This window comes from Bradyrhizobium sp. AT1 (assembly GCF_001590795.1).
Classification (GTDB): domain Bacteria; phylum Pseudomonadota; class Alphaproteobacteria; order Rhizobiales; family Xanthobacteraceae; genus Bradyrhizobium.
In genome coordinates this window covers 4,926,534-4,982,422 of sequence record NZ_JXDL01000001.1, presented here as the reverse complement: position 1 = coordinate 4,982,422, position 55,889 = coordinate 4,926,534, and the positions used below count along the sequence as shown (strand labels likewise).

General features: G+C 65.1%; 55 protein-coding genes and 2 tRNA genes (1 of these 57 only partly in view). 31 read left to right on the top strand and 26 right to left on the bottom strand.

Annotated elements, in window-relative coordinates; genetic code table 11:
• From SE92_RS23135 to acs, 3 genes are all read right to left on the bottom strand, one after another.
• On the bottom strand, nt 1-387 hold the 5' portion of the coding sequence (locus SE92_RS23135; RefSeq protein WP_063198643.1) for a hypothetical protein. It extends 258 nt beyond the left edge of the window; the window shows 387 of its 645 coding nt (coding positions 1-387); its start codon is at nt 385-387; its stop codon lies off the left edge, out of view.
• A 198-nt stretch (nt 388-585) separates the two neighbouring features.
• Nucleotides 586-1,224, bottom strand: a complete 639-nt coding sequence (locus SE92_RS23130) for a toll/interleukin-1 receptor domain-containing protein (RefSeq protein WP_198172760.1) — start codon at nt 1,222-1,224, stop codon at nt 586-588.
• Nucleotides 1,225-1,403: 179 nt separating this feature from the next.
• The gene (gene acs, locus SE92_RS23125; RefSeq protein ID WP_063198640.1) at nt 1,404-3,350 is read right to left on the bottom strand and encodes an acetate--CoA ligase; all 1,947 of its coding nucleotides are present in this window, start codon (nt 3,348-3,350) and stop codon (nt 1,404-1,406) included.
• A 400-nt stretch (nt 3,351-3,750) separates the two neighbouring features.
• On the opposite strand from acs, the gene SE92_RS23120 reads away from it, so the two are divergent.
• Nucleotides 3,751-4,917: a DNA topoisomerase IB gene (locus SE92_RS23120; RefSeq protein WP_063198638.1), complete on the top strand. Its 1,167-nt coding sequence runs from the start codon at nt 3,751-3,753 to the stop codon at nt 4,915-4,917.
• Nucleotides 4,918-5,054: 137 nt separating this feature from the next.
• Here SE92_RS23120 and SE92_RS23115 read toward each other — a convergent pair whose 3' ends face one another.
• The gene (locus SE92_RS23115; RefSeq protein ID WP_063198637.1) at nt 5,055-5,510 is read right to left on the bottom strand and encodes an SRPBCC family protein; all 456 of its coding nucleotides are present in this window, start codon (nt 5,508-5,510) and stop codon (nt 5,055-5,057) included.
• Nucleotides 5,511-5,611: 101 nt separating this feature from the next.
• On the opposite strand from SE92_RS23115, the gene SE92_RS23110 reads away from it, so the two are divergent.
• Nucleotides 5,612-6,691: an adenylate/guanylate cyclase domain-containing protein gene (locus SE92_RS23110; protein ID WP_063198635.1), complete on the top strand. Its 1,080-nt coding sequence runs from the start codon at nt 5,612-5,614 to the stop codon at nt 6,689-6,691.
• Between the two features lie 4 nt (nt 6,692-6,695).
• Here the strand turns inward: SE92_RS23110 and SE92_RS23105 are convergent, their stop codons facing one another.
• Genes SE92_RS23105 through tsaD form a run of 3 tightly spaced genes read right to left on the bottom strand, consistent with a single transcriptional unit; the run spans nt 6,696 to nt 9,168 of the window.
• Entirely contained in the window at nt 6,696-7,109 is a 414-nt protein-coding gene (locus tag SE92_RS23105; RefSeq protein WP_063198634.1) for an EVE domain-containing protein, read from the bottom strand.
• Nucleotides 7,110-7,111: 2 nt separating this feature from the next.
• A complete protein-coding gene (locus SE92_RS23100; protein ID WP_063198632.1) occupies nt 7,112-8,092 on the bottom strand; it encodes an NAD(P)H-dependent glycerol-3-phosphate dehydrogenase in 981 nt (326 codons plus the stop codon).
• A gap of 2 nt (nt 8,093-8,094) precedes the next feature.
• Nucleotides 8,095-9,168 carry a tRNA (adenosine(37)-N6)-threonylcarbamoyltransferase complex transferase subunit TsaD gene (gene tsaD / locus SE92_RS23095; RefSeq protein ID WP_063198630.1) on the bottom strand — a complete coding sequence of 358 codons (1,074 nt, stop codon included), beginning with the start codon at nt 9,166-9,168 and terminating at the stop codon, nt 8,095-8,097.
• A 152-nt stretch (nt 9,169-9,320) separates the two neighbouring features.
• On the opposite strand from tsaD, the gene SE92_RS23090 reads away from it, so the two are divergent.
• From SE92_RS23090 to SE92_RS23065, 6 genes are all read left to right on the top strand, one after another.
• A complete protein-coding gene (locus SE92_RS23090) occupies nt 9,321-10,067 on the top strand; it encodes a uroporphyrinogen-III synthase (protein ID WP_063198628.1) in 747 nt (248 codons plus the stop codon).
• A 77-nt stretch (nt 10,068-10,144) separates the two neighbouring features.
• The gene (locus SE92_RS23085; protein WP_063198627.1) at nt 10,145-11,338 is read left to right on the top strand and encodes a COG4223 family protein; all 1,194 of its coding nucleotides are present in this window, start codon (nt 10,145-10,147) and stop codon (nt 11,336-11,338) included.
• Nucleotides 11,339-11,373: 35 nt separating this feature from the next.
• Nucleotides 11,374-13,119, top strand: a complete 1,746-nt coding sequence (locus SE92_RS23080) for a heme biosynthesis protein HemY (protein ID WP_063198625.1) — start codon at nt 11,374-11,376, stop codon at nt 13,117-13,119.
• 98 nt (nt 13,120-13,217) lie between these two features.
• Nucleotides 13,218-13,293, top strand: a tRNA-Thr gene (locus tag SE92_RS23075).
• Between the two features lie 314 nt (nt 13,294-13,607).
• The gene (locus SE92_RS23070; protein WP_245324672.1) at nt 13,608-15,068 is read left to right on the top strand and encodes a glycosyltransferase family protein; all 1,461 of its coding nucleotides are present in this window, start codon (nt 13,608-13,610) and stop codon (nt 15,066-15,068) included.
• 108 nt (nt 15,069-15,176) lie between these two features.
• Entirely contained in the window at nt 15,177-15,575 is a 399-nt protein-coding gene (locus SE92_RS23065; RefSeq protein WP_063198624.1) for a hypothetical protein, read from the top strand.
• 73 nt (nt 15,576-15,648) lie between these two features.
• Here SE92_RS23065 and SE92_RS23060 read toward each other — a convergent pair whose 3' ends face one another.
• Nucleotides 15,649-16,704 carry a polysaccharide deacetylase family protein gene (locus SE92_RS23060; protein WP_063198622.1) on the bottom strand — a complete coding sequence of 352 codons (1,056 nt, stop codon included), beginning with the start codon at nt 16,702-16,704 and terminating at the stop codon, nt 15,649-15,651.
• A gap of 253 nt (nt 16,705-16,957) precedes the next feature.
• On the opposite strand from SE92_RS23060, the gene SE92_RS23055 reads away from it, so the two are divergent.
• Nucleotides 16,958-17,281 carry a hypothetical protein gene (locus SE92_RS23055; protein ID WP_063198621.1) on the top strand — a complete coding sequence of 108 codons (324 nt, stop codon included), beginning with the start codon at nt 16,958-16,960 and terminating at the stop codon, nt 17,279-17,281.
• A gap of 168 nt (nt 17,282-17,449) precedes the next feature.
• Nucleotides 17,450-17,665 (top strand): hypothetical protein, encoded by a 216-nt coding sequence (locus SE92_RS23050; protein WP_063198619.1) that lies wholly within the window; start codon nt 17,450-17,452, stop codon nt 17,663-17,665.
• A 114-nt stretch (nt 17,666-17,779) separates the two neighbouring features.
• Here the strand turns inward: SE92_RS23050 and SE92_RS23045 are convergent, their stop codons facing one another.
• On the bottom strand, nt 17,780-19,468 hold the full coding sequence (locus SE92_RS23045) for an MFS transporter (RefSeq protein ID WP_063203710.1): 1,689 nt from the start codon (nt 19,466-19,468) through the stop codon (nt 17,780-17,782).
• Between the two features lie 135 nt (nt 19,469-19,603).
• Between SE92_RS23045 and SE92_RS23040 the strand changes: the two genes are divergently transcribed.
• From SE92_RS23040 to SE92_RS23010, 7 genes are all read left to right on the top strand, one after another.
• Nucleotides 19,604-20,977: a hydrolase gene (locus SE92_RS23040; protein ID WP_063198617.1), complete on the top strand. Its 1,374-nt coding sequence runs from the start codon at nt 19,604-19,606 to the stop codon at nt 20,975-20,977.
• Nucleotides 20,978-21,012: 35 nt separating this feature from the next.
• Nucleotides 21,013-22,383 carry a cytochrome P450 gene (locus SE92_RS23035; RefSeq protein WP_063198616.1) on the top strand — a complete coding sequence of 457 codons (1,371 nt, stop codon included), beginning with the start codon at nt 21,013-21,015 and terminating at the stop codon, nt 22,381-22,383.
• Between the two features lie 51 nt (nt 22,384-22,434).
• A complete protein-coding gene (locus SE92_RS23030; protein ID WP_063198614.1) occupies nt 22,435-23,844 on the top strand; it encodes an adenylate/guanylate cyclase domain-containing protein in 1,410 nt (469 codons plus the stop codon).
• Nucleotides 23,845-24,139: 295 nt separating this feature from the next.
• A complete protein-coding gene (locus SE92_RS23025; protein WP_063198612.1) occupies nt 24,140-24,628 on the top strand; it encodes a tellurite resistance TerB family protein in 489 nt (162 codons plus the stop codon).
• A gap of 266 nt (nt 24,629-24,894) precedes the next feature.
• Nucleotides 24,895-25,674, top strand: a complete 780-nt coding sequence (locus SE92_RS23020; RefSeq protein WP_063198611.1) for an SDR family NAD(P)-dependent oxidoreductase — start codon at nt 24,895-24,897, stop codon at nt 25,672-25,674.
• Nucleotides 25,675-25,798: 124 nt separating this feature from the next.
• On the top strand, nt 25,799-26,599 hold the full coding sequence (locus SE92_RS23015) for a glutamine amidotransferase (RefSeq protein WP_063198609.1): 801 nt from the start codon (nt 25,799-25,801) through the stop codon (nt 26,597-26,599).
• 118 nt (nt 26,600-26,717) lie between these two features.
• Nucleotides 26,718-27,530, top strand: coding sequence for an enoyl-CoA hydratase (locus SE92_RS23010; RefSeq protein ID WP_063198608.1), 813 nt, complete (start codon nt 26,718-26,720; stop codon nt 27,528-27,530).
• Between the two features lie 104 nt (nt 27,531-27,634).
• Here the strand turns inward: SE92_RS23010 and SE92_RS23005 are convergent.
• Nucleotides 27,635-27,710: transfer RNA gene (locus tag SE92_RS23005), tRNA-Ala, on the bottom strand.
• Nucleotides 27,711-27,928: 218 nt separating this feature from the next.
• Between SE92_RS23005 and SE92_RS23000 the strand changes: the two genes are divergently transcribed.
• The 3 genes from SE92_RS23000 to folD are packed head-to-tail and all read left to right on the top strand — an operon-like array spanning nt 27,929 to nt 29,488.
• Nucleotides 27,929-28,219 carry a YggT family protein gene (locus SE92_RS23000; protein WP_018318966.1) on the top strand — a complete coding sequence of 97 codons (291 nt, stop codon included), beginning with the start codon at nt 27,929-27,931 and terminating at the stop codon, nt 28,217-28,219.
• A 15-nt stretch (nt 28,220-28,234) separates the two neighbouring features.
• Complete coding sequence (locus SE92_RS22995; protein ID WP_063198606.1) at nt 28,235-28,594, top strand: DUF167 domain-containing protein; 360 nt, start codon at nt 28,235-28,237, stop codon at nt 28,592-28,594.
• Nucleotides 28,595-28,603: 9 nt separating this feature from the next.
• Complete coding sequence (folD, locus tag SE92_RS22990) at nt 28,604-29,488, top strand: bifunctional methylenetetrahydrofolate dehydrogenase/methenyltetrahydrofolate cyclohydrolase FolD (RefSeq protein WP_063198604.1); 885 nt, start codon at nt 28,604-28,606, stop codon at nt 29,486-29,488.
• Nucleotides 29,489-29,588: 100 nt separating this feature from the next.
• Here folD and ppa read toward each other — a convergent pair whose 3' ends face one another.
• Together ppa and SE92_RS22980 are read right to left on the bottom strand one after the other, a co-directional pair.
• On the bottom strand, nt 29,589-30,128 hold the full coding sequence (gene ppa / locus SE92_RS22985) for an inorganic diphosphatase (protein ID WP_063198602.1): 540 nt from the start codon (nt 30,126-30,128) through the stop codon (nt 29,589-29,591).
• 212 nt (nt 30,129-30,340) lie between these two features.
• Nucleotides 30,341-30,850, bottom strand: coding sequence for a GNAT family N-acetyltransferase (locus SE92_RS22980; protein ID WP_008136728.1), 510 nt, complete (start codon nt 30,848-30,850; stop codon nt 30,341-30,343).
• 267 nt (nt 30,851-31,117) lie between these two features.
• On the opposite strand from SE92_RS22980, the gene SE92_RS22975 reads away from it, so the two are divergent.
• Both SE92_RS22975 and SE92_RS22970 read left to right on the top strand, forming a co-directional pair.
• The gene (locus SE92_RS22975; protein WP_063198601.1) at nt 31,118-32,023 is read left to right on the top strand and encodes a dienelactone hydrolase family protein; all 906 of its coding nucleotides are present in this window, start codon (nt 31,118-31,120) and stop codon (nt 32,021-32,023) included.
• Complete coding sequence (locus SE92_RS22970) at nt 32,023-32,430, top strand: thiol-disulfide oxidoreductase DCC family protein (protein WP_063198599.1); 408 nt, start codon at nt 32,023-32,025, stop codon at nt 32,428-32,430. Before SE92_RS22975 ends, SE92_RS22970 begins: the two co-directional genes overlap by 1 nt.
• Before the next feature lie 41 nt (nt 32,431-32,471).
• On the opposite strand, the gene SE92_RS22965 is transcribed toward SE92_RS22970, so the two are convergent.
• From SE92_RS22965 to SE92_RS22935, 7 genes are all read right to left on the bottom strand, one after another.
• Entirely contained in the window at nt 32,472-33,716 is a 1,245-nt protein-coding gene (locus SE92_RS22965) for a flavin monoamine oxidase family protein (RefSeq protein ID WP_063198598.1), read from the bottom strand.
• A gap of 189 nt (nt 33,717-33,905) precedes the next feature.
• Complete coding sequence (typA, locus tag SE92_RS22960) at nt 33,906-35,732, bottom strand: translational GTPase TypA (protein WP_063198596.1); 1,827 nt, start codon at nt 35,730-35,732, stop codon at nt 33,906-33,908.
• A gap of 237 nt (nt 35,733-35,969) precedes the next feature.
• Entirely contained in the window at nt 35,970-36,251 is a 282-nt protein-coding gene (locus tag SE92_RS22955; protein ID WP_063198594.1) for a hypothetical protein, read from the bottom strand.
• Entirely contained in the window at nt 36,248-36,469 is a 222-nt protein-coding gene (locus tag SE92_RS36075) for a hypothetical protein (protein ID WP_063198593.1), read from the bottom strand. The genes SE92_RS22955 and SE92_RS36075 overlap by 4 nt, the downstream gene beginning before the upstream one ends.
• The gene (locus SE92_RS22945) at nt 36,466-37,911 is read right to left on the bottom strand and encodes a radical SAM protein (protein WP_063198591.1); all 1,446 of its coding nucleotides are present in this window, start codon (nt 37,909-37,911) and stop codon (nt 36,466-36,468) included. Before SE92_RS22945 ends, SE92_RS36075 begins: the two co-directional genes overlap by 4 nt.
• Nucleotides 37,908-38,624: a prolipoprotein diacylglyceryl transferase family protein gene (locus SE92_RS22940; RefSeq protein WP_063198589.1), complete on the bottom strand. Its 717-nt coding sequence runs from the start codon at nt 38,622-38,624 to the stop codon at nt 37,908-37,910. Before SE92_RS22940 ends, SE92_RS22945 begins: the two co-directional genes overlap by 4 nt.
• Nucleotides 38,625-38,704: 80 nt before the next feature.
• Nucleotides 38,705-39,469, bottom strand: coding sequence for a Crp/Fnr family transcriptional regulator (locus SE92_RS22935; protein WP_063198588.1), 765 nt, complete (start codon nt 39,467-39,469; stop codon nt 38,705-38,707).
• 178 nt (nt 39,470-39,647) lie between these two features.
• On the opposite strand from SE92_RS22935, the gene SE92_RS22930 reads away from it, so the two are divergent.
• Entirely contained in the window at nt 39,648-40,028 is a 381-nt protein-coding gene (locus SE92_RS22930; protein ID WP_063198586.1) for a response regulator, read from the top strand.
• Between the two features lie 3 nt (nt 40,029-40,031).
• Here the strand turns inward: SE92_RS22930 and SE92_RS22925 are convergent, their stop codons facing one another.
• The 3 genes from SE92_RS22925 to SE92_RS22915 all read right to left on the bottom strand — a co-directional run bounded on the left by SE92_RS22925 (nt 40,032) and on the right by SE92_RS22915 (nt 44,029).
• A complete protein-coding gene (locus tag SE92_RS22925) occupies nt 40,032-40,784 on the bottom strand; it encodes a hypothetical protein (RefSeq protein ID WP_063198584.1) in 753 nt (250 codons plus the stop codon).
• Between the two features lie 110 nt (nt 40,785-40,894).
• A complete protein-coding gene (locus tag SE92_RS22920) occupies nt 40,895-42,436 on the bottom strand; it encodes an alkaline phosphatase D family protein (protein WP_063198582.1) in 1,542 nt (513 codons plus the stop codon).
• A gap of 147 nt (nt 42,437-42,583) precedes the next feature.
• Nucleotides 42,584-44,029: a TAXI family TRAP transporter solute-binding subunit gene (locus SE92_RS22915; RefSeq protein WP_063198580.1), complete on the bottom strand. Its 1,446-nt coding sequence runs from the start codon at nt 44,027-44,029 to the stop codon at nt 42,584-42,586.
• Nucleotides 44,030-44,180: 151 nt separating this feature from the next.
• Here SE92_RS22915 and SE92_RS22910 point away from each other — a divergent pair, with 151 nt between their 5' ends.
• Complete coding sequence (locus SE92_RS22910; protein ID WP_063198578.1) at nt 44,181-44,471, top strand: 4a-hydroxytetrahydrobiopterin dehydratase; 291 nt, start codon at nt 44,181-44,183, stop codon at nt 44,469-44,471.
• A gap of 99 nt (nt 44,472-44,570) precedes the next feature.
• Entirely contained in the window at nt 44,571-44,963 is a 393-nt protein-coding gene (locus SE92_RS22905; protein ID WP_063198577.1) for a YkvA family protein, read from the top strand.
• A gap of 270 nt (nt 44,964-45,233) precedes the next feature.
• On the opposite strand, the gene SE92_RS22900 is transcribed toward SE92_RS22905, so the two are convergent.
• The 3 genes from SE92_RS22900 to SE92_RS22890 all read right to left on the bottom strand — a co-directional run bounded on the left by SE92_RS22900 (nt 45,234) and on the right by SE92_RS22890 (nt 48,677).
• Nucleotides 45,234-46,385: a TAXI family TRAP transporter solute-binding subunit gene (locus tag SE92_RS22900; protein ID WP_063198575.1), complete on the bottom strand. Its 1,152-nt coding sequence runs from the start codon at nt 46,383-46,385 to the stop codon at nt 45,234-45,236.
• Between the two features lie 18 nt (nt 46,386-46,403).
• Nucleotides 46,404-47,258: a hypothetical protein gene (locus tag SE92_RS22895; RefSeq protein ID WP_063198573.1), complete on the bottom strand. Its 855-nt coding sequence runs from the start codon at nt 47,256-47,258 to the stop codon at nt 46,404-46,406.
• Nucleotides 47,259-47,702: 444 nt separating this feature from the next.
• A complete protein-coding gene (locus SE92_RS22890; protein WP_063198572.1) occupies nt 47,703-48,677 on the bottom strand; it encodes an NADPH:quinone oxidoreductase family protein in 975 nt (324 codons plus the stop codon).
• 221 nt (nt 48,678-48,898) lie between these two features.
• Between SE92_RS22890 and SE92_RS22885 the strand changes: the two genes are divergently transcribed.
• From SE92_RS22885 to argG, 6 genes are all read left to right on the top strand, one after another.
• Nucleotides 48,899-49,738: an SDR family oxidoreductase gene (locus SE92_RS22885; RefSeq protein ID WP_063198570.1), complete on the top strand. Its 840-nt coding sequence runs from the start codon at nt 48,899-48,901 to the stop codon at nt 49,736-49,738.
• Nucleotides 49,739-49,844: 106 nt separating this feature from the next.
• The gene (locus SE92_RS22880) at nt 49,845-50,504 is read left to right on the top strand and encodes an invasion associated locus B family protein (RefSeq protein ID WP_063198569.1); all 660 of its coding nucleotides are present in this window, start codon (nt 49,845-49,847) and stop codon (nt 50,502-50,504) included.
• A gap of 186 nt (nt 50,505-50,690) precedes the next feature.
• Nucleotides 50,691-51,893, top strand: coding sequence for a dual-specificity RNA methyltransferase RlmN (rlmN, locus tag SE92_RS22875; RefSeq protein WP_063198567.1), 1,203 nt, complete (start codon nt 50,691-50,693; stop codon nt 51,891-51,893).
• 148 nt (nt 51,894-52,041) lie between these two features.
• Nucleotides 52,042-52,539 (top strand): hypothetical protein, encoded by a 498-nt coding sequence (locus tag SE92_RS22870; protein ID WP_063198565.1) that lies wholly within the window; start codon nt 52,042-52,044, stop codon nt 52,537-52,539.
• 87 nt (nt 52,540-52,626) lie between these two features.
• On the top strand, nt 52,627-53,403 hold the full coding sequence (locus SE92_RS22865; RefSeq protein ID WP_063198564.1) for a phosphatase PAP2 family protein: 777 nt from the start codon (nt 52,627-52,629) through the stop codon (nt 53,401-53,403).
• A 92-nt stretch (nt 53,404-53,495) separates the two neighbouring features.
• Nucleotides 53,496-54,833, top strand: coding sequence for an argininosuccinate synthase (gene argG, locus SE92_RS22860; RefSeq protein WP_063198562.1), 1,338 nt, complete (start codon nt 53,496-53,498; stop codon nt 54,831-54,833).
• Nucleotides 54,834-54,991: 158 nt separating this feature from the next.
• On the opposite strand, the gene SE92_RS22855 is transcribed toward argG, so the two are convergent.
• Nucleotides 54,992-55,889 (bottom strand): OmpA family protein (locus SE92_RS22855; protein ID WP_063198560.1); only part of this gene is annotated, 898 nt, incomplete at its 5' end.

The following is a 55,889-nucleotide window of genomic DNA, read 5'->3' as shown; positions in this document are numbered from 1 at the left end:
GTCTCCCCACGCGGTTGGACCGGATGGAGCTGGCGCAGCCCCGGTCGAGCTGATCCAGACCTCTAGATTGCCGCCGGCAATATCCGATCCCTGAGTGGATGCCACGGCCCCGGTCATGATCCCGGACCTCTGAACGTCTGCTGCGAGCAACTCGGCAAAGGCTTGGTCATTGGCTGCAGCGTATCGAACCTCTCTCTGGCCAGCGGCCAAGGATGTTCTGTCATTGCCGCCAGACGGCTGGGAGTCCTGAACGCGCCACCCAGCCGCGCGCAGCTTCTGCGCGAAAGGCACGATGTCGGATGCCCGATCGAAGTCACCAGCAAAGCGAATGGTGACCTTGTAGTCGCCTTTGTAAGGCAGCCAAATTCCGAGATTGCTGGCCGACATGCCTGATTGCGGGCGCGGCTTGATGTCAGTCCTCAGCGCCTCGTTGGCGATCTCGGCGGCCGCGCGAGCGGCGGCCTGATGCTTCGTGTCCGGGTCGGGCAGGGCATAATCGACCCCTGAGCGTGGGGACGCGCGTCCGGAATCGTTGTCAGCAGCCGCATCTGAACCGCCAATCTTGTATCCGGCTTGCTGAAGCTTTTACACGACCGTCGCGATCTCGGTCTGCGGGCGCGCGCTGTGCACGAAGACGGTGTATCCAAGACCGGGGGGCGAAGTCGTGATGCTCCGTCCGCCAAAGAGTAGCCAGATGGCCGTTCCGGCACCGATTGCGACGACAGCGAGGGCGGACAGCAATGTTTTCAATCCAACCCGGTGGCCGTCACTGACCGCCCCTGACGGCTTCGGCCCGCTAGTGGGTGGGACGGTGGCTGGCTCCGTGCTGGCCGCGCCTGTCAATTTCTTTTGAATGGCACCCCGGAGCCTGATGAATTCGATGGACTGGCGATCTCCGTTCCACGTCGTGAAGTCAGCCGTTTGAACCCCGCCAAAGCCCATCGGCAACTCGACGGGATCGAGCATGAGCGGGACGAGCTTGCCTGCCTTGTGCGCACGGCGTGCCTCGTCCTGAACGAACTCGGACTTGATCGACGAATTCGTCCAGGCAACGACAGCACAGGGCGCCGAATCGAGCTCGGTCTTGATTTCCTCGCTCCACGAGCCCCCGACGGTGAGATCGTTGTCCCACCAGACGTTCCATGGCTCCGCTTCGAGCGCTTCGATCAATGGTTTGACGCGATCGCGATCAACCTTGGCGTAACTGAAAAAAATATCGGCCAAGCCTCGAGCTCCGAACAATGCAGTCGTTTGAAACAACCACAGGTTAGCGCGAGCGCTCATCCCGGGCAATGAGCGGCGGGCTTCCAGATATTGGTGCCAACGGAAACAGCCGGCGCTGATGTTTCAACGCCGGCTGTTCTGATAGCGGATTGCGATAGGTGGCCCGGAGGCTGTCAGTCCTACGCCGGCTTCCGGTTCTGCCGATTGTGCACGAGGTCGTCGACCACGGCGGGATCGGCCAGGGTCGAGGTGTCGCCCAGGCTGCCCGGCTCGTCCTCGGCGATCTTGCGCAGGATGCGGCGCATGATCTTGCCGGAGCGGGTCTTGGGCAGGCCCGGCGCGAACTGGATCTGGTCGGGCGAGGCGATCGGGCCGATCTCCTTGCGCACCCAGGTGACGAGCTCCTTGCGCAGATCCTCGGTCGGCTCGATGCCGGCCATCAGGGTGACATAGGCGTAGATACCCTGGCCCTTGATGTCGTGCGGGAAGCCGACCACCGCGGCTTCCGACACCTTCTCATGCGCCACCAGCGCGCTCTCGACTTCCGCGGTGCCCATGCGATGGCCGGAGACGTTGATGACGTCGTCGACGCGGCCGGTGATCCAGTAATAACCGTCGGCGTCGCGCCGGCAGCCGTCGCCCGTGAAATACTTGCCCTTGTAGGTTGAGAAATAGGTCTGCTCGAAGCGGGCATGATCGCCATAGACGGTGCGCATCTGGCCCGGCCAGGAGCGGGTGAGGCAGAGATTGCCCGACGTTTCGCCCTCCAGCACCTTGCCGTCGGCGTCGACGATCTCGGGCACCACGCCGAAGAAGGGCTGCGTCGCCGAGCCGGGCTTCAGCTTGGTCGCGCCCGGCAGCGGCGTGATCAGGATGCCGCCGGTCTCGGTCTGCCACCAGGTGTCGACGATCGGGCAGCGGTCGTCGCCGACGACGCGGTGATACCACTCCCAGGCTTCCGGATTGATCGGCTCGCCGACCGAGCCGAGCAGGCGCAGGCTCGCGCGCGAGGTCTTCTTCACCGGCTCGTCGCCGCCTTGCATGAGCGCGCGGATCGCGGTCGGCGCGGTGTAGAAGATATTGACCTTGTGCTTGTCGATGACGTTCCAGAACCTGGAATTGTCAGGGTAATTCGGAACGCCTTCGAACATCAGCGTGGTCGCGCCGTTGGCCAGCGGCCCATAGAGAATGTAGCTGTGACCGGTGACCCAGCCGACATCCGCGGTGCACCAGTAGATGTCGCCGTCGTGATAGTCGAAGACGTATTGATGCGTCATCGAGGCGAACACGAGATAGCCGGCGGAGGTGTGCAACACGCCCTTGGGCTGGCCAGTCGAGCCCGAGGTGTAGAGGATGAACAGCGGGTCTTCGGCGTGCATGTGCTCGACCGGGCATTCCGTCGTCACCATCGCCGCAGCCTCGTGGTACCAGAGGTCGCGGGTCGGGTTCATGTCGACCTTGCCGCCGGTGCGCTTGACCACGACGACCCAGTCGACGTCGTCGGCCTTGGCGAGCGCCGCGTCGACATTGGCTTTCAGCGGGACCTTCTTGCCGCCGCGCAGGCCTTCGTCCGCGGTGATGATGACCTTGGATTTGCAGTCATTGATGCGCTGGGCGAGGCTGTCGGGCGAGAAGCCCGCGAACACCACGGAGTGAATCGCGCCGATGCGCGCGCAGGCAAGCATCGCGTAAGCCGCTTCCGGAATCATCGGCAGGTAGATGGTGACGCGGTCACCCTTTTTGACGTTGCGGGTGCGCAGGATGTTGGCCATCCGGCAGACCTCGTCGTGCAGCTCCTGATAGGTGATGTGCTTGGACTGCGAGGGATCGTCACCTTCCCAGATGATCGCGGTCTGGTTGCCGCGCTTGGCGAGATGCCGGTCGATGCAATTGTAGGCGACGTTGAGGATGCCGTCCTCGAACCATTTGATCGAGACGTTGCCGGGTGCGAAGGAGACGTTCTCGATCTTCGTCGGCGCGTGCATCCAGTCGATGCGCTTGGCCTGCTCCGCCCAGAAACCGTTCGGGTCCGAGATCGAGCGAGCGTACATCTCCTTGTACTTGGCCTGGTCGACCCAGGCGCGCTTCGCCCACTCCGCGGGGACGTCGTAGATCTTCTCGGACATGCTTTCCCTCCACATACGGCAGGCCGAACGCTAGCGACTGGCGAGCCGACTTGATCATTGACTGATTATGCGTCGGGCTAACCGGGCCCGACAAGGAGCACAAGCTGGACCTTCGGCGGGCTACCGGCCATGCGGAAGATCAAGGCCGTCTGATGCGACTGTCGCAGATCTGAAACAGCCGAGGCGCCACTCTGCGGCCTTTACCCAACTCCCGGAAACAGGCCGGTGCAGAGCGTCCATGCGACGCGGACGGTATTTAGGAACCGGTCGTCACTGATTCGGGACTCGCAATACGGTTCGGAACACCCTAAATGGCCAACCCGGGTCCAGAGAGACCCCTTGGAACAAAAATCAGAACAGCGGCATTGACCGGTAACAGACAGGGCTAAGGCATAAGACTATGATGGATCAGCAGAATCTCGGGACGATACGGCCCGCTTCAGCCGATCCTGCGGCCATTGCGCTGGCCAAAGCCCTCGGACAATGGCCGAAACCGACCGGTTTCAGGCGTCCCAGTCCCAAAAAGACCTACGACACCGCGCCCACGACGGTCGAGGCCCTTGCAAAGGAGCTCGGCCTGCGGCTCGGCGACCAGAACGAGCTGACCATCCGCCGCATCAAGCGCGGCAAGGGCTATTCCTTCGTCCGCCCCAACGGCGCACACGTCCGCGACGCCCGCACCATCCGCCGGCTGCATTCCATGGCGGTGCCGCCGGCCTATCGCGAGGTGCGATATTCCGCCGATCCGAGCTCGCATCTTCAGGCCGTGGGCCGGGATGCCGCCGGGCGGCTGCAATATCGCTATCACGCCGATTGGGAGAAAGTTCGCGAGCATCGCAAGGCGCATCGCCTGGAGAAGCTCGTCGGCGCGCTGCCAAAAATCCGGCGCAAGGTCTCGGCGTTCCTTTCGGGTGACGAGCCGACGCGCGAGTTCGCGCTCTCGGCCGTGATCGAGTTGATTGCGCGCACCGCGATCCGCCCCGGCAATGAATCCTATGCCCGCCTCAACGGCACCCGTGGCGCCACCACGCTGCTGAAGTCCAACATCACCCTGGAAGACGATTGCTTCGTTCTGACCTTCAAGGCGAAGGGCGGCAAGGCGGTGCGCAAGGAGTGCGACGCGGCCAAGCTGGTGCGCGCCATCGGTATTTTGCAGAGCGTGCCGGGCAAGCGCATGTTCCAGTATCGCGATGCCTACGGCATCGTGCGCGCGGTCAGCACCACGCAGGTGAATGCATTCCTGCGCGAGATCGCCGGCATCAAGATCTCGCTGAAGGATTTTCGGACGCTGATGGCGTCAGCCGTCGTCGTGGAGTCCTTGTCGCGGATCACGCCGGCGACCAGCCAGCGCGGCCGCAAGAAGCAGGTGCTGGAGGCGATCCGCGCCGCCGCGGACAAGCTCTCGAACACGCCGGCGATCTGCCGCAAGAGCTACGTCCACGACACCATCGTCACCGCGTTCGAGGAAGGCATCCTCGAACGTTTTGCGGCGACCATGAAGGGCCAGCGCTCGCAGGCAAGGCGAGAGCAGCTGCTGGCGCAGGTGGTCGCGACCGCAGCGGTGTGACGACACTGCTGTAGGGTGGGCAAAGGCGCAAAGCGCCGTGCCCACCATCTCTCTCGATCGCGACAAATGCGTGGGCATCCTTCCGCCTTCGCTCTTCGAGCTACGGCGGACAAGTCGCTTTACCGACCCTACAAGACCTAGGTCTTCGTCGACACGCCCCGATCCGGACCAGGATCGCTGCCAGCCGCTGCGATCGTGAGCCGCTCCAGATAATGCCCCCACCCCGTCGCATGCGCGGCGGCCTGTGCTTCGCTCGGCAGGCCGCTATGGGTCATGCGCAGCAGCGTGCCGCCATCGCGTTCGATCAGGTCGATCTCGATCAGGCTCGAGCCCGGCGGCACTTCCTGGCCGCCCTCCCAGCCGAACGTATAGGCGAGGCGATGCACCGGCACGACCTCGCGGAAAGCACCGCGGGCGACGCCTCCGCGCGGGCCCACGCCCTTGAGCAGATAGAGCCCGCCGGGATGCGGTTCGGTGGTCACATCGGAGCCCATCCAGCTCAGGATCTTCTCAGGGTCGGTCAGGTAAGCGAAAACGGTGGCGCGCGGAGCTGCGATCTGGGTCTCGCGGCGCACTACGAATGGCTCGGTCATCGGCGATCATTCCTTCGCGGATACTGGCACATGGCGGGGCCGAGGCGGCCCGTCAAGGATTGCCCGTGACAAACCCGGCCGGCCTTCGCCATGATCGAGCCATGCAGCTCTCTCCGACCCTCGCCTGGCTCGTCGATGCCGCCTTGGATTGCCCCGGGGCGGACCGCCTGCTCGCGGAACTCGGCGCACATCTGGTCGCCGACGGCATGCCGCTCGCGGCCGGCGCCCTGACGCTGGAGGTGCCGCATCCGCTGATCGCGAAGCGGACCTGGTTGTGGCGCGCCGACAGCGGCCAGGTGATCGAGGCGCTCGGCTTCGCGCCCGGCGGCCTCGCACCGGATCCGCCGACCGACGCCGGTCGCCGCTGGTTGCGCGACATCGCGCGCGGGTACGTGCACGAAGACATTGTCGGACGGCATGACGGGCCGCTGCTCGGCTGGATCGGGCCGCAGCCGTTCAGCACTGACGAGATCGGGCAATTGCGCGAGGCCGCCCGTTTTGCCGCGACGCCCCTTGCCGTGCTCGCTGCGCGCGCCACGTTGCGGGCAACGCTCGACGCCTATCTCGGCAAGCGCAGCGCCGAACGGGTGCTGGCGGCGCCCCTGCGGCGCGATCTCGGCGAGACCATTCAGGCCGCGCTGCTCTATGCGGATTTGCGCAATTTCACGACCCTGTCGGAAACCTCGCCGCCTGCTCAGGTCATCGCCGCGCTCGACGCCTGGTTCGATCGCATCGCCGGTGCCGTCCACGCCTTCGGCGGCGAGGTGCTGAAGTTCATCGGCGACGGCGTGCTGGCGATCTTTCCGGTGGTCGAAGCATCGCCGCGCCGTGCCTGCGAGTCCGCTTTGCGTGCGGCAGGCGCAGCCGAGGCCGGCATGGCTTATCTGAACGCGGAGCGCGGCGCCAAGGGCCTGCCGCCGCTGGCGTTCGGTGCTGCGCTCCATCTCGGTGAGATGCTCTGGGGCAATATCGGCGCCGCCAACCGGCTCGATTTCACCGCGATCGGTCCCGCCGTCAATCTCGCCAGCCGCCTCGAAGGATTGTGCAAGCCGTTGGGGCGGACCGTCTTGGTGTCGGGCGCGCTTGCCGCCGAGACGGAGATGCCGCTGGTCGCGCTCGGGCCGCATTCATTGCGCGGTATTGCGGCGCCATGTGAGGTGTTCACATTGCCGAAGACGTGACGGACTAAACCCCGCCCATCTTGCAGACGAGCTTCCACTCCTCGGCCGTCACCTTCTGCACCGAGAGGCGCGAATATTTCACCAGGTCCATCTCGGCGAGCTTCGTCTCGGCCTTGATGGCCGCCATCGTCACCGGAGTCTTCAAGGGCTTGTCGGCCTTGATGTCGACGCAGACGAACTTGCCGGTCTTGTCGGTCGGATCGGGATAGGCCTCCTTGATGACCTCGGCGATGCCGACGATCTCCTTGCCCTCGTTGGAATGATAGTAGAACGCCTTGTCGCCCTTCTTCATGGCGACGAGGTTTTGGCGCGCGGTGAAATTGCGCACGCCGGTCCAGGCCTCGCCCTTGGCGCCCTTCGCGACCTGCTGGTCCCAGGACCACACCGATGGTTCGGATTTCACCAGCCAGTACGCCATGCTCATTCCTCAGACTTGAAGGGGCGCGTCAGCAGCCCCGAGATCGCCGCGTCGATCGTGCTTCGGCCGCTCAGGATCGAAGCGACCGCTTCTGATACCGGCATCTCGATGCCTTGCGAAGCCGCAAGTTCGATCAGCACCGGCGCGGTGAACTCGCCCTCGGCGAGCTTGCCGGCGGGCGGCTGCTCGCCGCGGCCGAGTGCAAGGCCGAGCGCGAAATTGCGCGATTGCGGACTCGCGCAGGTCAGAATGAGATCGCCGAGGCCGGACAGGCCGGCGAGCGTCTCGCTGCGTGCGCCGAGCGCGCGGCCGAGCCGCGTCAGCTCGGCAAAGCCGCGCGTCGTCAGAGCAGCCTGGGCGGAGGCGCCGAGCTTGCGCCCGACCGCGATGCCGACCGCGATCGCCAGCACGTTCTTGGCGGCGCCACCGATCTCGACGCCGCGGATGTCGGTGGAGTGATAGGGACGGAATGTCGGCGAGCCCAGTGCCTGCACCAGGTGGCTCGCGAGTGCTTCATCTTTCGCCGCCAGCGTCACCGCCGTCGGCAGGCCGCGCGCGACGTCGTCGGCGAAGCTCGGGCCTGACAGAATCGCCGGCTGCGCATGCGGCGCGGCCTCTGCGATCACATCGGTCATGAACTTGTGCGTGCCGTGTTCGATGCCCTTGGCGGCCGCGACGATCGGCAACTCGCCACGCAGATGCGGGGCCAGCAGGTTGACCGCACCGCGCAGATGTTGCGCCGGTGTGGCGATCAGCAGCATCTCCGCGCGCGAGGCCGCGGCGAGATCGCTCGTAACGACAATCTCGGGAGCGATCCGCACGCCCGGCAGCCGCGGGTTGTCGCGCGTCGAGGCGATCCGCGCGGCATGTTCGGCATTGCGTGCCCACAGTGTCACGGTGCGCCCCGCTCGCGCCGCGACAGTCGCCAGCGCCGTGCCCCAGGCGCCCGCGCCGATCACCGCGACGGATTGGAAGGTCGACATGGCTAATATCCCGCGCGTGTCTTGCCGTAGCCGGCCGGTGCCGTCGCGTTGGCGTCGAGCAGCCACCGTGCGCGGGGCTGGGCGTCCATCGTGTCGGTGAGGCCGAGTGCGAGGCGTTCGGCGCCGGCCCAGGCGATCATCGCGCCATTGTCGGTGCACAGCGCGGGAGGCGGCATGATCAATTGCGTCTGCGCTTGCCGTGCGACGTCATCGAGCGCGCCGCGGATCGCCTGATTGGCGGCGACGCCGCCGGCCGCGACCAGGGCGCTTGGCGCGCCGAATTTTTCGCGGAACAGCCGCAAGCCCACGCTCAATCGGTCGGCGATCGAATCCAGCACGGCGGCCTGAAAACTCGCGCAGAGGTCGCTGATGTCCTGCGGCGTGATCTCGGCAAGCCGGCTCGCCTCGGTGCGAACCGCCGTCTTCAGTCCCGACAGCGAGAAATTGGCGTCGGGGCGTCCCTGCATCGGCCGCGGGAACGCAAAGCGCATGGCATCGCCGCTTGCCGCCGCGCGCTCGACCTGCGGGCCGCCGGGATAGGGCAGGCCCAGCATCTTCGCGACCTTGTCGAAAGCCTCGCCGATCGCGTCGTCTACCGTGGTGCCGAGCCGCACATATTGTCCGACGCCGGTGACTGCGACGATCTGGGTATGGCCGCCGGAGGCGAGGAACAGGCAATAGGGAAACTCGATTCCGTCGGTGAGGCGCGGCGTCAGCGCGTGCGCCTCCAGATGGTTCACCGCGACCAGCGGCGTGTCGTGCACCATCGCGATCGCCTTTGCGGTGGTGAGCCCGACGATGACGCCGCCGATCAGGCCCGGCCCCGCGGCGGCCGCGACGCCGCTCAGTTGGGCGAAGCCGATGCCGGCCTCGCGCATGGCGCGATCGACGATGCCGTCGAGCAGGTCGACATGGGCGCGGGCCGCGATCTCCGGCACCACGCCGCCGAAGCGGGCGTGTTCCTCGACCTGCGACCGCACGATGTTGGACAGGATCCTGCCGCTGCCGTCGCCCGCGCGTTCGATCACGGCCGCGGCAGTTTCGTCGCAGGTTGTTTCGATGCCCAGTACCAGCATTGGCGAATTGTTATCCAATTTGCGCCCTTGCGCTCATCCGTAAAGCGGAGTTCTGGTACGTCCGGTAGCATTCCGAGGCCAGATTGCGCAATCGTCACGACGCAAGCCGTTCTCGTCATGCGTCGCCGCCAATTGGTTCGGGAACACCAGCGATGTCCATTCTTGTCACACGGCCGCATCCCGACAACGAGGCGACGGCGGAAAGTCTGCGTGCGCGGGGGCATGCGGTGCTGCTTGCGCCGGCGCTCAAGTTCGAGCCGGTGGCCTTCCACGACGACAATGAAGCGCCCTATGCCGCAATCATCGTCACGTCGGCCAACGCGCTCCGTGCCGCCGCACCGCAATTGCAAGATCTTGGCCTACTGGAGCTGCCTTTGTTTGCGGTCGGCGAGCATACGGCCGCCGCGGCGCGCGACGCCGGCTTTGTCGATGTGATCGTCGCCGGCGGCGATGCCGCCTCCTTGCGGGACAGGGTCATCCAGGCCGCGCGCGACAAGGTGCTGAAGAAAAAGAGCACGCTGCTGTATCTCGCGGGCGCGGATCTGTCGCGCGACCTCGGCGGTGAGCTCGGTGCGGCGGGCTTCTCCGTCATCACGCGAACGACCTATCGCATGGCGCCGGTCAAGCATCTGCCGCGCGAGGTCTGCGAGGGCTTTGCCGCCCACGGGGTCGAGGCGGTGCTGCACTACTCCCAGCGCAGCGCCCGGGCGTTCCTGGACGCGGCCAGGGACGAAGGTGTCGAAATCTCGGCGCTGGCCATACCGCAATGCTGCCTGTCCGAGACGGTTGCGAGTGCGCTGCGCGATGCCGGCGCGTCGCAGGTTCTGGTCGCCGCGACCCCGGACGAAAATGCCTTATTTGCCACCTTGGAGCGTGCGTTGCGCACCCGTTTGGCGTAAGAGGTCGGGCCGAATCCGACGTCATCGGGTCCGCTCTAGGGCCTGTACAAGGTATGGAAGTGTGAGGAACCGTCACGATGGCCGACGACAAGCCTGAAGACGCAGGATTGGCGCCCGACGCTGGTCGTGCCAAGCGCACTCCGCCCACCATCGACCTCGAGGCGACGGAAGTCTCGACCCAGCCGCAGGAGGCGACGGTCGAGCCCGAGGGCCAGCCGGCGGCGGAACACGCCGAGGCCGAACAGGCCAAATCCGAGTCCATTGACGCAGAGCCGGAGCGCATCGAGGCGCAGGCCGCTGCGCAGTCGGTTTCACCCTGGGTCATCGCGCCATTCTCCGGAGCCGCTGCTGCGGCGGTCGTGATCGCGGTCGGCTGGATGCTGGGCTGGCCCGCCGTGCAGGCGCCGCCGGCCGCGCCGCAAGTGACAGGCGCGGCGGTCGATGCGCTGAGCGGTCGCGTTGCGGCGGTGGAAGCCAAGGCCGGCAAGCCCACAGCGGATCCGGCCATGGCGGCGCGGATCGACGCGCTGGAGAAGTCTGCAAGCAGCTTGCGCAGCGACATCGCCAATTTGCGCGCGCAGTTCGACAAGAGCGCGAGCGCGATGAACGATGCGAGATCGACCCCCGCCGCGGCCGCACCCGACCTTGCCGCTCTCAACGATCGCATCGCGCAGATCGAACGCGCCAGCAAGACGGAGCGGGCCGAGCTCGCGCAGCAGGGCGAGAAGATCGCCGATGCAAGAGCCAGGGATGACAAGCCGCTGCGCTTCGTGGTGGCGGCGGCGCTGCTCGACGTCGCCGTTCGTCATGGCGATCCCTATCAGTCGCAGCTGTCCGCGGCGCGCACGCTTGCCGCCAAGCCTGACATGCTCAAGCCGCTCGACACGTTTGCATCGTCGGGCATTCCGACGCCGGTCGCGCTGAGCCGCGAGTTGCTCACCATCGTGCCGAAACTGTCGCCGCCGCCGGAAGCCCCGGCCGCGAGTGCCGGCATCGTCGAGCGCCTTCAGGCAGGCGCGTCAAAACTGGTCCGCATCGAACGCACCGACGGCGTGGGCAACGACCGCGGCGCGATCGTGGCACGCGTCACGGCGGCCGCCCTTCGCAACGATTTCGTGGAAGCGCGGCGCGAGCTCAAGACGCTGCCGGAGGCCGATCGTGCGCCGGCGCAGGCCTGGCTCGACAAGGCCGATGCCCGCGATGCCGCGCTCGCCGCGTCCCGCAAATTCGCCGACGATGCGATGGCGGATCTCGCCAAATCGACTCAATAAGATTCGCGCAACAATCAGCGCGTATAGGGATCGTCATGCTTCGCATCGTCCTCTTCCTCGTCCTGATTGCGCTGGCGGCGGCCGGCGCGGCCTGGGTTGCCGACCAGCCCGGCGAAGTCGTCATGACCTGGGGCGGCTGGCGCGCCTCGCCGACCATTCCGGTGTTCGTGCTGCTTCTCGGCGTTTTTGCCATTGCGATCGTCCTGCTCTGGAGCATCCTGACCGCGACATGGCGATTGCCGGGCCGCATGCGCCGCCGTCGTCACGACAAGCGCCACGCAAAGGGCCGGCACGCCATCACCCACGGCCTGCTCGCGATCGGTCATGGCGATACCGCGCTCGCCCGCCGTCACGCCGAGGCGGCGCGGCGACATGCACCGAATGATCCGCTCGCGCTGCTGCTGCATGCGCAGTCGGCGCAGCTCGAAGGTAATCGCGACGAAGCGCAGCGCGCCTTCCGCGCCATGGCCGAGCGCGAGGACACCCGCCTGCTCGGCCTGCGCGGCCTGTTCATCGAGGCGCAGCGCGCCGACGATGCGGTCGGCGCGGTGATGATCGCGGAGGAAGCGATCAAGCTGTCGCCGTCCTCGACCTGGGCCTCGCATGCGGTGCTCGGCTTCCGCTGCGCGCGCGGCGACTGGAGCGGCGCGCTCGCGATCCTGGATTCGAATCTGTCCGCGGGCCTGATCGACAAGCCGGCCTATCGCCGCCAGCGCGGCGTGCTGCTCACGGCGCGCGCGCTGGAATTGGAAACCATGGACCGCGACGTCGCGCGCGAGAGTGTGATGCAAGCGATCAAGCTGGCGCCCACCCTGGTGCCAGCGGCGGTGCTCGCCGCGAAATTCGAGAGCGAGGCGCATCAGGTGCGCCGCGCCATGAAGCTGGTCGAGGCCGCCTGGCTCGCCAACCCGCATCCCGATCTCGCCGAGGCCTATGCTCATGTGAAGCTCGGCGATTCCGCGCGGCAGCGCCTGCAGCGGGTCGAGACCCTCGCCGCCAAGACGCCTGCGAATGCCCCCGGGTACATCGAGGGCCGGCTCGTGATCGCGCGCGCAGCAATCGATGCCTCCGAATTCGCCCGCGCGCGCGAGGCGCTGGCGCCCTACGTCAACGATCCGACGCAGCGCGTCGCGCTGCTGATGGCCGAGATCGAGCGCGCCGAGCATGGCGATAGCGGCCGCGCCCGCGCCTGGACCTTGCGCGCGGTGCGCGCCCGTCACGATCCCGCCTGGACCGCGGACGGTTACGTCAGCGATCGTTGGCGCCCCGTCTCTCCGGTCACCGGCCGGCTCGATGCCTTCCAGTGGCAGACGCCGGTCGCGAGCCTGCCTTCGGACAAGGGCGCCACGATCGAATCCTCGGCCTTCGAGGAAGCCATGCTGGCGGCGCCGCCGCCGAAGCGGGTCACGGTGGTCCCCAGCGACAGCCCGGCGGAACCGGTCGTGACGGTCCCAGACCCGGCGCCTGCCGCTCAAGACAATTCACCCCCGACCGGCACAGAAGAGCCGGCTGTTGCGACCGCCGAGCCCGCCGAGCCGGTCCAACCGGCGCCCGCGCCCGCCGAATCAACGCCTCCGGCGGCAACACCGGTGTTCCGGACCCGCGCCGACCTCGGTAAACCCGCGCCCGTGCCGATTCCCGCGGTCATCCCGATCGTCCGGGCCCCCGACGATCCCGGCATCGACGACGAGGGGCCGAGCGATGAATTTACGGAACAAATCGGCACACCCAAGGCCCAGGCCGGCGGCTGGCGCGGATTCTGGTCCCGCTGGGGCGCGTGAGCCGCATTTCGAAGCCCGCTTGTCCTTGCCAATTCGGGCCATGCCCGATATCAGGAGCGCGTATCGGGGCCGGCATCGCCCGGGCCCCGGCAGGGTTCGCCGCAATAGCTCAGTCGGTAGAGCACGTCATTCGTAATGACGGGGTCGGGGGTTCGAATCCCTCTTGCGGCACCAGCGCCTCGTTCCATCCGGTCCTCGCAGGCCTGCGCTCTGCTCACTGAGGTTGGCTCGCGCGCGTTGCGCTCCGGCCTTGTGTCACTACGATACGCTGCCGATGAACGCGCGTAACGGGGCAAGTGGTGGGTACGGAGACGAGGGCCAGGACGGATTGGGACGCATGGCTGCGGATTGCCGGCCTCGTCCTCCTCGCCTCAGGCATTACCGCTATCGTCGCCTCGAGATCGCTCGAAGCCTCACGGCTGCACGGGCGGTTGTCCGTTCCTCCGCTTTATGACGATGTCTCCTATTTTCTGGACGCCATCAGGTGGATGAATGCGGTCGGAGACCAGGGCGTCGCCGCTAGCGTCTGGACTCTGCTTCACGACCACGCGCCGTTTTCGACGATGGTGGCGATCACGGGGTTTGCGCTGTTTCCCGGCGGCTTCATCGGGCCTTATCTCGTCCACGCCGTATTGGTCTTTGCGTTTCTGCTCGGGATTGTCTGGCTGGCGTGGCGGCGGCCCGTGCTGGAGATCGCGGCGTGCCTGATCGCGGTCGCTTGCGTCCCGGTGCTGTGGCACACGGTGACCGAGGCGCGACCGGATCTGCCCTCGGGTCTTGCCATTGGCCTTGCTGCCGGGGCGATCGTTCGCCGCGGCGTGCTCGATCGCGGCGCACGCGCGCTGGCCGGTCTCGGCGTTGCCTGCGCACTGGCCGTCAGCATCAAGCCGACCGCGTTCTTTGCCACGCTCGCTCTGCTCGGTAGTTCGTTTGCGATCCGGCTGTTCGTGGATTGCCTGGAGGCGGGCGGATTGCGCATCTCGATCCGCAAGGCACTCGCTGCGCTGCTGTGGTTCGTGCTGCCGCTGCTTGCGACAACGGCCCTCTTGATCGGGCCTGCACTGGTCGAGACCGTCACCTACATCCTCCACGTCTTCGTCGGTCAGCGCGACCTCTGGACGACAGGCGAGAGTTTCTCGGCCGGTTTGCTGCGCTTCTCGATCGGTGGAGAAGGTCAGTTCGGCCTGCATTATTGGTTCGCCATCGGGACGGGCCTGATGCTGTTGCGCCTGGTGCTTGCGGCCATTCACGGGAGCGCCGCGCTACGCGACGCCGTCGTCCTGCTCGCTTCCGTGCTGATCGCCTATGCCATTCCCTCCGTCGCGGCGATCAAGACCTATTATTTCGGCGCGATGTTCTATGGCGTGTTCATCGTCGCGATGGTGCTCAACGGCTGCGCCAGCATGGCGCTCATTGAAGAGCTGCTCATCCGCTTCGGCCCCTGCAACGACATCCGCCGCCACCTTCTCACGGCCGGCCGGGTTCTGGCGCTCGCCTTCGTTCTCCAGCTCTTTCTCAGGCACGTCGTCATCGGCCAGATCAGCACGGCGACACCGTTGAGCGCGCAGCAGCAGGAGAGCATCCGCCTTGCGACCGGGCGGCTCTGGTCATTGCTGCGTGAGCTCAAGCCGGAAACGTCCGGTCCGCTCTATGTCGGCTTCTCGAGCCCTTATCCGGTGACGTCGGCGACCATCCAGCTCTACGCTGCGCAGGCGAACATGAATCTCGTCATTCGCAATGAGCTGTACTATCGCAGCGCGAAGGAAACCGGCGACGCGTTGCTGCGGTCGGAGATTCTCGTGCTCTCGAGCTCTATCCCGCACACGCTGGTAGGCCCGCGCGTCGGCGATGAGCTCATCAAGCGCATGGATGACGAAAAGGGAATCTGCCTGCTCGACAGCATGAGCCTTCCGGATGTGAGCTTGCGGGTCTATCGGCGGGGATGTTGATCGCCGCCGGCGGGTTCGAAATTGCGCCGCGTTTGTGTGAGGCCAATCACTTAACCGCTGACGTCCTGCCCGTAATATCCCGGTCACGCAAACACGGGGAGATTTCACATGCGCAAGATCATTCTGGTGGCCGCCATGGTCCTGGCTTCCGCCTCTGCCCAGGCAGATGGCTCCCGCAGCCTGTCGCTGTCCGCGGCGGGCGCTCAGGCTCCCGCTCCGCTGACCACGCAGACCTCGGCGACCACCTCCACGCCGCAGGCGAGCGAAACGACGCCAGCCGCCGAGGCGCCGAAATATTCCGATCGTCCGCCGGCCGTGACGCTGTCTGCACCGCCCGCTCCGGTGACTGCGGCCGCTCCGGCGGTGACCACGCCCGCGCCCACCCCGGCACCGGTCGCGACAACCAAGCCGGCCAAGAAAACGGCAAAGGCGGACAAGCCGAAGTCCAAGCGCTGGACCGAGCGCCGCATCATCAGCGAGCTGCACCGCCACGGCATCTATTGGTAAGACTCTCGCCAAAAGCAAATGGCCGGGCAAAAGCCCGGCCATGCGCAAGAGTTTTGGATTGGGCCGGGCGCGTTTACTGCGACACCGTCTGCACCACGCTTCCGATCGGACGCGTAGTCGTGCTCGCGGTCGGCACCTTCATGTCCTTCATCAACGCTTCGTCATATTCCGGCAGCGACTGCAGCGTCGTCTTGGCCTTCATCTGCACGACCTTGTAGCCGCCCGCCTTGAGGCGCGCGAGCAGCGCCGGCAAGGCGATGCCGGTATTCTTCTGGAAGTCGTGCATCAGGATGATGCCCTTGCCGAGCTTGTCGAGCCGCGTCATCACCGTCTCGATGATCTTCTCCGGCGTCGCGCCCTTGCGGAAGTCGAAGGAGTCGACATCGGTCGAGAACATCGCGACGTTGCGGGTGCCGAAATAGCTCACGATCGCCGGATTATGCTGAAGCTGCGGGAAGCGGAAGAACGGCGCAGGGTTGGCACCGAGCGCGAATTTCACCGCGCTGATGCCCTTCTCGACCTCGTCCTTGGCCATCTGCTCGGTCATCTTCTTGCCGTTCAGATTGACGTGCGACCAGGTGTGCGTGCCGACCGTATGGCCCTGGGCCAGCACCTGGCGCAGGATCTCCGGATGATAGGTCGCATGCTTGCCGACCGAGAAGAACAGGCCCTTGGTGCATTCGTCCGCGAGCGCCTTCAGCACATTCGGCGTGTTCACGGGCCAGGGACCGTCGTCGAAGGTCAGCACGACCTCCTTCTCGGTGAGGAAGTCGAATTGCTTGAAATGATCAAAGCCGAAGCCGGGGCCACCGGTGGTGTCGATCTCGACCACGCGGGAGACGCCCAGCGCGTTCGGGTTGGCGCAGGCCTGCTTCGGCTGCATCGGCATGACGGGAGCGGGCGCAGGCGCCTGGGCCATCGCCGCCGGCTTGGCCGCGACCGTCGCGGTGGTCTCGACGTCATCCTTGGCGGCAAGCCTCGCCGGTGCCGGCAACGGGTCGGCGGCACGGGCGGCAATTGTCTTGGGAGCGGCCTGATCGGCGCGCGAGGAATAATAAAACCAACCGCCGGCGGCGATCACGACCGCCGCAACTACACTGGCCAGCATCAGGCCCAACGCATTACGCATCGCTACTCTTTCCAATTACGCAACCAAACCTGCGGAATTTCCCGCGCGACGAGCCATTAATGCGAAGTAACAGTTAACGTGACACCAACACGACGGCGGTTGTGGAGGAATTTCAGGCCGATGCGCCAATGTGACTGAGATCACAGTCGGAGCGGGCCGCGTGACTGTCATCACAGTGGAAACTGTTTTGCTGGAGCATCGTAGTTCCCATCAACAACGGGCGCCGTTGCGACGGCGCCAATGGGAGCTTCAAATGACCAAGTCTTCTGACACCAAGTCTTCGAGCACCAAGTCCTTCTCTGCCAGTATCCGCGACACCAGCCTGGCTCTGGGCTTTGCCGCCATCGTCTCTCTGATCTCGACGACCTCGAGCTTCGCCTTCTCGGCCGAGGCGCAGCAGATGTGCACCGGCGATGCCTTCCGCCTGTGCTCGTCGGAAATCCCCAACATCCCGAAGATCACGGCGTGCATGATGAAGCATCGCTCGGACCTGAGCGCCGGCTGCCGCGCGGTGATGGACAAGGATCTGGCCAAGGGCGCGTCGCGCAAGGTCGCTGACGCCCAGGACAGTCAGTAACAGCGCGCAACGACATCGTTCGCGCCGGTTAGCTCCCTTCGCGATATGCCCCGGCCTCGAGCCGGGGCCACGCGGCGGCACTCTCCCGCTCGGCAATAAAGCCGTTGCAGCCCCGGGTTCGTCGCACTAGCTTCCCCGCACGTCTTTCCGGGTAAGAGGCATTACGCGATGACCAGATTTCTTTTCATCATTCCTTTGCTCCTGTGCGCCTCGGCGGCAACTGCGCAGCAGCAGCCTGGTCACGATGCCTGCGCGCGCGACGTCACGCGCTTCTGCCGCGCCGTGATGAACAATGGCGACGGCGCCGTGCTCGCCTGCCTGAAGGAGAATCGCGCCCGACTCAGCAAGGGCTGCGACAAGGTGCTCAAGGAGCACGGGCAGTAACGGCTCTGGTAGTCCCGTAGCCCGGATGGAGCGAAGCGAAATCCGGGGTTCTTTCTTCGCGGATAAACTTACCCGGATTGCGCTTCGCTCCATCCGGGCTACTGCGCACAAACGCTACGTGCTGCTTCCCGCCGCGGTCGCGACCACCGGCAGCACCTCCTCGCTCGCGCGATCCGGAGTCTCCTCCTTCCAGCGCACCGAGCCGAACGGACGCTCCAGCATGCGGCGGATCCGCACCGGCTCGGGGCCGATGTGGAAGGCGATCGCCTCCTGATGCAGCGCGCGTTCGGATTGGGTCGAGCGGTTGCGCTGACGCAAGTAATCGAACCAGGTCGGGCAGTGATAGCGCTCGGTCCACAATTCGGGATCGGCGATGTCGCGCGCGATCGACCAGCCATAGGCGCCGTTGCGCTGCCGCGAGAGCTGCACGTCCTGCATGACGTTGTGGAACGCGCGCGCATTCTCCTGCGCGACGCGATATTCAATCTCGACCACCAGGGGACCGCTGCGCCCCGTCAGGGACAGCTTCACCTCGGGATCGGCCAGCACGTCGGCGTCTTCGTTGCGGGCGCCGACGCGCGGCATCGTCAGCCAGATCCCGAGCAGCGGCGAGATCAGCATCATGCCAGCCGCGGTCAGCAATGCGACCTCGACACCGGCATAGTCGGTGAGATGGCCCCAGCCCCAGGCGCCAATCGCAATGCCGCCGGAAATCGAGGCCTGGAACGCCGCGAGCGAGCGGCCGGCGACCCAGCGCGGCGCCGAGAGCTGCACGCCGATGTTGAACAGCGCAATCGCAGCCATCCAGACCGCGCCGGCCAGCACCAGCGCCGCTGCGGTCAGCACCGGCTCCGTGCTGAGGGCAAGCGCGGCCATCGCGAATGCCATCGAGATCGTGCAGGCGCGGATCGCGGCCTCGCCGCTCATGCGCTTGCGCAATTCGTGGATGTTGAGCGCGCCAACGACGGCGCCCATGCCGAAGGCGCCCAGCATGATGCCGTAGGTCTGCGCGCCGCCATGCAGCAGGTCGCGCGCGACCAGCGGCATCAACGCCATGATGGCGCCGCCGATCAGGCCCATCACCAGCGTGCGCAACAGCACGATCTTGATCGGCGGCGAATTGGTGATGTAGCGGAAGCCCGAGACCATGGCGCGGTTGAGCTTTTCCCGCGGCAGACGCGACGGCTCGACCGAGCGGCGCCAGAGCAGCAGCACCATCAGCAGCGGCAGATAGAGGATCGCGTTGCAGGCAAACGCGGCCACCGCGCCGAGCGCGGCGACGATGACGCCGCCGACCGCCGGACCGAAGCTGCGCGCGATGTTGTAGCTGATGCCGTTCAGCGCGACGGCCGATGGCAGCGCATCGGGCGGCACCTGCTCGCTGACCGAGGACTGCCAGGCCGGGCCGAACAGTGCGTTGCCGCTGCCCACCACGAAGCAGAAGGCGAGCAAGGCTTCGGGGGTGATGAGATTGAACCCGGCCAGCACCGTCAGCGCGGTCGCGCCGGTGAGGGCAATCATCAGCGAGACCAGGGTAACGATGCGGCGGTCATACATATCGGCGATGGCGCCGGCCGGCATCGAGATCAGCATGATCGGCAGCATCAAAGCGGTCTGCACCAGTGCGACCTTGTCCGCCGAGGCCGCCATTTGCGTCATCGCCCAGGCCGCGCCGACGCCCTGGATCAGCAGGCCCAGATTGGAAAGCAGGCTGGCGAGCCAGATGCGCCGGAACACGGTGTAGCGCAGCGGCGCGGTGATGCCGTCGGCGGCCATTTTCTGGCGGTTCGGCTGCTCGGTCATATCCCCTTCCATATGGGCTGGCAGAAGTGGTTTCGGGCGATTCCGGCAAATTCTTTGATGCCCGCGAAAGTCCTTCGCTGTCCAGTGGTTAGGCCGCTATAAGCGGTGCAAAGAGGCGGTTTGCCGGGGGAACAGATGAAGCTGTCACGACGGATGATCTTGCTGGGGGCGGGCAGCTTGCCCTTCGCAACTGCGAGCTTGCGGATGGGCGCATGGGCCCAAACCGCACCCGCCGCGGCGCCCGGCACCGAGGTGCCGCCGATCCTGTTCGTCCACGGCAATGGCGACTACGACGCGCTCTGGATGACGACGCTGTGGCGGATGGAATCCAACGGCATCGCCCGCGATCGCATGATGGCGATCAATTTCACCGACCCCAATGCGCGCAGCGACGACAAGGTCGAGCAGGCGAACCGCTCCTCGACCGAGGACCAGCGCCGCGAGCTCGCCGCTGCCATCGCGGATTTGAAGCGCCGCACCGGCGCGGCGCGCGTGGCGCTGGTCGGCAGCTCGCGCGGCGGCAACGCGATCCGCAACGTGATCAAGAACGGCGGGGCCGGCGATGTCAGCCACGCCGTTTTGTGCGGCACGCCCAATCACGGCGTGTTCGCGACCGACGACCAGCTCAACAACGAGTTCAACGGCCGCGGCCCGTTCCTGCGCGGCCTCAACGAGGGCGAGAGCGAGGTGACGCCGGGTGTTGCCTTCCTCACATTGCGCAGCGATGGCATGGACAAATACGCGCAAGCCGACGGCCGTTTCATCGGCAAGCCCGGCACGCCGACCGGCGTCACCAATGAAGGGCCGGAGCTGAAGGGCGCCACCAATCTCGTGCTCGGCGCGCTCGACCACCGCGAGGTGGCGTTCCATCCGCGCGCGTTCCGGGAGATCTACAAATTCATCGCGGCACGCGAGCCCGCGCGCATCGCGATTGTGCCGGAGGCAAGCATCAAGCTGAGCGGCCTGGTTACCGGTACGCCCGGCGGCGTGTCGACCAATCGCCCCGTGGCGGGTGCAACCGTCGATATCTTCCGTGTCGATTCTGATACCGGTGAGCGCAAGGACGGAGCAGTCTACAGTGCACAGACCGGCGCCGACGGCCGTTGGGGGCCCGTGCAGGTCGACCCCTCCTGGTCGCTCGAGTTCGTCCTGACCTCGCCGGGTGCGCCGATCACACACATCTATCGCTCGCCGTTCCCGCGCTCGTCCGACGTCGTCCATTTGCGCGCCGCACGGCCGCTCGGGCCAGCCGACAAGGACGCCGGCGCCGTCGTGATCATGTCACGTCCTCGCGGCTATTTCGGTTTGCCCAGGGACGTGGTGTTGCTGGACGGCAAGGAGCCGGCCGACGTCAAGCCGGGCGTGCCGACGGATTCGGCGGCAACATTGCGGCTTGCGGCCGGCGAGGTTGGACGTAACATCGTGGCCCAATTCGGCGAAGAACGAATTGTGGCGCGCGCCTGGCCCGCTGCCGAGAACAGGATTGCGATTGCCGAGCTGACTTACTAGCTGTTTGCCTGCGTCCCTTCTTGCGGGAGAGAGCCATGAATATCGCCAGCGTGCGTCGGCCCATCATCCCTCCGGCTCCCCCGCGTGCACCCGACGACATGTCGTTCTTCGGCCGGCTCGCCGTGATCCGCCAGAACATGATCGCAACCTGGGGGCAGCGTGCCTATGAGGAAGACGTCATCCAGGGCCGCTTCTTCTTCCGCAACAGCTTCATCCTGAATCAGCCGGATGCGATCCGGCATGTCTTGCTCACCAACTACGAGAACTATACGCGCACGCCCGCGGGAATCCGCATGCTGCGTCCCGTGCTCGGTGACGGCCTTCTGATCGCGGAAGGCCATTCCTGGACGTTCCAGCGCCGCACGCTGGCGCCGGCGTTCACGCCGCGCGCGACCGCGAATCTCGTTCCGCACATGACGGCGGTGCTCGACGAGACCATCGCCAAGCTCGATGCGCGCACGGGCGAGGACGTCGACCTGCGCGAGATCATGCAGCGCATGACGTTGGAAATTGCCGGGCGCACGATGTTCTCGTTCGGCATGGACCGGCATGGCGCGACCTTGCGCAATTTCATCATGGAATATGCCGCGCAGTTGGGGCGCCCATATCTCCTCGACATGCTACTGCCGGTGTCCTGGCCGAGCCCGATGGATTTTGCCCGGGCCCGTTTCCGCAAGCGCTGGACCGAGTTCGTCGCCATGCTGATCGCCGAACGGCGCGCGGCCGGCAAGAAGGACGGCGCGCCGCCGCGCGACCTGTTCGATCTCATGGACGCCGCGCGCGACCCCGAAACCGGCAAGGGCTTTTCCGACGAGCAGCTTGTCGACGAGGTTGCGACCATGATTCTCGCCGGTCACGAGACCACCGCCACGGCGCTGTTCTGGGCGCTCTACCTGCTCGCGCTCGACCCTGATACGCAGGAGGAGGTCGCCTCCGAGACGCGCGGCGAGCATCTCGACAGCATGGCTGACATCGACCGGCAGAAGTTCACCCGCGCGGTGATCGAGGAGACGATGCGGCTCTATCCGCCGGCGTTCCTGGTCGCGCGTGCCGCGCGCGAGAAGGACAACGCGGCCGGCATCGAGATCGGCAAGGGCGACATCATCATGATCGCGCCCTGGCTGCTGCACCGGCATGAGAAGCTATGGGATCAGCCGAACGCGTTCATTCCAAAGCGCTTCATGTCGGCGGAGGCGCCGGACCGCTTTGCCTATCTGCCGTTCGGCGCAGGTCCGCGTGTCTGCATCGGCGCGCCGTTCGCGCAGGCCGAATCCGTGCTGGCGCTGGCCCGGCTGATCGGCGCGTTCCGCGTCGAGCTCGCCGACCAGGCCACGCCCGTGATCCCGCTCGGCGTCGTCACGACGCAGCCGGACCACTCACCCATGTTCCGCATCACGCGTCGGTGACAGGCCCTTCGTCTGGCCGATGGCGTGATGCACCCTAGATAGAGTCCCGCCATGAGCGACATTCAGGCCCAGTTTTCCGTCCTCAAGCAGACCGCCGATGCGAAGGTGGTCGATGCGATCGCGCGTCTGATCGAGGACGGCGAGGATCACGAGCTCAACCGCGTCAATGTCCTCGACTTCGCCACGCAGCATGCCGTCGACGAAGAGCACGCGATCTCGGCCTTCCTGCACGCGGCGCGGCTCGGCCTGTTCGACCTCGGCTGGAACGTGCTCTGTCCGGGCTGCGGCGGTGTGCTCGGCGCGCATACGACCTTGAAGGCGCTCAAGCCCGACGACTATCACTGCGCGCTGTGCGCTTGCGGCTACAAGGCTTCCGTCGACGATCAGGTCGAGGTCTCCTTCACGGTGAACCCGCGGGTCCGGCGCATCGCGGCGCACGATCCCGATACGCTTCCGGTCTGGGAATATTTCAAGCAGGTGTTCTGGAGCTCCGGCGTCGACTTCAACAAGGAATCCTTCGCGACGCTCGCCAACGAGGTGACGCTCGACACCATGGAGCTGCCGGCCGGCGAAAAGGCGACCATGTCGCTGCAGCTGCCTGATGACTTCGTCATCATCTTCGAGCCGGTGACGCACGCCGCCCATTTCATCGACGTCCAGGGCGAGCCGACCAAGGACCGTCAGCAGCTCGCCATCATGTACAACAGGGTGCAGGCCCCGACGGGCACCACGACCATGCGGCCCGGTCCGCTGCGGCTGTCTCTGGAGAACCAGGCCGGCGTGCGCGTGCTGCCGTCGGTGTTCATCGCGGCCGAGGCGCTTCACCATCTCATCGGCAAGCGCAAGCCGTTCCTCACCGCCAAGCGGATGCTGTCGAACCAGACCTTTCGCGACGTCTTCAAGGCGGACAATCTCAGTCTCGACCAGCGCCTCCAGATCACCTCGCTCACCTTCCTGTTCACCGATCTGAAGGGCTCGACCGCGCTCTATGAGCGGGTCGGCGATCTCGCCGCCTTCGATCTCGTGCGTGCGCATTTCCATGCGCTGCTCGAAATCATCTCCTCCGAGAAGGGCGCGGTGGTAAAGACCATCGGCGATGCTGTGATGGCGACCTTCGTCAGACCCGAGCACGCCATCGTCGCAGGCTTGCGGATGCGCGCGGCTATGGACGAGCTCAACAAGCAGCGCGGCACCGACGATCTCATCGTCAAGATCGGCATCCATGAAGGTCCGTGTCTCGCGGTAATGCTCAACGAGCGGCAGGATTATTTTGGCCAGACCGTCAACATCGCCGCCCGCGTCCAGAGCCTGTCGACCGCGCAGGAGATTCACATCACCGGCCCCGTGCTGGATGCGCCGGCTGTTGCGGAAATACTTCAGCAGCGCGAGATCAAGCCGATCCAGAAACAGGCCGCGCTGCGCGGCATCGCCGACAAGATGGTGGTGTACGAGATTCCGTGATCGATTCTCGCTGTCGCCCCTGCGAACGCAGGGGCCCATACCGCGTGATGTCTAAAATGGGCCAGATGGTCGTTGCCTAAGTCATCGCCAAACGAAACCCTGTGGTTATGGGTCCTCGCGTTCGCGGGGACGACAGCTGGAGGCTCAGCTTGAGCATCGCGTCCGATTGACGACACCCAGATTGCCGAAACGTAATGCGCGCGCGGAACTGACGCACGTTGCGCCGGTTGAGGTTCCTGCTCATATAATGCTGTAACAGCCGCCCCTCGCGGCGCATCGATTTCGGTAGGATCTCATGCTCGACGGCCTCCGCCAATTCATCACCGACATAGTCGCCCCTCACGACCAGAGCCGCACGTTCGGTGAGAGCGATTATCGGTTGGCCGCGACGGCGCTGCTGGTCCACGTTGTCTCGCTGGACGGTCAGCCGACGGCGGCCGAGCAGCGCAAGCTGCACAGCCTGATCGAGAGCCATTTCGGGCTCGACCACGGCACTGCGGATCGCCTGATCGCGGACGCCACCCAGGTCGAGGGTGAGGCGGTGGATCTCTATCGCTTCACCAGTGTCATCATGCGCTCGCTCGACGAAGAGGGCCGCAAGCGCGTCGTCCGGATGATGTGGGAGCTGGTCTATGCCGACGGCCAGGTCTCCGAATTCGAAGACAACGTCGTCTGGCGCGCCTCCGACCTGCTCGGGATTTCCCAGCGCGACCGGATCGAGCTGAAGCACGCCATTGCGGACCGTGCCGGCAGTCAGCTGAAGGATAGCGCGGTCGGTGGCTGACCCCGTGCTACCTGCGCGGGTGGCCGGTTGTGCCGCTCACATGACGAAACTTTAATGTATTTGCCGGCCGCCTCGCGCCCGGATTCATCCGCAAATCCGCGGTTTTCCTGCCGTCCCTGATCTCCGCTCAAGCGGCCATGCTGCCAGTGCCGCTTGCCTGTCGCGCACGGCCTATGCTCTCGTTCCGCCATTGCGGGCCCAAAATCTTCTTCGAGAGACTTGGGTCAAAAGACTTGGATCAAGAGACTTAGGTCAAGAGTTGAATCGTGACTGAGCGGGTAACGTTGATCACCGGGGCCTCGGCGGGCATAGGCACGGAGCTGGCGCGCGTGTTTGCCGCCAATGGACATCGCCTGGCGTTGACGGCGCGGCGCGCGGATCGGCTCGAGGCGCTCGCGAACGAGCTCACCGCCAAGGGCGGCAAGAAGCCGATCGTGATTGCCTGCGATCTCCAGGACATGAGCGCCGGCGAGACGATTGCGGCGGCGCTCGCCGCCGAAGGCGTCGAGCTCGATCACCTCGTCAACAATGCCGGTTTCGGGGTGTTCGGTGATGCCATCGAGCGCGATCGCGACGCGCAGATCGGGATTGTCGATGTCAACGTGCGGGCTCTGACGGATTTGTCGCTGCGCTTCGCCGATCAGCTCATCAAGAACAAGGGCGGTCTTCTCAATGTCGGCTCGGTCGCAGGCTTCCTGCCGGGCCCCGGCATGGCCGTCTACTATGCGTCCAAGGCCTACGTGATTTCCTTCACCGAAGCGCTGCGCGCGGAGCTCGCCCCGCGCGGTGTTCGCGTCACGGTCCTTTGTCCGGGCCCGGTGCCCACCGAATTCCAGGCGCGCGCCGGCGTCGGCTCCGGACACGATACAGCCCTGCTTAACGTTTCCGCCGCCGATGTCGCAGCGCAGGCCTATCGTGGCCTGATGGCGAACAAACGGGCAGTGCTGCCCGGTCTGGGCATCAAGATCGTGCCATTTGCGCTGCGCTTTTTCCCGCGGGGCTTCATCCTGGCTGCCACCAGCCGGTTCCAGAGGCAGAGGCACTAAGGTCAGCTCGGGCGACCGTATTGGCCCGGAGCTTGCTTCTCTTGAGCAGTGTGCGCGAACTCACACGAAATTAACGATCGCTTAGTTATGCTGGCAGTCTGACCTAACAGCTTTCGCAAGGACAATGTCGTTCCGGACGGACAGGTTTGGTGGCGGAGAATTGGTGCCCTTCCCGCGAAGGACGCCCGGCGCGACTGCCTCTGAGGCGATAAGCGGCCTGCCGGTTCTCATTGTCCTGCACCAGGAATCCTCGACCCCCGGCCGCGTCGGCAATGCCTTGCGCGCGCTCGGCCATCGCCTCGACATCCGCCGTCCGCGCTTTGGCGATCCCCTGCCCGACACGCTCGATCAGCATGCTGGCGCCGTCTTCTTCGGCGGCCCGATGAGCGCCAATGATTCCGACGACTATATTCGCCGCGAGATCGACTGGATCGAAATTCCGCTCCGCGAGCAGCGGCCGTTCCTGGGCATCTGCCTTGGCGCCCAGATGCTGGCGATGCAGTTCGGGGCGCGCGTCGCGCCGCATGCCGAGGCGCTGACCCAGATCGGTTATTATCCGATCCGCCCCACAGCCGCGGGCCGCGCGCTGTGCCCTGCCTGGCCGGATCAGGTCTATCACTGGCATCGCGAGGGATTCGAGTTGCCTGCCGGCGCCGAGTTGCTCGCGGAAGGCGACGATTTTCCGGTGCAGGCATTCCGCGCCGGCAATGCCTTCGGCGTGCAGTTTCATCCTGACGTGACCTACGCGATGATGCATCGCTGGACGACGCGCGGCTATGACGGCTTCAGCGCGCCCGGGGCGCGGCAGCGGCACCACCATTTCGCGGATCGTGCCGTGTACGATGCCGCAGAGCGGGCCTGGCTCGATCATTTCATCGACGGCTGGCTGGCGCGCCGGCCGGTGCTGGCGCAAGCCGCCGAGTAAGCCGCGCCTCAGCGCAGTTTCTAGCGCAGTTTCTTGGCGCAAGTTCTTGCCTCCCCCGGTCATGCTAGGCTCGATCCCAACGAGCGCGCGAACGCGCCGGCAAACCAGGGAGAGCGTCATGGCCTATGAACACATCCTCTACGACGTCAGCGACAAGATCGCGACCATCACGCTCAATCGTCCTGATCGCATGAATGCGTGGACCCCGATCATGGAACGCGACGTGCGTCATGCCATGGAAGCGTCGAGCGCCGACGACAATGTTCGCGTCATCATCCTCACCGGCGCCGGCCGCGGCTTTTGCGCCGGTGCCGACATGGATGCGTTGAAGGGGCTCGACCCCGACGACGTCAGGCGCGCCTCGAACCTGCCGCCGTTCGACATGAACCGCCGGCCGGATTGGCAGACGCGCTATGGCTATTATCCGTCGATCAAGAAGCCTGTCATCGCCATGCTCAACGGCGCGACCGCCGGCATCGGCCTCGTCCACGCGCTCTATTGCGACCTTCGCTTTGCCGCCGACAACACGGTGTTCACCACCGCTTTCGCGCGACGCGGGCTGATCGCCGAGCATGGCATCAGCTGGATGCTGCCGCGCATCGTCGGCCACGCCAATGCGATGGATATGTTGCTGTCAGCGCGCCGGGTGTCGAGCGAGGAAGCCTTTCGGATCGGGCTGGTCAACCGGCTCTGCTCCCCTGAGAAGCTCCGCGAGGAGACCTACGCCTATGCACGCGATCTCGCGGATTTCGTCTCGCCAAGCGCGATGGCCGTGATCAAGCGCCAGCTCTACGAAGTGCCGTTCCAGACCATGGCCGAGGCGACGATCGAAGCCAACCGGGAGATGATGGTGGCGCTGGCCGGCAGCGATTTCCGGGAAGGCGTGGCGAGCTTCATGGAGAAGCGGCCGCCGCGGTTTACGGGGAGGTAGGGGGGAGGTTTGGATAGAGCCCGGCTTCGCCCTGCGGGCTTCGCCGCGGCAGCCTTCGCTACGAAAGGGCTTGCCGAGCCGAAGCAGGCGTAGCCTGCGAAGGCTGGTGGAGCCAGGCGGGATCGAACCGCCGACCTCGTCATTGCGAACGACGCGCTCTCCCAGCTGAGCTATGGCCCCTTTGCTGGCCGCTCTGGTAAACGCGGCCGACAACCGGGCGCCATTTAAGTCCCCGCCAAGGTCAAGTCAAGGACGGGTGTCACCCGGTTTTAGCCATTCGGGGCGCCGACTTCCCTTGTTTGGGGAGGGGGGAACCGATATCTAGCAAAAGGCGTCACTTCCGACCGCAGCCAGTCTTCAAAAGCCAGAGTCTTCAAAAGCCAGAGCCCTGAAAAATCATGCGTGCCGTTCTCGACATCGTCATCATCGTGCTCGACCTCTACGTCTGGCTGCTGATCGCATCCGCGATCCTGTCCTGGCTGATCGCCTTCAACGTCGTGAACACCCGCAACCAGTTCGTCTCGGCGGTGGCGGAGTTCCTGTACCGGATCACGGAGCCGGTGCTGGCGCCGATTCGCAATTTCCTGCCCAGCCTCGGCGGCCTCGACATCTCGCCGATCATTCTGATCCTGATCATCATGTTCATCGAGCGGGTGATCCTGTACTACATCTATCCCAACGTGATCTGAGCAGGCTGAGGCGCCTTGGTTGCCAACGAAGCTTTCAAGGAACCCTGGCGCTACTCGACCGCAGGAATCAGCATCGCGCTGCGCGTGACGCCGCGCGGCGGCCGCGACGACATCGATGGGATCGAGCAACTGGCCGATGGCCGCAGCGTGCTCAAGGTGCGGGTGCGCGCGATCGCCGATGGCGGCGAGGCCAACAAGGCCGTCCTGGTGCTGCTGGCGAAATCGCTTGGCGTCCCCAAGGCCAGCGTGAGGCTCCTGTCGGGGGCAACCTCGCGGCTGAAGCAGATCGCGGTCGACGGCGATCCGGCACGGCTCGGCGAGGTCCTGCGCCAGCTCGTCCAAGCCAAATCGGCTGACGCCAAATCGACTGACTGAGGAACTGACATGACCGCCAAAATCATCGATGGAAAAGTCATCGCCGCGGAACTCCGCGCGCGCGTCACTGAGGAGGTCGCCCGGGTCAAGCGCGAGCACAATCTGGTGCCGGGCCTTGCGGTGGTTCTGGTCGGCAGCGACCCCGCCAGCGAGGTCTATGTCCGTTCCAAGCACACCCAGACCCAGGCCGCCGGCATGGCCTCGTTCGAGCACAAGCTGCCGGCCGATGTCGCGCAGGCAGATCTCCTGGCGCTGGTCGCCAAGCTCAACCGCGATCCGGCCGTGCACGGCATCCTGGTGCAGCTGCCGTTGCCGAAGGGGTTGAACACGGAAGCCGTCATCAATGCCATCGATCCCGCCAAAGACGTCGACGGCCTGCATCCGAACAATGCCGGCCGGCTCGCCGGCGGCTTCGAGGCGCTGTCGCCCTGCACGCCGCTCGGCTGCATCATCCTGACCAAGAGCGTGCAGGCTTCGCTGGAAGGCATGAATGCCATCGTCATCGGCCGCTCCAATCTGGTCGGCCGTCCCTTGGTGCAATTGCTTTTGAACGAGAACGCCACGGTGACGATCGCGCATTCGCGCTCGCGCGATCTCCCCGGGCTCGTGAAGAAGGCCGATCTCGTCTATGCTGCGGTCGGCAAGCCCGAAATGGTGCGCGGCGACTGGCTGAAGCCGGGCGCGACCGTGATCGACGTCGGCATCAACCGGATTCCGAAGGACGACGGCAAGACGCGCCTCGTCGGCGACGTCGCCTATCAGGAGGCGCTCGGAGTTGCCGGCGCCATCACGCCGGTGCCGGGCGGCGTCGGTCAGATGACGGTGGCCTGCCTGCTGGTGAACACGCTGCGCGCGGCCTGCGCGATCGCCGGGCTGCCGAAGCCGGCGGTGTAGCTGAACTCTCGTGCACGGCTGAGCCGGGGCCCGGTCGCGCCATGTGTCCCGGCTCAGCGACGCGTCACTTCGTGCCGCATCGCGTCCGGGACACAGAAACTCAACCCTGCTTCTTCTTCTTCTCGCGATCCATGCCTTCGAGGATCAGCTTGTGCGCATCCTCCGGGCCGCCCCAGCGCAGGATCTTCACCCATTTGCCCTTCTCGAGATCCTTGTAGTGCTCGAAGAAGTGCTGGATCTGCTGCAGCGTGATGTCGGGCAGGTCGGAGTACGATTTCACCTTGTCGTAGCGCTGAGTCAGCTTCGACGACGGCACCGCAAGAATCTTCTCGTCGCCGCCGGCCTCGTCCTCCATGAACAGCACGCCGACCGGGCGCACGCTCATGACGGCGCCGGGGATGATGGCGCGGGTGTTGATGATCAGCACGTCGCAGGGATCGCCGTCATCGGACAGCGTGTGCGGGATGAAGCCGTAATTGCCGGGGTAACGCATCGGCGTGTACAGGAAACGGTCGACCACCAGCGTGCCGGCTTCCTTGTCCATTTCGTATTTGATCGGTTCGCCGCCCACGGGGACTTCGATAAGGACGTTGACTTCGTGGGGTACGTTCTTCCCGATCGAGATCGCATCGATACGCATTCAAGGCTCCGTTGTTGCCGAGGTAAAATCGCGCCCGGCAGCCGATTTTGGCGCTGTCATACGCGGGCTTGGCCCGCTGATCCATCGCGTTTTTGTGAAATAATGAATCTCGAAGTCACCGGCGCAAAGGCGAGCGGTATCGACGGAAGGCAAAACGCTGCCGGCTAGGCTTTCAGCAGCTCAATTGGTCCAGATCTTAGTTGGTCCAGATCTTAGTTGGTCCAGGCGAAGGCGACCTTGTCGAGCGACTTCGGCCCGAACCGCTCCGACGAGCGTGCCACCATACGGCCCCCCAGCGCCCGGTAGAACTCGGTCGCCGGGTCGTTGTCCGAGAGCGCCCACACCACCATGCTCTTCAGCCCGCTCTGCATCAGGTCACGGCGGGCGGCGGCGAACAGGCGGCGGCCGAAGCCGAGGCCCTGGAATTCCGGACGCAGATAAAGCTCGTAGATCTCGCCGTCGAAATGCAGACTGCGAGCACGGTTGCGACCGTAATTGGCGTAGCCTGCGATCTTGTCGCCGAACACCAGCACGCTGACGCGGCTGCCCTTGCGGATCGCGCTGTCCCACCATTGCGGGCCGCGGCGGTTGATGAGCTTCTCCAGCTCGGCACCGGGAATGATGCCCTGATAGGCGGAACGCCAGGCTTCGTCATGAGTGGACGCCACCGCAGTTGCATCTGCAGCTTTGGCCGGCCGGACCTCGATCAGGGTTGTGCTCATGGGCGCAATCAAACCAAGTCGCCGCGTCGGCGGCAAGACCTATCGTTAATTATCGGTTAACGTGTGGACTTTCTGCATCAGTCTCTTAACCATGTTGTGCCGAAAAAAGACAAGACGCCAACTCAAATGGCACTGGCGTGCCCTGCGTCGGTGCAAAACTCGTGTTGCGGCAACGAATGAATGGCAATGGCAACGCAGAAAATCCGCCCATGGTGATTCGTTCCTACTAGTGTGGCCGTCGCTGTTCGTGTTCGCCCTCGGCCATTGATGCGGCTTCTCACCACCATCGCGCTCCTGTCGCTGCTGGCCTTGCTGATGGCGTCGCCTGTGTGCGCTCAGGTCACGTTTGGCCCATCCGGAGAGGAGGGCGAACAGCTTCGCCGACAGGAATGGCTTGTGCCGTCGCCGGATACCGACATCGCAGCGCATGCCCTGCTGTTTCGCCCCGCCGGCGCAGGTCCGTTCCGGCTTGCGGTGATCGCTCACGCCTCGACGCAGAATGTGTTGCGTCGTGCGCAAATGCCGCAGCCGGAATACCGTCCTCTTGCCGCCTATCTCGTCGCGCGCGGCTTTGCCGTGCTGGTGCCGCAGCGGCTCGGCCATGGTGCGACCGCCGGCCGTTATGTCGAGGACCAGGGTGGATGCGACGAGGCCGACTATGCCCGTTCGGGCCGTGCCACGGCCGAGCAAATCCGGCTCGCGCTGGATCATTTGCTAAAGCAGGATTTCATCCGCAAGGAGGCCGCCATCGTGATCGGCCATTCCGCCGGCGGCTGGGGCGCGCTGGCGCTCGCCAATGCCGATCCGAAAGCGATCTCCGCGATCACGGTGTTCGCGCCGGGCCGCGGCGGCCATGCCAATGACGAGCCGAACAAAATCTGCGCGCCGCACACGCTGCTTGCCGCCGCAGCGGAGTTCGGCCAGGCTGCACGCATTCCCGTCACATGGCTCGTCGCAGCCAATGACAGCTACTTCTCGCCGGCATTTTCGAAGAGCCTGGCTGACGCGTTTCGCGGCGGTGGAGGCAAGGCCGATTTTCGCATCCTGCCCGCCGTCGGCGGCGAGGGGCATTGGCTGATCGAGAGCGAGGCCGGCGTCAAAGCTGCAAGCAGCGAGCTTGCGCGGGCGCTGGCTCAGCCTGCGACGCCCATGAAGCGACGGGACGATCGCTGATGCCAAGATGGCCCGACGATGACGTGATCCTGTTCGACGGCGTCTGCATCTTCTGCTCGCGCTGGGTGCGCTTCGTCGCCAAGCGCGATACGGCGAAGCGGTTTCGCTTCACGCCGATCCAGTCGGATTACGGCGCCCGTCTCGCGCGCACATTCGGCATCGACCCCGATGATCCCGACACCAACGCCGTTGTTCATGGCGGCGAGGTCTTCATGAAGTCCGATGCCGCGCTGACGGTGCTGTCGCAGCTTCCAGGCTGGAGCTGGGTGCGCGCGTTGTTCGCCGTGCCGAAGCCGCTGCGGGACGCCGTCTATAGCCTCGTGGCGCGCAATCGCTATCGCATTTTTGGGAAATACGATGCGTGCTTCGTGCCCGATGCTGATTTGCGGGCGCGGGTGATCGAGTGACGCGATAGCCACGCCATAGCCGGGACGTCATCGGTAGGAGGCTAGCGCTTCCCGATTGCGGCCAACACTTCCCCAGCCGCGCGCTCGCCGCTGTCCCTCGCCCCGTGCGCAGTCGTGAAGAACTCCGGCGACGTTGCTTCTCCCGCAAAGAACAGCCGCCCATCCACCGGAGCGGCCAGCACGGCGCGGTCGCCGGCGTGGCCGGGCAGCGCGTGCGAATAGGAGCCGCGGGCGAAGGGATCATGCGCCCAGCGCGATTCATATAACGGCTTCAGCTTGCCGCGGATGTCGTTGCCGAGAAAACTCGCTATCTCGTTGATCGCTTGCGCGGCAATGGCGCCATCGCCGGCATCCTCCAGCGTGCGCGCGAAGCTGCCGCCGAAAAAGCCTTCGATGCAGGGCTGGCCGAACGGGCGGATGTGGTAGGTGCCCATCTCGGTGCGCATGGTGGCGCCGCGCAGATTGGCTTCTTTCGGGAAGGCTTCCGCATCGTCGAGCGCCAGCGTCACCTTGTCGTCGACGCCGAGCGGCAGGCCGGCTGCCGCGTCGATCTTGGACGGCAGCGGCGGCGAAAAGCGGATCGTCTCATCGGCGATCAGATTGGTCGGCACGGTGACGATCGCCTTGTCCGCTATCACCGCGCCCTGCGATGTCTCGATGCGGATGCGCTTGCCGGAATGATCGATCAGCGCGACGTTGCAGTTCAACGCCGCCGGGCAGGGCGCGCCATAGGCCGCAACCAACGCGCCATAACCGCGGCGGACGCGCCAGTTGAGCTCCGTGTCCTCATAGGCCTCCCAGTCGCGCGTCGACATGTCCTCGAGCTCGCAGCCGTTGATGTAGGTCGAGATCGCGTCGATCATGGGATTCCAGCGATTGCCGGGCTCCAGGCTCCGGCTTGCCGGCTCGTCCTCGCCCTTTTGCGCGGCCTGCGCGAGGCGCTCATAGAACGCGTCCATCGCGCGCATGAAATCGTCGCGCTCGGCTTGCGGAAACGCGTTGCCATAGGCGCGCTCGCGCCAGGGCGGCAGGTCCTTGTTGAGCTCGAAGCCGAGCTGTTTCGCGATGGCAACGAAGGAGTTCTTGTTGGCTGAATGCAGCCAGCCGCAGCCGACGTCGAAGGTGACGTCAGGCGAGGCCTGCACGGTCCAGGCCCGGCCGCCGAGCCGGTTACGCGCCTCCAGCACGATCACCGCGAGGCCCGAGCCAGCCAGGGCATGCGCGGCCCCGAGGCCGGCGGCACCGGCGCCGATGATCGCGACGTCGACGGAGGAAGGGAGGGACATGGGTGGGCTCTAGCACGTTCGGGAAGAGTGCTGAAGCCAGTCACGTGTCCCGGACGCGCTGCAGCGCCCTTGCGCTGCTGCGCAGAGCCAGGACCCCAGGCGTAGGGCACATGAGGCGAGATAGGCCCCGGCTCGGCGGCGCACCGCTGTCGCGCTGCGCCGCGTCCGGGGCACGAGAGGGCGGTGGCCTTACGCCACCGCTTCCTTGGCCTTTTCCGCGCGCTTGCGCTCGTTCGGGTCGAGGTGCTTCTTGCGCAGGCGGATCGACTTCGGGGTGACCTCGACGAGCTCGTCGTCCTCGATATAGGCGAGCGCCTTTTCCAGGGTCATGCGGATCGGCGGGGTCAGGCGCACGGCTTCGTCCTTCGAGGTCGTGCGGATGTTGGTGAGCTGCTTGCCCTTCAGCACGTTGATCTCGAGATCGTTGTCGCGGGTGTGCTCGCCGACGATCATGCCCTTGTAGACCTTCCAGCCCGGCTCGATCATCATCGGGCCGCGGTCTTCCAGCTTGAACATGGCGTAGGCCACCGCTTCGCCCTGGTCGTTGGAGATCAAGACGCCGTTGCGGCGGCCCTGGATCTCGCCCTTGTACGGCGCATAGCCGTGGAACAGGCGGTTCATGATCGCGGTGCCGCGGGTGTCGGTGAGCAGTTCGCCCTGGTAGCCGATCAGGCCGCGGGTCGGCGCGTAGAACACCAGGCGCTGGCGGTTGCCGCCCGAGGGCTTCATCTCGATCAGCTCGGACTTGCGCTCGCTCATCTTCTGCACGACGACGCCGGAGTGCTCCTCGTCGACGTCGATGACGACTTCCTCGATCGGCTCCATGGTGGCGCCGGTGGCTTCGTCCTTCTGATAGACGACGCGCGGGCGCGACACCGAGAGCTCGAAGCCTTCGCGGCGCATGGTCTCGATCAGGATCGCGAGCTGCAATTCGCCGCGGCCCGAGACTTCCATCGCGTCCTTGTCGGAGGCTTCGACCACGCGCAGCGCGACATTGCCTTCGGCCTCGCGCAGCAGACGGTCGCGGATCATGCGGCTCGTCACCTTGTCGCCTTCGGTGCCCGCGAGCGGGGAGTTGTTGACGATGAAGGACATCGACACGGTCGGCGGGTCGATCGGCTGTGCCGGCAGCGGCACGTCGACGGTCGGGTCGCAGAAGGTGTCGGCGACGGTGCCCTTGGTCAGTCCCGCGATGGCGACGATGTCGCCGGCTTCGGCTTCCTCGAGCGGCGTGCGCTCGAGGCCGCGGAACGCCAGGATCTTGGTGATGCGCCCGGACTCGACCAGCTTGCCCTCGGCGTTGAGCACCTTGACCTGCTGGTTCGGCTTGAGCACGCCGGAGGAGATGCGGCCGGTGATGATGCGGCCGAGATAGGGGTTGGCTTCCAGGATGGTGCCGATCATCCTGAATGGACCTTGCTCGACCTTCGGCGGCGAGACGTGGCGCAGGATCAGGTCGAACAGCGGCTCCATGCCCTTGTCCTTCGGACCCTCGGGGCTTTCGGCCATCCAGCCTTGCTTGGCCGACCCGTAGAGGATCGGGAAGTCGAGCTGCTCCTCGCTGGCGTCGAGCGCGGCGAACAGGTCGAACACCTCATTGATGACTTCGGTCGGGCGGGCGTCGGGACGGTCGACCTTGTTGATGACGACGATCGGCTTGAGGCCGACCTTGAGCGCCTTGGAGACCACGAACTTGGTCTGCGGCAGTGGGCCTTCGGCGGCGTCGACCAGCACCAGGGCGCCGTCCACCATGTTCAGGATGCGCTCGACCTCGCCGCCGAAATCGGCGTGGCCTGGGGTGTCGACGATGTTGACGCGGGTGTCCTTCCACTGCACCGAGGCCGCCTTGGCCAGGATGGTGATGCCGCGCTCACGCTCCAGATCGTTGGAGTCCATGGCGCGATCGGTCACCTTCTGGTTCTCGCGGAACGTGCCGGACTGCTGGAGGAGCTTGTCGACCAGGGTCGTCTTGCCGTGGTCAACGTGAGCGATGATGGCGACGTTACGGAGGTTCATGAGTGAGCTTCTTTGCGTTCGTACAATGGGTTAAGCGCGATCTCGCCGGTCGGACCGGGACCTCTTCTCGAAACAACGCTGGAAGACTGAAAACGGGCGCTCGCCGCCCAAACGGGAAGCCCGGCCATATCGACCGGGCACCCTGCGCGTTGCGGCGCAATATATGCAAAAACGGCCAAAAAACAATGTGTTCTTTGGCCGTTGGTTGACTGAATTTTATCCGGGAATCCCCGGGACTTAGCTCCCGTTCCGGGCCGGCGAAGCCTTTCGGCCTACGATAGCCGCCCAGATCATGACGACGCCTCCGATGCCGATGACCAGCCCCAAAAAGACCAGCGAGGCGATGTCGGAGGGGATCTGGCCGCCCTCGACCACCGACATTCCGCCGAACAGGAGCGCGCACAGCCCCGGCAGCAGCATGAAGATCCCGGCGATCGCCATCAGCGCGGTCAGGCAGCCACTGCGCGGTTGCTGGATCTGTGGAGGCACTGCCGGTGGGGTGGGGCTGGAATCGCTCATGGTCTCTTTCTCGCTGCCCGGATCAGCATCACGCCGGCAAAGGCCGCCAGCAGTGCAAGGACGAGGATGGGGATGACACGGCTATCGAGATGGGACGGCGAGTCGACGACGAAAATCAAGGCGCAGATGCCGGGCAGCAGCAGGATCACCCCGAACATGACCATGAACGCGGTGACGCATCCGCTCCGCGACGATGGAGGTGAAGGCGTCTCGCTCAACGAGGCATCTCCTCACGCTGCCCGGCGTCCCGATAGGTTTCGCCGCTCAGCGCCGCGCGGATGCCGTCGATCTTGCCGTTGCGATAAAACAGATTGTAGGTGTCGAACGGGATAATCGCGCCCTGCTCCGTCACGAAATGGATGCAGCTGCGCTTGACGTTGCCGACGCAGAAATTGAAGCGATCGAGAAACTGCACGATGGTGACGCGGAAGACATTTTCGTAGGAGAGCCCGTCCGGCACCTGAAAGCTCGGCAGGCAGCACAGGAGTTCGCAGACGCGCTCGCTCGTGTTCAAAGGCCCCGACGACAGCGAGAACAGATCGACGAATTTTTCCCGCAGCACCGGATATTTCTCGGGGCTGATGGTGTTGGGCATCACGGCGATCAGCTGTTCCTGCGGGATCAGCGAAGTCAGCGGCAGCACCTTCTCGCCGTTGCGCAGGCCATAGCCGATCGAGATGCTCTCGGGATTGCAGGGCAGCGGGATCATGTCCTTGTCGCCGAATACGCCGGTTTCGATCACGCGCTTGCGGATCTCCGACAGCATGATGCGGTCGGTTTTCTCGTCGAAATCGTCGTTGCGGCCGGCGTCCTGTACCGGCTGCAAGGTGACGCCGCGCACGCATGTCCAGGTCAGCGCGTGGCGGACGATGTCGCCGATCTCGGCATCGTTGACGCCGCGCTTGATGGTCGCGACCAGCGTGGTCGACACGCCGTATTGCTCGAGATTTTCCAGCGCCTGCTGGCGGATCTTGCGCAGATCCGCGCCGCGCAGATTGACCAGCGCGTCGCGCTGCATCGAATCGAACTGGAGATAGACCTCCAGCCCGCGCCTGTTCTCGGCGAGCCGCGCCACGAATTCTTTTTCGCGGGCGATGCGCAGGCCGTTGGTGTTGATCATGACGTGGCGGATCGGGCGCGCGCGCACGGCGTCCAGGATCGCGAAGAAATCCGGATGCAGCGTCGGTTCGCCACCTGAGATCTGGACGAGATCGGGCTCGCCCTCGCTGGCGACCAGCGCGTCGAGCATTTTTTCGATGGTCGCGAGCGGGGTGAATTTCGTTCGTGCCGGCGAAGACTCCGCGAAGCAGACCGGGCAGGTGAGATTGCAGTGCTCGGTGATCTCGATCAGCGCCAGGCAGGAATGCTGCTCATGGTCGGCACAGAGGCCGCAATCATAGGGACAGCCGAATTCCGTGCGCTGCTGGAATTGCAGCGGCCGGTCGCCGGGCTTGATGAAGTCCTTGCACAGGCGCCAATAGGCGGCGTCGGTCGAGACCAGGGTCGACTGGACACCGTGCTCCCTGCAACGCTTTTCGTACCAGACCTCGTTGTCCAGGATCTGGATCTTGGTCGGCACCAGCTTCAGGCAGGTCTCGCAGAGAGATTGGGTCTGGCCCCAGAAAATATAGGGGCGCGATCTACGCAACGGCGCGTTCATGCAAGTAACTCATTCTGCAAGGGTCTCGCTTTGGGCGTCGTCGCCAGCATGACGCCGGCGTAGAGCAGGAGGGACAGCGACAGCAGGTGAAACAGGGTGAGGGGGCCGATCAGCGCGCCGTAAGGCTTGAGGAATTCCCACAGGAAACGCTGCGCTCCGTAATAGGCGAGCGCGAGGTAGAAACCATTGGTGATCGCAAAGGCGTTCCGGTTCAACACCGCCAGCACATAGACGAGCGCAAATACGGCCATGGCCGCGCTTTCATAGAGCTGCACGGGATGGCGCAGAACGCCGTCGCCGAAATCGTGCCCCCAAGGCAGAGCCGTCGCCGTGCCATAGGTGAAGTCGTCGAGCCCTGCGAAATAGCAGCCGAGCCGGCCGATCGCGATGCCGACAGCCAGCGGCAGCGCGAACCGTGCGCCGGTGCGCAAGGCGAGGCCGGCCGTCCATTTGTAGAGCTCGATCGCCACGATGCCGCCGGCCAGCGCGCCCTCGACCGAGCGCGCAATGCCGCTCTGTCCCGACAGCCACAGATTGGCGGAGCCGAACAGGTAGGCGCCGAGGCCGGCGCCGAACACCAGCGCGGCGACATAGGGCAGCTGGAACGACTGCGACGGAAACTGCAGGCGTTGTCGCGACAGCCACCAGACGGCGGCGGCCGCGGCCAGCCATGCCAGGATATCGAAGATGGTGTGAAGAACAGCCCCGCTCATGCGGAGGATATTAGCCCAGGTTCCGGCCGCGAGGGATAGTGGGCTCGCGCCTTATTGCGGCGAGGAAGCGCGCGGGCTCGCTACCCGGCCTCCCGCTCCTCGGTCGGGTAGACGCCGCGCAGCACCTCCTCGAAATGCATCTTCACGGCATCGTTGCACAGGCAGGCGCGAAGCTTCAGGCCGTCGCGGTTGCGAACGAGGATTGATCCGCGCCTCGTGTCGAGAATCCGTTCCGCCTTGAACGACTGAAGCACGCGGCTGGCATAGGAGCGGCCGACCCCGAGCAGCGTCGCAAGCTGCTCATGCGTCAGCGGCACGCTGTTCTCGTCGCCGGTCCGCTCCATCGCCGCCAGGATCCATTTGGCGGTCCGCTGCTCGATCGAATGGATCGCGTTGCAGGCGGTGGACTGGAAGATCTGCGCCAGCATGCAATCGGCATAGCGGGCAAAGATGTTGCGAAGCGACGCCGAGCGCAGCTTGGCCGCTTCCAGCTTGGCGACGTGAACGCGCGCGAACGGCCCGCCGAATTTCACGCAGATCCGGGTATAGGCCGGCAGGAATCCCTCGCTGACGATGCCGCCCACCGCGCCCTCGCGGCCGACCAGGATGGTCTCGACGTCGCGGCCGTCCTCGTTGGGGACGAGAAATGTCGCGAGCGAGGGACCGCAGGGGAAGTGAACGACCTGGACGTCGTCGCCGGGATTGTAGAGCAGCTGCCCGGCGGCAGCGTCCTCGATGGCGACGTGCGGCGCGAGCAGCGCGTAATCGGCCGCGTTCAGGCGCCGTAACAGATTGTTGGCGGGCCGGCTGTCGACCTCGCTTGTACTGCCGATACGCGCATCCATGGTGAACCCCTGTCCTCCTCTCACAATACCGAGTTCCGTCCGTTTCCTGTGTGCACAAGTGGACAGACGGAAGAACTGTGATGTGGTGGGTTTCGTTCCGGGAACCCTCCGATGCGCTAGGCGCAGGTATCGTGACGTGGCTGTCCTGATCAGAAAACCCCCTGCTTCAAGAGCGATCATGGCACCTGCACTTCCCGACGGCTCGTCCTGTCCTGCCGACGTCCTGGTGGTGGAGGACGATCCGATCATTGCGATTGATTTCGAGGACCGTTTGCTCGGATTTGGCGTGAGCCAGGTACGGACTGCCGGGTCCGTGACGCAGGCGCTGGACGCGATCGAGAAACGTGCCCCAGATTTCGCGCTGCTCGATGTCGAGCTGATCCGCGAGACCAGCTTTGCGGTCGCCGAGCGGCTGGTTGGGCTGAAGATCCCGTTCGTCTTCGTCACCGGCTATGGCGCCGAGGCGCGCATTCCGCGCGAATTCTCCGGCCAGCCGCGGCTGCAGAAGCCGTGCTCGAGCGAGGCGCTGGAGGCGGCGCTGCGCACGCGCGGCGCCTGAAGGCTATGGGCCGGAACGGATGCAGAGCTCGGCGAGGTCTTTTTCGACGCCCTTGAAGAAGCTGTGCGGAAGCGGCGGCGGTGGTGATGCGAGCTTCTTGATTGCCGCAGCTCGCGCAGCCTCCGCCTCCTCCGACAATTGCAGGAAACGTTTCAACGCCTTCGACCGGCTCTTGCCGGCGAGTTCGTCCAGCTTCTCCTCCGTGGTGTCGATCGGATCGAGACGGAGAAGAGCCTCGTTGCCGGTGGCAGGTGGAGACACCGCTCCGAGCTTCACGCGGCTGATCAGATTGTAGCGGTCGAAATGCTCGAAAATCAGATCGAGGATCTTGGCCTGACGCATCGGCTCTTCCATCGCCAGATAGCGCTTCACATCCGCATTGCCCTTCAGGCGTTCGAGCTCGGCCGCGCCGGGATAAGCGTCGTCGGCGGCTTGCCGGTCGATCAGCGCGAATGCGCTTTCCAGCATGCGCGTGCCCCATGTGATGACGATATCGCGGCCGCGCGGCTCGAGCTGGTCGGCAGCCAGCCCCTTGTCCGTCAGGCATGCAGGATCGGCGCTTGCGCGGAGCGACTTGCCGAGCTCGGCGGTCAGGGCCTTGCCGTAGGGCGATGCGAACGCCTCGCGCACCAGCGTGGCCTTGTCCTTGGTTTGCTCTTGAGTTTGCTTCTGGGTCTGCTTCGCGGGCTGCGCCCATGTCGGCGAAGCCGCGCTCAGCAGCAGGGCGATGGCGATGGTTCGGCGATGGGACAGCATGGCTTCAACTCGAAATGGTCCGGACGGCATCAGGCCCGTGAAAATGCACGAGCCTGCAATGGTCGTTCGGGCCGGCCGGATGGTTCACCGCCATCCGGCTCCGAGCCGGGTCATGCAAGCCTGGGATCGAGCGTCGTCGACCACAGCGCGACGTCGGCGCGGTCGCGCAAGGTCACTGTCATCTGGCCGGATGCGCCGTCGATCTTGACGTGACCGAAGAACTGCATGCCGGCTGACGGCGGCAGGTTCTGGCCGTCCTTGCCGGGCGCCTTGACGAAGCGCACCTCCGGTCCAAACGTGTTGTCGAGCGCCGCCGGCCCGAACGTGCCGGCATGCAGCGGACCCGAGACGAATTCCCAGAACGGCTCGAACTTTTGGAACTGCGCCTTGTTCGGATCGTAATAATGCGCCGCGGCGTAGTGCACGTCGGCGGTCAGCCACACAACGTTGCTGATCGGCGCCGTCTTGATGAAGCGCAGAATGTCGGCGATCTCGAACTCGCGGCCGCGCACCGGGCCGTCGCCTTGCGCGAAGGCTTCCGAGCCGCCCTTCGGCGTGTCCGACACGACGAGACTGAGCGGCATGTCGGAAGCGATCACCTTCCAGGTCGCACGCGAATTGAGCAGGCCGCGCTTGAGCCAAGCCATCTGCTCAGGCCCGAGGAAATAGCTGGCCGGGCCGTATTCGGTTTCGAGGTTGGCGCCGTTCGGGCCGCGATAGCTGCGCTCGTCGAGCACGAACACGTCGAGATGCGGGCCGTAGCAGATCTGGCGATAGACCCGGCCGGGCTCGCTGATGCTCTCGCGCAGCGGATACATCTCGTGGAAGGCGCGGGCGCCGCGGGCGGCGAGCAGCGCGATGTCGCGCTCCTTGTATGCCGCCGGCAATTCCTTCGACAGCGACCAATTGTTGGTCACCTCGTGGTCGTCCCACTGCACGAAGATCGGCACCTCGGCATTGAAGGCGCGCACATTGTCGTCGGTGAGATTGTATTTGTGCGCGGCGCGGTACTCGTCCAGCGTCTCGGCGACCTTGGCCTTCTCGGGAATGGTGAGGTTCTTCCAGATCTTGCCGTCGGCGAGCTTCACCTCGGATGCGATTGGGCCGTCGGCGTAGATGGTGTCGCCGGAATGCAGGAAGAAGTCCGGCCGGTGCTTGCGCATCGTGGAGAAGGTGAACATGCCGCCATCATCGGGATTGATGCCCCAACCCTGGCCTGCGACGTCACCGCCCCAGACGAAGCTGACATCGCGGCGATCGGCCGGCGCGGTGCGGAAACGGCCGACCACCGCCTCGCCCTCGACTGCGCTGTGCGAGAGGTCGCGGAAGCGGATGCGGTAGAAGATGTCCTGGCCGCCGGGCAGATTCTCCAGCAGCATTTTTGCGGTGAAGTCGCTCTCGGGGAGCGCCGCGATCGGCGGCAGCGCACGGGCGTTCTTGAACGAGTCGGTGGTCGCGACCTCGACCAGCATCTGCGCGGGCCGGTCGGTGCGCGCCCACACCACGCCGCCGTCGACGGTGACGTCGCCCGACTGGACGCCATGCGTCACCGCCGGCCGATCGGCCGCGCGCGACAGATAGGGCATCGCGATGGTTCCGAGCGCACCGGCACCGGTGGCAAGGAAGCGGCGGCGGGAGAATTTGATGTTCATGGCCTGGCTCGCTGTGTTGCGCGCATCTCTCGCGCCGTCATTCCGGAGCGCGCGCAGCGCGAACCTCGAGGTTCGATGCGTCGCATCGCTCGGATGACAGTGAGTGCTATAGTGAGGCAATGTGACGCAGCGATTACGCGGAAGCGCTCACGCGTTGCCGGCGGCCCTGAACTGCGCGCCCGCGCGCTGTAAATTGTGCGGCAGGCTGAACAACACCGCCTTGCGGTCGGCGACCGCGGCGTGAAACTGATCCAGCGCGATGTTAAAGGCGGTGAGCGAGCCTTCCTCGATGGCGCCGTGATCGAAGCAGCGTAGCGTGTCGCGCAGGATCTCGTCGGCCTCGGCCTGCATCTGGTCGAGCTCTTCGGTCGTGTCGCACTTGCGGGCCGTCGCGATCATGTCCAGCAGCCGTTCGCGCAGATGGCTGTTGTTGTCGCGCTCGTCCTTCTTCAGATAGCCCGCGAACCAGGCGCCGATCGAGCCCATGGCGGAGAGCGCCATCAGGGTCCACCAGATGTAATCGCTGTATTTGTCGAGAAAGGTCTTTTCTTCGCCGTCGACGAAGGCGGCCGCGCCGGGATGCACGGGGATCACTGCATCCTTGTCGGTGTCGGGCGTTTCGATCTTCGCCGCGAGCGGGAATTCCGTGACCAATTGCTGGCGCACGGCGAACAGTTGGCGCGTGAATGCCGCGATGGTGGTTTCGGAGACGCCTTTGCGCGCCACGATGTGGTGCGAGAAGCTGACCGTCTTGACCTCGTCATCGGGGCGGGCCGGCGAGCCACCATAGGTGCCGGCGGGAATCTCGGACGCCTCATAGACCGGATGGTTCTGCGCGATCGCATCCGCCGAATCGATCGCGATGAAGCTGGGCGCGCCGAAATCCTTGGTGGTGGCGGCGATCGCATCCGCCGTGATCTTGCTGTTGACGGGGCCGGCCGCGAGATAGACATCGGCCTTCTGGCCCTTGATGGCCTCGGCGACTTCGTTGGCCGGGAATTGCACGATCTCGACCTTGGCGGGATCGACGCCGTATTGCTGCAGGATCACCTTGAGCAGATTGACGTTGGCCTGGGTGCGGCCGACCACGCCGACGCGATGGCCGGCGAGCTGCGAGATCTTGGTGATCTTTGCGCCGCGCTTCTTGCCTTTGCCGGGGACCGACCACAGCACCACGACGTTCTTGCGCAGGGTCGCGACCGCTTGCGCGTTCTTGGGCACATCGACGTCGCCGCGCACGATGGCGAGATCGACCTTGCCTTCCGCGAGCGCATTTGCGCTGGCCGTGGCGCCTTCGGTCTGGATTGGCCGCAGCCGCACCTGGCTTTTGCTCTGCGTGAAGGCCTGCGTCAGCGCCTGCACGACCTTGACGTCGTCGCTATTGGCGGGACCGACCGCGATCTTCAGCGCAACCGGCCGCATCGCGAAGTAGTAGCCGCCCGCGAGCGCGCCGACGATGGCAAGCACGAGCGCAAGAGTCACCAAAGCCGTCTTCCGCGCCGCGGATCGCGGCGAAGGCGGAGGGGGCGCTTCGGCCAGGTCCAATCCCCCGGTCATCGATCTCCCAAACAGGCGCTTGAGGCTCAGTTTCATCTTGGCCGGCGATTTACGCCCGCAATTGTAGCAAATTTCTTGTCCGGCAGGGTTACATCTCCGTCATGGTTAGCGGATGGCGGAAATCCCGTATGAACCCGGGTGTCAGCGGGGTGTTAGGGTAAAGTTCCCCTGAAGGACGGAGGCGACCATGACAGAACGGCTCTCGGCGGAGGCGCGCAAGCAGGCTTTGGGCGGATTGCCCGGCTGGACCGAGGTTCAAGGCCGGGATGCCATCGCCAAGACCTTTATCTTCAAGGATTTCAACGAGGCGTTCGGCTTCATGACCCGCGCGGCGCTGGCCGCCGAGAAGATGGATCACCACCCCGAATGGCGCAACGTCTACAAGACGGTGGAGGTGGTGCTGTCGACCCACGACGCCGGCGGCGTCACGGCGCTCGACATCGCGCTGGCCAAGACGATGAACGCGATCGCGGGCTGAGACCGGTTGGCGTCTTGCAGGGATCGGCCACATCCCCATCTTGTGATCAGTCGGGATGCGGCGATCCGCAGCCCGGGCTGAACGGGGAGTTTATCGAACATGGCTGCCGAACACAGCGTCGGTTTTGAGCCGGCCGATCGGCTCGCGGAAGATCGCGAGAGCGTGCGCCGCCGTTTCTGGCGCAAGCTGAAGCGTGTTGCCGGCCATCTGCCCTTCGCCGAGGACCTGCTGGCCGCCTATTATTGCGCATTCGACCGGCAGACGCCGCGCCACGTCCAGGCCGCGCTGCTCGGGGCGATTGCCTATTTTATCTTGCCGTTCGATTTCGTCGCGGACGTGATGCCGGTCCTCGGCTTCGCCGATGACGCCGCGGTGCTTGCCACCGCCATCCGCATGGTTGCCGGCCACATCACGACCGAGCATCGCGAGGCCGCCCGTGCCGCGCTGAAGCGTGGGGTGGATGAGGCGAGTGTGGATACCGAGGCGGCGTAGCCGACGCGGCCTCAGCGACGCCCTCCGCCGTCATTCCCCGCGAAGGCGGGGAATCCAGTACGCCGCAGCCCGTCGAGTGAATTACTTCCGCCTCGGAATACTGGATCGCCCGGTCGAGCCGAGCGATGACAGTCGTTGTTGTGCATGCCGTCACGCCTGGTTTCGTAGCCCGGATGGAGCGCAGCGTAGTCCGGGATTGGTGCCACGAGCGATAGGGGCCCCGGATTACGCTGCGCTCCATCCGGGCTACGGATCTCGCAATGACGTCTTCTACTTCTGCGCCCGCGCCTTCTCCGCGTCCCACGCCTGGAATTGCTTGAACAGCGTTTCCTTGTCTGCCTCGGGCACCTTTGCAGCGGTGGGGTTCTGCTTCAGGAACGCCTCGAAGCGCTGCCGTGTCACCGGCTCGATGCCGTGCTTGTCGAGCCATTGCTGCGCAACCGGCAGCCTGTTCCAGCCCGCAAGCGGCGCCGCCAGCGAGACCTCCTTCCACTTCGGATGGAAGGGCGGGTTCTGCAGCGTCGGGAATTTCGTGAAGAAGGCGTCCACGAACAGCGCGAGCTTGCGATAGCGCTCGGTGTTCGGCGCCCAATTATAGGCCGCGAGCACCGCAGGCACCGCGATCGTGTCCACGCTCTCGCCGTCCTTGATCAGGTTCGGATAGTCCTTTGCCGTCAGCGTCGCTGGCAGATAGTCGCTCTGCAGCGGCTTGGCATAGTCGACGCGCGCGAGGTGGAAGCGGCCGTCATTGCCGAAGGTCGAGACCGATTTGTACGGCTTGCCGCCGACTACGATGACGGCGTCGATCTCGCCGGCCTTCAGCTTCTCCATCGCGATGCGCTGCTCGACATAGACGAACTTCGCCTTGATCCCGAGCCGTTCGAACACGGTGAGGGCGGTGACGAAAGTGCCGCCGTTGGGCAGATCCACGCTGACGGTCTTGCCTTCGAGGTCCTTCAGGGTCGCGACCGATTTCGGTGCGATCACCTGCATCTCCTCGTTATACAGCTTCGTCACATAGGTGAATTGCCGCTTGATGTCCTTGGCAAAACCCTTGCGCTCGAGATAGTCGAGCGTATCGGCCCGCACGATGCCGAGATCGACGCCCTGCAGGAACAGGATGTCGGCCACGCTCTGCACCGAGCCGCGACCGACGATCGGCAGCACGCGGATCTTGTTGCCGTCGTCGAGCACCGAAGCGAGGTCGGCGCCGAACTGCACATAGGTGCCACCGATCGTGCCCGTGATCAGCGTGACGGTGTTGGCGTTCAGCGCCTGCTTGGTCGAGGTCGAGCCGAACTGGAAGATGGCCTTCAGGCTGTCCGAGACCTTGGCCGGATCGTATTCGGTCTCTTCGGCGCGCGCCGCGAAGGCGCAGATGGTCATGATGGCGGCAAGCGCCATTCTCAAAGCGTTACGCATGATGTCCCCTGAAATGGTCTAGTTCGAGAGCTGGGCGAGGCGCCGTCGCGCTTCCGCCGATCCGAGGCCGGCGGCGCGCTGATACCAGTCGCGAGCGGCCGCCACGTCTGCAATGACGCTCCGCGCGTCGCTGGTGCCGAGCACTGCGGGATCAAAGGTCTGTGCCAGCAGAAGCGCGGCCGTCGCGTCGTTCGCATTGGCCGCCCGTTCGAGCAGCAGACGCCCTGCAGCGATGTCGCCGACGCCGATCAGGCTCCTTGCACGCGTCATCAGCCCGGCCAGCGTGTCGGCGTCGAGCGTCCTGACGGGCTCGGGCGGCACCGGCTGTGCTGCGACCGGCACTTGCGCTTGAGCTTGGGCTTGGGATTGCGATTGGGCTTGCAGCGCAACCTGATAGGCATTTGCGATCGCTTCGCGGCTTGGGGTCGAAGGCCCCGCAAGCTCCCGCCTGTCGGCGCTCGCCAGCACCGTGTTGGTCAGGCGGGCCGGATCCTTGAGCGGGACCTGCCGCGCCGCTGGTGGGCTGCCCGGAGTTCCGGCTTGCTCGGCAGGCGCATTCGGCGAGCCGCCGATGATGAGATGATGCAGATCGGACTGGAACAGCGCGGCCAGAATCGCGGCGCCTGAAATGGCCAGTCCCGTTGCGAGCAGGCGCGGGACGATCTTGCTCCTGGCGCGCAATTCGTGCGGCGCATAGTCCCGCGGATCCGGTGCCCCGAGCGGGTCGGACAGGAACAGTGGCATCGGGTCGTCTGACAGCTCGGCCCGTGCGGCGCGCGCACGGATGTAGGACGCGGTGGGCGGATGTGATGCAGGTCGATCGGAGTCGAACGCCCTCGACTCCACGGACGGACGGTATGCCGTCGTCTCCATGGCGTGATGCTCCCCATTACTGATAACGCAGGGGCCATTCCCGGCTTCAGTCTTTTTGTTGTTGTCCAGAAGCGCCCCGCAAACTGGAACCGGTAAATCGCCGTCCGATTCAGCCCAAAAAGCGACGGCAGCTTGCGCGAATTGGGAGATATTTGGGTTTGATTGGGGCGACGACGCGGAATGCACCGCAATTTCCGCCGCGATAGTTGAGCGGGATTTTACCAAGGGGCGGAGCGCGAAATTGTGCAAAGACGTGAGTCATTGCGCCGCCCGCCACAAACTCCGCCGTCATGCCCCGGCTTTGTCCAGGGGCATACAGTACGCCGCGACGTATCGGCTAAGTCGCTGGCATCTCTGGAATACCGGCTCGCCCGGTCCCGTGCGCAATTGCGCGCAAGGCCGGGCGACGACAGTGAGCTTGTGAAGATCGCGTATGTCGCATCCTCACGGATGCAGGATCACCTTGCCCATGGCCTGGCGTCCCGCCAGCACCTTGAGCGCGTCCGCGGTCTGGGCCAGCGGGAAGGTGCGATCGACATGCGATGAAATCTTTCCTTCCGCGGTCCACTTCACGAGCTTCTCGAGATTGGCGCGGTTCTTCTCCGGATTCTGCCGGGTCCAGGCGCCCCAGAACACGCCGCGGATGTCGCAGCCCTTCAGCAGCGCGAGATTCAGCGGCATCTTCGGAATCTCGCCCGCGGCAAAGCCGATCACGAGGAAGCGGCCTTCCCAGGCGATCGAGCGCAGTGCCTGCTCCGCGTAAGCGCCGCCCACGGGATCGAAGATGATGTCGACGCCCTTGCCGCCCGTGAGCTTGCGCAGACCTTCCTTCAGATCTTCCTTGGCATAGTTCAGCGTCAGCTCGGCGCCGTGCGCCTTGGCGAATTCGAGCTTCTCGTCCGACGAGGCGCAGGCGATCACCTTCAGTCCCATCAGCTTGCCGAGCTCGCAGGCGGCAAGGCCGGTGCCGCCGGCCGCGCCCAGCACCGCGAGCGTCTCGCCCGGCTTCGGGCTGGCGCGATCTTCCAGCGCATGCAGCGCGGTGCCGTAGATGATGATGATGCCGGCCGCGCGGTCGTAATCGAGATTGTCGGGAATCTTCACGATCGACGCCGCCGGCAGCGCGATCTTCTCGCGCGCGCCGTTGTGGCCGCAGGATGCGACAACGCGATCGCCGACTTTCAGATCGGTCACACCAGCACCGATGCTCTCGATCACGCCCGCAACTTCAGCGGCCGGCGAGAACGGGAACGGCGGCTTGATCTGGTACTTGCCCTGGATCATCAGGATGTCGAAGAAGTTCAGCGCCGCCGCCTTGATCGCGATCACCGCTTCGCCGGGACCTGCCACGGGATCCGGCACCTCAGTCAGCACGAGATCGTCGGGCTGGCAATATTGCGAACAGAGGATGGCTTTCATGGCGGCACCTTGGAGCGTTTCGAGTGGAATTATAGTTTGGCCGTTTCTGCCGGATTTAGTGCGGCCCGACAATCCGGATTCTTTGTCTGGGGCCGGGCACCGGCTTATCCTCATTATTGCGAGCGCAGCGGCAATCCAGACTATTTCCGCCGCACGGACTCTGGATTTGCTTCGCTGCGCTCGCAATGATGGAGCGTGTGGAAACCGCAAGGATTCAAACGATGTTTGAAAACGGTCTGCTCGATAACAAGCGCATCCTCGTCACCGGCGGCGGCTCGGGCCTTGGTGCTGCGATGGGACGCCGTTTCCTTGCACTCGGCGCCGAGCTCGTGATCTGCGGCCGCAAGCTCGATCGGCTCGAAGCGACCGCGCGCGAGATGCGCGAGGAGACCGGCGCCAAGGTTACCACCATCGCCTGCGATATTCGCGACGGCGTCGCAGTCGAGACCATGATGGACACGATCTGGCGCGAGGCGCCGCTCGACATTCTCGTCAACAACGCCGCCGCCACCTTCATCGCGCAAAGCGAGCATCTTTCCTTTCGCGCAGCCGATGCGATCCTCGCGCCGACGCTGCATGGCGCGATGTATTGCACGCTCGCCGCCGGCAGGCGCTGGATCGAGGCCAGGCATGGCGGCGTCGTGCTCTCGATCCTCTCGACCTCGACCATCACCGGCCGCGCCTTCACCGTGCCGTCGGCGATGGCGAAGTCGGCGCTGTTGGCGATGACCAAAAGTCTTGCCGTGGAATGGGGACCGAAGGGCATCCGCACCGTCGCCATCGCGCCGGGTCCGTTTCCGACCGCGGGCGCGTCGGGGCAGCTCCGCCCCGAAGGCCGGGACGAAGGCTGGACCGCACGCAATCCGCTCGGCCGGACCGGCGAGCACAGCGAGCTTGCCGATCTCGCCAGCTTCCTGGTTTCGGACCGTTCCGGTTACATCAATGGCGAGATGGTCGTGATCGACGGTGGCGCGCATTTGCGCAGTTCCGGCGCCGAGGATTTGCTCGGTTGGAGCGATGCGCAATGGGCCGAGCAGCGTGCCGCGCGATCCAAAGGCTGACCCGCTAACTGCCTTCCCAAATTGGACTTTCCCGGCTATCCCTGCCGCGGGGACAAAGCGCGGCCGGGCCATCTTCCAGTCACAATATTGAGGGAACCACTCCAGCATGTGGCGGGTGCTGATTTTAGCTTTGATGACTGGTGTCGCGGCCGGGGGAATCGCCGATTCCGCGCGGGCGCAAACGGCGCAACCGGCGCCCAAATCTGCTCCAAAAGAGGCCGCTCCGAAATCTGCGCCGGCGGCCCATACCACGGCGAAGTCAGCTGCGAAGCCTGAGAGCAAACCGGCGGCCCCGCCCGCGGCGGTTGCGGGTGGCGCGGAGCCGACCCTGATCGGCCAGTTCGGCACCTGGGGCGCCTATTCGGCGACGCCCAATGGCAAGAAGGTGTGCTTCGCGCTGGCCAAGCCCTCGTCGTCGAAGACCAATCCGCCGAACAGGCCGCGCGATCCCGCTTATGCTTTCGTCTCGACCCGTCCGGCCGAGAAGGTCAACAACGAAGTGTCGGTGATGATCGGCTACGCGTTGAAGCCGGGCTCGGAATCCTCGGTCGAGGTCGGCGGCGCCGCCTTCGCCATGTACACGCAGGGCGACGGCCTCTGGATCAAGAACGCGGCCGAGGAGGAGCGGATGGTTGAAGCCATGCGCAAGTCCGCCGAGCTCGTCGTCAAGGGCGTCTCGGCCAAGGGGACCGAGACGACCGACACGTTCTCGCTGAAGGGCCTCGCCCAGGCGCTGGACCGGATTTCCCAGGATTGCAGGCGTTAAGGCTGCGGGCGATAAGGTCGCAATCGCCGGCCCTGGTTGCTATATAGAGCCGGTTCCGCAATTTCGGTCGTCATGGTCGGGCTTGACCCGGCCATCCACGCGCAACCGCGATTGACGAAAGACGTGGGATGCTCGGGTCGAGCCCGGGCATGACGAACTCAAACAGCAGTAGTGCCAGGCGCATCAATGCAACCGACGACCGAGCCGCACAACGCAATCCCAGTGGAGAAAACTCCGCTCGAAACCTATGTGCCGCCGGCAAAGCCGTCGCTGATCGGCCTGTCGCGCACCGAGTTGGCCGATCGCCTCGGCGAGATCGGCGTCGCGCCGGCGCAGCGCAAGATGCGGGTGCAGCAGCTGTGGCACTGGCTCTATTTCCGCGGCGCCCAGAGTTTCGACGACATGACCTCGATCTCGAAGGGCATTCGCGCCGAGCTCGCCGAGCATTTCACCGTCGACCGGCCCGAAGTCGTGGCCGAGCAGATCTCCAACGACGGCACCCGCAAATGGCTGCTGCGTTTGCCGAGCGGCGACAATGTTCAGAAGGCGCATGAAGTCGAGTGCGTCCACATCCCCGAGACCGATCGCGGCACGCTGTGCGTCTCCTCGCAGGTCGGCTGCACGCTGAATTGCTCGTTCTGCCACACCGGCACGCAGCGGCTGGTGCGCAATCTCACCGCCGGCGAGATCGTCGGGCAGGTGATGGTCGCGCGCGATCGCCTGAACGACTGGGCCGATCGCGAGGACGGCACGCGCCGCGTCACCAATATCGTGATGATGGGCATGGGCGAGCCGCTCTACAATTTCGACGCGGTGCGCGATGCGCTGCTGATCGTTGGCGACAATGAAGGCATCGGCATTTCCCGCCGCCGCATTACGCTGTCGACCTCCGGCGTGGTGCCGAACATCGTGCGTGCCGGCGAGGAGATCGGCGTCATGCTCGCGATCTCGCTGCATGCGGTGCGCGACGAGCTGCGCAACGAGCTGGTGCCGCTCAACCGCAAATATCCGATCAAGGAGCTGCTGCAGGCCTGCCGCGACTATCCCGGCGCCTCGAACGCGCGCCGCATCACCTTCGAATATGTGATGCTCAAGGGCGTCAACGATTCGCTCGACGATGCAAAACTGCTGGTGAAATTGCTCAAGGGCATTCACGCCAAGATCAATCTGATCCCGTTCAATCCATGGCCCGGCACGGCTTACGAGTGTTCGGACTGGGACCAGATCGAAAAATTCTCCGAATACATCTTCAACGCCGGCTATTCCTCGCCGGTGCGCACCCCGCGCGGCCGCGACATCCTCGCGGCCTGCGGCCAGCTCAAGTCGGAGACCGAAAAGCTCAGCGCGCGCGAACGCCAGGCGCTACGCGCCATGGCGATGACGGATTAACAATGGCGACGCCCTCGACGTTCGTCATGGCCGGGCTTGACCCGGCCATCCACGAGCCGCGAGAAAGAAGGACGTGGATGCCCGGGTCAAGCCCGGGCATGACGGTTGATAGCGTGGCGATGCCACCGAGCGACAATCTGCTAAAGTCATGTCCCTGATCGGCCGCCTCATCGTCATCTTCATCGGCTTTCTCGCCGCCTGCTTCGTCGGCGGCATGATCGTCGTCATGGCGCTGCTGTTCCCGGAATTTGCCGATCTCGGCGCAGGTCCCGTCGATCAAGGCACGATCGATATCCTGCTCGGTTTCGGCTTCATCTTCGTTTCGGGCTTTGCGCTGGTGCCGGCGATGGTGATCGTCGCCATCGCCGAAGCGCTGTACATCCGCAGCGCGCTCGCTTACGCCGTCGGTGGCGGCCTTGTCGGGCTCGCCTGCTATCTCGGTCTCGTCCCGTTCCACTCCGACACATTCCAGTTCGAAGGCATCGTGCGGCGTCACCTCGAGATCATGACCGGAGCGGGCATCGTTGCCGGCGCAGTCTACTGGCTGATCTCCGGCCGCAACGCCGGCGCCTGGCGCGATGCGCCGCCCCCGCGCATGCCGCCTCCGCCGCCGCTGCCGTCGAATTCCAGGCCGGATGCAAGGTGATGCTTTCTTACCCTCCCTTCCAGGGAAGGATGGCGGCCGCCGCCGCCGGGGTTTCCATCGCCGCCCCACTCCGCTAAACCGCGCGCCATGAACCGTACCGGACTTTTCATCGGCCTGGCGCTGTGGCTCGTGATCGGCGTCGTTTTCGGCCTCTATCCCGAGCTCGATCTCAAGCTCGCCTCGCTCTTCTTCGATCCCGAGACCAAGACCTTTCCGCTCAAGCTGAACGACTGGGCGGGCTTTGCGCGTGATGCGGCGATGTGGGTTGCCTGGGCCTTCGTGGCGCCATCGATCGTGGCGCTCGTGGTCAAGATGTTCAGGCCCGACCGCCCGCTGCTCGTGCCCGGGCGCACGATCGTGTTCCTGCTGGTCACGATCATCCTGTCGGCCGGCATCCTCACCAATCTCACCTTCAAGACCTATTGGGGGCGGCCGCGTCCTGTCGTGGTGACGGAGTTCGCCGGCGACCAGCAATTCGTGCCGTGGTGGGATCCGCGCGGCGGCTGCGCGCGCAACTGCTCGTTCTTCTCGGGCGAGGGCGCGACCGCGTTCTGGACGCTGGCGCCGGCCGCGCTGGCGCCGCCGGCGTGGCGACCGCTCGCCTATACTGCCGCGGTGGTGTTTGGCGCCGTCACCAGCGGGCTGCGCATGGCCTTTGGCGGGCACTTCTTCACCGACGTCTCGATCGCCGGCCTTGTGACGTTCGTTGTGATCTGGTTCGGCTACGCGCTGATTTACCGCTGGCCGCGGACCCGCTTCTCCGACGAGGCGGTGGATGCCGCCCTGACCCGATTGAACATGCCCGCCTACCGGCTCCGCCAGCGCCTGTTCGGCCGCAAGACGAGTGCCGAACCGTCCGTCTAGGCCATTAAATGGGTGCCGAGCCCCGCGAAATTTGTTATTCGCGCGGTCAATCCGTCCTCACATCAGCCTCTTGAGATCCGATTGGAAGCGCCATGACCACGATCCTGAAAAGCCTGCCCAAGGGTGAGAAAGTCGGCATCGCTTTTTCGGGCGGCCTCGACACATCAGCGGCGCTGCTCTGGATGAAGCAGAAGGGCGCGCGCTGCTACGCCTACACCGCCAATCTCGGCCAGCCCGACGAGGCCGACTACAACGAGATCCCGCGCAAGGCGATGGAGTTCGGCGCCGAGAAGGCGCGCCTGGTCGATTGCCGCACGCAACTGGTGCATGAAGGCATCGCCGCGATCCAGTCGGGCGCCTTCCACATCTCGACCGGCGGCATCACCTATTTCAACACCACGCCTCTGGGGCGCGCCGTCACCGGCACGATGCTGGTCGCGGCGATGAAGGAAGACGGCGTCAACATCTGGGGCGACGGCTCGACCTTCAAGGGCAACGACATCGAGCGCTTCTATCGCTACGGGCTGCTGACCAATCCGGGCCTGAAGATCTACAAGCCCTGGCTCGACCAGCAGTTCATCGACGAGCTCGGCGGCCGCGCCGAAATGTCGGCGTTCATGACCGCGCAGGGCTTCGCCTACAAGATGAGCGCCGAGAAGGCGTATTCGACCGACAGCAATTTGCTCGGCGCCACGCACGAGGCCAAGGATCTCGAAAGCCTCGACAGCGGCATCAAGATCGTCAACCCGATCATGGGCGTGCCGTTCTGGCGCGACGATTGCGTCGTGAAGGCCGAGAAGGTCGTGGTGCGTTTCGAGGAAGGCCAGCCCACGGCGCTGAACGGCCAGACCTTCTCCGATCCCGTCGCGCTATTCCTCGAAGCCAACGCGATCGGCGGTCGTCATGGCCTCGGCATGAGCGACCAGATCGAGAACCGCATCATCGAGGCCAAGAGCCGCGGCATCTATGAGGCGCCCGGCATGGCGCTGCTGCACATCGCCTATGAGCGCCTCGTCACCGGCATCCACAACGAGGACACCATCGAGCAGTACCGCATCAGCGGCATGCGGCTCGGTCGCCTGCTCTACCAGGGCCGCTGGTTCGACTCGCAGGCCCTGATGCTGCGCGATACCGCGCAGCGCTTTGTCGCCAGCGCCGTCACCGGCGAGGTGACGCTGGAGCTGCGCCGCGGCAACGACTATTCGATCCTCAACACCGAGAGCCCGAACCTCACCTATGCGCCCGAGCGGCTCAGCATGGAGAAGGTCGAGGACGCCCCGTTCACACCGGCCGACCGCATCGGCCAGCTCACCATGCGCAATCTCGACATCGCCGATACCCGCACCAAGCTCGGTCTCTATTCCAAGACCGGCCTGCTCTCGGGCAGTGAAGGCTCGCAGATCTTCCGGCTCGAGAGCGACAAGGGCTGAGTTTCTCGTAGCCCGGATGGAGCGCAGCGAAATCCGGGACTTTGTCGCCAAGCGGATAGATTCCGGATTGCGCTTCGCTCCATCCGGGCTACGGCCTGCCAAGGCACAAACAAAAATGGCCGGGATCGCTCCCGGCCATTTTGCATTTGTGTGTGCCGTTACCGCGGCGGTGCGGTGCCGGGCGGGGGCGGCGGCAGGGAAGCCTGGCCGCCGTTGAGCAGCGGCGTGATGTTGCGGATGGTGACGCGACGGTTGATCGCGCTCGGTCCCTGCGTCTGCTCCTTCAGGTACTGCTCGCCATAGCCCTGCGACGTCAGGTTCTCGGCGGGCACACCGAACTGCTGCGTCAGCAATTCGGCCGCGGCCTGCGCACGGCGGTCCGACAAGGACAGGTTGTCGACCTCGTTGCCGACCGCGTCGGTGTGACCCTCGATCAGGAAGACCTCGCGCGGATTGCGCTGGATCGCCTGGTTGAGACCGTCCGCGATCGTCTGCAGCCGGGCCGCCTGGTCCGGCGGGATGGTCCACGATCCCGTTTCGAAGACGATCGTGTTGATGTCGATGCTCGGCATCTGCATGCGAACATTGGGGCTGTAGCGGATCTCGTCGAGCGAGTAACGCCGATCGATCCGCTGCACCGGCGGTGCCACCATGGTCTGGTAGATGACATCAGGCGACGCTTCCTGGGCATCGACGATGTAACGGTCGTAAGGGATGTTCACCACCGGAGGCGGCACGTCGACATAGAAGCCGCCGACCGCCCGCGGATCGCGGTAGGTGTTGTCGATGATGATGAGTTCGCGCCCGCGGGGATCCCTGCGGATGCGCCGCATCAGCCGTCCGTCGGCGCCGACAACGGTGATGATCTCGCTGCCATCGGGACGAACGACGACCGTGCGGGTTTCGCCGCCGACGGTGTCGGTGCGGATGTCCCGCGCCCCATAGCGGAAACGATAGAGGTCGTTGCCGCGGACATAGGCCTGCCCGCCCGGATCGCGGATGATGATGCGGTCCGGCTCGGTGTAGACGGTGCGGCCGCCTTCGATGGTCTCGCGT

Coding starts and splice junctions, on each gene's coding strand:
- folD (WP_063198604.1), top strand. CDS start 28,604: ATGACCGCCAAAATCATCGATGGAAAAGTCATCGCCGCGGAACTCCGC.
- SE92_RS23030 (WP_063198614.1), top strand. CDS start 22,435: ATGAGCGACATTCAGGCCCAGTTTTCCGTCCTCAAGCAGACCGCCGAT.
- SE92_RS23120 (WP_063198638.1), top strand. CDS start 3,751: ATGATGGATCAGCAGAATCTCGGGACGATACGGCCCGCTTCAGCCGAT.
- SE92_RS22910 (WP_063198578.1), top strand. CDS start 44,181: ATGACAGAACGGCTCTCGGCGGAGGCGCGCAAGCAGGCTTTGGGCGGA.
- SE92_RS22890 (WP_063198572.1), bottom strand. CDS start 48,677: ATGAAAGCCATCCTCTGTTCGCAATATTGCCAGCCCGACGATCTCGTG.
- SE92_RS22885 (WP_063198570.1), top strand. CDS start 48,899: ATGTTTGAAAACGGTCTGCTCGATAACAAGCGCATCCTCGTCACCGGC.
- SE92_RS22970 (WP_063198599.1), top strand. CDS start 32,023: ATGCCAAGATGGCCCGACGATGACGTGATCCTGTTCGACGGCGTCTGC.
- SE92_RS22945 (WP_063198591.1), bottom strand. CDS start 37,911: ATGAACGCGCCGTTGCGTAGATCGCGCCCCTATATTTTCTGGGGCCAG.
- tsaD (WP_063198630.1), bottom strand. CDS start 9,168: ATGCTGGTACTGGGCATCGAAACAACCTGCGACGAAACTGCCGCGGCC.
- SE92_RS22895 (WP_063198573.1), bottom strand. CDS start 47,258: ATGGAGACGACGGCATACCGTCCGTCCGTGGAGTCGAGGGCGTTCGAC.
- SE92_RS22880 (WP_063198569.1), top strand. CDS start 49,845: ATGTGGCGGGTGCTGATTTTAGCTTTGATGACTGGTGTCGCGGCCGGG.
- SE92_RS23035 (WP_063198616.1), top strand. CDS start 21,013: ATGAATATCGCCAGCGTGCGTCGGCCCATCATCCCTCCGGCTCCCCCG.
- SE92_RS23015 (WP_063198609.1), top strand. CDS start 25,799: ATGTCGTTCCGGACGGACAGGTTTGGTGGCGGAGAATTGGTGCCCTTC.
- SE92_RS22965 (WP_063198598.1), bottom strand. CDS start 33,716: ATGTCCCTCCCTTCCTCCGTCGACGTCGCGATCATCGGCGCCGGTGCC.
- SE92_RS23000 (WP_018318966.1), top strand. CDS start 27,929: ATGCGTGCCGTTCTCGACATCGTCATCATCGTGCTCGACCTCTACGTC.
- SE92_RS23115 (WP_063198637.1), bottom strand. CDS start 5,510: ATGACCGAGCCATTCGTAGTGCGCCGCGAGACCCAGATCGCAGCTCCG.
- acs (WP_063198640.1), bottom strand. CDS start 3,350: ATGTCCGAGAAGATCTACGACGTCCCCGCGGAGTGGGCGAAGCGCGCC.
- SE92_RS22920 (WP_063198582.1), bottom strand. CDS start 42,436: ATGAACATCAAATTCTCCCGCCGCCGCTTCCTTGCCACCGGTGCCGGT.
- SE92_RS22940 (WP_063198589.1), bottom strand. CDS start 38,624: ATGAGCGGGGCTGTTCTTCACACCATCTTCGATATCCTGGCATGGCTG.
- rlmN (WP_063198567.1), top strand. CDS start 50,691: ATGCAACCGACGACCGAGCCGCACAACGCAATCCCAGTGGAGAAAACT.
- SE92_RS23090 (WP_063198628.1), top strand. CDS start 9,321: ATGTCCATTCTTGTCACACGGCCGCATCCCGACAACGAGGCGACGGCG.
- SE92_RS23105 (WP_063198634.1), bottom strand. CDS start 7,109: ATGGCGTACTGGCTGGTGAAATCCGAACCATCGGTGTGGTCCTGGGAC.
- SE92_RS23040 (WP_063198617.1), top strand. CDS start 19,604: ATGAAGCTGTCACGACGGATGATCTTGCTGGGGGCGGGCAGCTTGCCC.
- ppa (WP_063198602.1), bottom strand. CDS start 30,128: ATGCGTATCGATGCGATCTCGATCGGGAAGAACGTACCCCACGAAGTC.
- SE92_RS23080 (WP_063198625.1), top strand. CDS start 11,374: ATGCTTCGCATCGTCCTCTTCCTCGTCCTGATTGCGCTGGCGGCGGCC.
- SE92_RS22935 (WP_063198588.1), bottom strand. CDS start 39,469: ATGGATGCGCGTATCGGCAGTACAAGCGAGGTCGACAGCCGGCCCGCC.
- SE92_RS22930 (WP_063198586.1), top strand. CDS start 39,648: ATGGCACCTGCACTTCCCGACGGCTCGTCCTGTCCTGCCGACGTCCTG.
- typA (WP_063198596.1), bottom strand. CDS start 35,732: ATGAACCTCCGTAACGTCGCCATCATCGCTCACGTTGACCACGGCAAG.
- SE92_RS22975 (WP_063198601.1), top strand. CDS start 31,118: ATGCGGCTTCTCACCACCATCGCGCTCCTGTCGCTGCTGGCCTTGCTG.
- SE92_RS23010 (WP_063198608.1), top strand. CDS start 26,718: ATGGCCTATGAACACATCCTCTACGACGTCAGCGACAAGATCGCGACC.
- SE92_RS23065 (WP_063198624.1), top strand. CDS start 15,177: ATGCGCAAGATCATTCTGGTGGCCGCCATGGTCCTGGCTTCCGCCTCT.
- SE92_RS23070 (WP_245324672.1), top strand. CDS start 13,608: ATGAATGCGGTCGGAGACCAGGGCGTCGCCGCTAGCGTCTGGACTCTG.
- SE92_RS22870 (WP_063198565.1), top strand. CDS start 52,042: ATGTCCCTGATCGGCCGCCTCATCGTCATCTTCATCGGCTTTCTCGCC.
- argG (WP_063198562.1), top strand. CDS start 53,496: ATGACCACGATCCTGAAAAGCCTGCCCAAGGGTGAGAAAGTCGGCATC.
- SE92_RS23055 (WP_063198621.1), top strand. CDS start 16,958: ATGACCAAGTCTTCTGACACCAAGTCTTCGAGCACCAAGTCCTTCTCT.
- SE92_RS23060 (WP_063198622.1), bottom strand. CDS start 16,704: ATGCGTAATGCGTTGGGCCTGATGCTGGCCAGTGTAGTTGCGGCGGTC.
- SE92_RS22925 (WP_063198584.1), bottom strand. CDS start 40,784: ATGCTGTCCCATCGCCGAACCATCGCCATCGCCCTGCTGCTGAGCGCG.
- SE92_RS22980 (WP_008136728.1), bottom strand. CDS start 30,850: ATGAGCACAACCCTGATCGAGGTCCGGCCGGCCAAAGCTGCAGATGCA.
- SE92_RS22900 (WP_063198575.1), bottom strand. CDS start 46,385: ATGCGTAACGCTTTGAGAATGGCGCTTGCCGCCATCATGACCATCTGC.
- SE92_RS23050 (WP_063198619.1), top strand. CDS start 17,450: ATGACCAGATTTCTTTTCATCATTCCTTTGCTCCTGTGCGCCTCGGCG.
- SE92_RS23045 (WP_063203710.1), bottom strand. CDS start 19,468: ATGACCGAGCAGCCGAACCGCCAGAAAATGGCCGCCGACGGCATCACC.
- SE92_RS23100 (WP_063198632.1), bottom strand. CDS start 8,092: ATGTCGACCTTCCAATCCGTCGCGGTGATCGGCGCGGGCGCCTGGGGC.
- SE92_RS23110 (WP_063198635.1), top strand. CDS start 5,612: ATGCAGCTCTCTCCGACCCTCGCCTGGCTCGTCGATGCCGCCTTGGAT.
- SE92_RS23025 (WP_063198612.1), top strand. CDS start 24,140: ATGCTCGACGGCCTCCGCCAATTCATCACCGACATAGTCGCCCCTCAC.
- SE92_RS22915 (WP_063198580.1), bottom strand. CDS start 44,029: ATGAAACTGAGCCTCAAGCGCCTGTTTGGGAGATCGATGACCGGGGGA.
- SE92_RS22955 (WP_063198594.1), bottom strand. CDS start 36,251: ATGAGCGATTCCAGCCCCACCCCACCGGCAGTGCCTCCACAGATCCAG.
- SE92_RS22905 (WP_063198577.1), top strand. CDS start 44,571: ATGGCTGCCGAACACAGCGTCGGTTTTGAGCCGGCCGATCGGCTCGCG.
- SE92_RS23085 (WP_063198627.1), top strand. CDS start 10,145: ATGGCCGACGACAAGCCTGAAGACGCAGGATTGGCGCCCGACGCTGGT.
- SE92_RS22865 (WP_063198564.1), top strand. CDS start 52,627: ATGAACCGTACCGGACTTTTCATCGGCCTGGCGCTGTGGCTCGTGATC.